Below are 56,189 nucleotides of genomic sequence, written 5' to 3'. Positions count from 1 at the left end.
CCGCCACCAGGTTGCCGATGACAAAGAAGACCAGCGTCCACAGGATGACGCGCCGCCGGTCCCACTCGCCGGTCAGCGTCGCCAGCACCGGGGCACCGATCGCATAGGCGAGCGCGAAGGCGGTGATCAGCGAGCCGGCGAGCGGCACGGAAATGCCGGCATCGGCGGCGATGTCGGGCAGAAGGCTCGATATGACGAAGCCTTCGGTCGAGATCGCGAACGATCCGAGCGCAAGCCAGAAGATCCGCTTGTCCATGGGGGAATTGTCCTTAGTTCAAAAGTTATTGAACAATTGGACATAGCAGGGCATGATGTCAACCGAGCCGGGACAAAATAGCTGAACCCTGCTGACAGCCCTGTGTCAGGACGGGACCGAGAGAAAGTGGCCATCTGCATCGGCGCAAGGGGATGCCGCGTTGAAGTTCGTGCCGTTTGTGCTTAATTCTGGGTCATGAGCCTGCCCCATCCAACCGCCGACCAGATCAGCCTGCCGATCGTGCTCGCCGTGCTCGGCGACCCGACCCGGCTTGCCATCGTGCGCTATCTGGCGAGCAAGGAAGGCGTGCCGATGAACTGCAGCAAGTTCCTCGACCTCGCCTCCAAGACCAATCTCAGCTACCACCTCGCCAAGCTGCGCGAGGCGGGCGTCACCCGCAGCGAAGCGGTCGGCACCAGCCGGCTGATCACGCTGCGCCGCGACGACCTCGACAAGCGTTTTCCGGGCCTGCTCGACAGCGTGATTGCCGCGGCGGAGGGCGACAAGGATCTGCCGGCGGTCGGCACCGCGGAGGTCGAGGTTTCGGCCTAAGCGAGATTTGCGCATGCCTCGGGCCTCACAATCGCCGCTAAATTCAGGATGACATCCGGCAGCCCAGCCCCTTATCTGGTCGCGCCTTGGAAATTGCAGCCAAAAGATGAAGCGCAAAGCTACGCTCCGACTGACGCTGAAGGTACTCTTGGCCGCTCCATTGCTGCTCGCCGCCCTGCCTGCCCTGGCTCAGGATGCGACGGGACCGATCATTTCAATCATCGGCGGCCTCCAGCCGGATGATTTGCTCAACATCCGCGCCACCGCTTCACCGGGCGGAAAGATCGAAGCGCGCCTCCCCAACGGGGCGGCCCTGAAGAACTACGGCTGCAAGACCGTCAACAACTATCCATGGTGCAAGGTCGAGGACACGCAGGACGCCCACATAACCGGCTGGGCGCCGGCACGCTATCTCAGCCCCACCAACCCGGCGTCGCCTCCTGAAGACACCGCTGCGCCGGCGACCGATGCCAGGGTGCCTGCGGCAGCCATATCGCCTCTGCCCTCCGAAGCGCCGCCACCTGATATCGCTGCGCGCCTGGGCAGCACCGAGCCCGCGGCCCCGCCATCCGCGGTCGAGATCGGCAGGACCGCCATGCAGGACGCCTATGGCCTCGCTTTCGCGGCCGCGGCGACCGCTCAATCCGACGCCCCAGCCCCCGACGTCGCCGGCGATATCCCCTGCGCGCGTCATCTCGGCCAACCGATGACCCGTTGCGAGATAAGCGTGGCGCGCACAGGCGGCGACAGCACCGTGACGGTGACCTGGCCGGACGGCGGCACGCGCGTCATCAATTTCCACGACGGCAAGCCCGCCGGCTCCGACTCCGGCGACGAATTCCGCTTCACGCGCGAAGGCACCCTCAACATGATCCGCATCGGCGCCTCCGAACGCTTCGAGATCACGGATCAACTGGCGTTGGGGAAGTAAGGCAGTACGGCAATAAGGCAGTAGGGGAAAGAAAGCCCCTACTCCCCTACTCCCCTTCATTTTCGGGGTTACATCCCGCAAACTCTTCCCTATAAAGCCCTCCTAGCCTGATACCTGAATCGCAAGCACAACCGGCAGGGTCCTCCCCCCGTCCCGGTTTTTCGTGCAAGCCGCTCGCCGAACGGATTTTTCGAACATGCCAAGACGCACCGACATCAAGTCGATCCTGATCATCGGGGCCGGCCCCATCGTCATTGGCCAGGCTTGCGAGTTCGACTATTCCGGCACCCAGGCCTGCAAGGCGCTGAAGGAAGAGGGCTTCCGCGTCATCCTGGTCAACTCCAATCCGGCCACCATCATGACCGATCCGGAGCTGGCCGACGCCACCTATATCGAGCCGATCACGCCCGAAGTGGTGGCCAAGATCATCGCCAAGGAGCGGCCGGACGCGCTGCTGCCCACCATGGGCGGCCAGACGGCGCTCAACACGGCGCTGTCGCTGCGCCGCATGGGCGTGCTCGAGCGCTACAATGTCGAGATGATCGGCGCCGACGCAGCAGCCATCGACAAGGCCGAGGACCGCGCGCTGTTCCGCCAGGCGATGGGCAAGATCGGCCTCGAGACGCCGCGCTCGATGCTGGCCAACGCCACCGACGTCAAGAACGCCGACCGCAAGACGCATGAGGCCGAGCGCGCGGCGCTCAAGGCCGAGAACCCGGAAAACCTCGACGCCGCGCTCGACGCGCTGGAAACCCGCTGGAACCTCGGCGAAGGCGACCGCAAGCAGCGCTATATCAGCCATGCCATGGCGATCGCTGCCCAGGCGCTCGACCATGTCGGCCTGCCGGCCATCATCCGCCCCTCCTTCACCATGGGCGGCACCGGCGGCGGCATCGCCTACAACCGCGCCGAATTCTACGACATCGTCCAGTCCGGCCTCGACGCCTCGCCCACCACCGAGGTGCTGATCGAGGAAAGCGTGCTCGGCTGGAAGGAGTATGAAATGGAGGTCGTCCGCGACAAGGCGGATAACTGCATCATCGTCTGTTCGATCGAGAACCTCGATCCGATGGGCGTGCACACGGGCGACTCGATCACCGTCGCGCCGGCGCTGACCTTGACCGACAAGGAATACCAGATGATGCGCAACGCCTCGATCGCGGTGCTGCGTGAGATCGGCGTCGAGACCGGCGGCTCCAACGTGCAGTTCGCCGTCAACCCGGCCGACGGCCGCCTCGTCGTCATCGAGATGAACCCGCGCGTCTCGCGCTCTTCGGCGCTGGCCTCGAAGGCCACCGGCTTCCCGATCGCCAAGGTCGCGGCCAAGCTTGCCGTCGGCTACACGCTGGACGAGCTGGAGAACGACATCACCGGCGGCGCGACGCCCGCCTCCTTCGAGCCGACCATCGACTATGTGGTGACGAAGATCCCGCGCTTCGCCTTCGAGAAATTCCCCGGCGCCGAGCCGGTGCTGACCACCGCCATGAAGTCGGTGGGCGAAGTGATGGCCATCGGCCGCACCTTCCAGGAATCGCTGCAGAAGGCGCTGCGCGGCCTGGAAACCGGCCTGACCGGCCTCGACGAGATCGAGATTCCCGGCCTCGCCCACGGCGCCGCCAGCCATGCCGACGACCGCAACGCTATCCGCGCCGCGCTCGGCACGCCGACGCCGGACCGGCTGCGCATGGTGGCGCAGGCGATCCGCATGGGCACCTCGCTCGAGGACGTGCACGCCATGTGCAAGATCGACCCGTGGTTCCTCGAGCAGATCGCCGGCATCATCGCCATGGAAGAGCGCATCCGCGAGCACGGCCTGCCGCAGGATGCCGTCAACCTGCGCATGCTGAAGGCGATGGGCTTTTCCGACGCCCGCCTCGGCTCGCTGACGAAGACCGACGCCGAAGCCGTCCAGAAGGTCCGTGAAAAGCTCGACGTTCATCCGGTCTACAAGCGCATCGACACCTGCGCCGCCGAATTCGCTTCGCCGACGGCCTATATGTACTCGACCTATGAAGTGCCCTTCGCCGGGGCGCTCGACAACGAGGCGCGCGTGTCGGCGCGCAAGAAGGTCGTCATCCTCGGCGGCGGCCCGAACCGCATCGGCCAGGGCATCGAATTCGACTATTGCTGCTGCCACGCCGCCTTTGCGCTGCGCGACGCCGGCTATGAAGCGATCATGGTCAACTGCAATCCGGAGACGGTCTCGACCGACTACGACACCTCCGACCGCCTCTATTTCGATCCGCTGACGGCGGAGGACGTGCTGGAGATCCTGCGCGCCGAGCAGGCTTCGGGCGAGCTGGTCGGCGTCATCGTCCAGTTCGGCGGCCAGACGCCGCTGAAGCTCGCCGACGCGCTGGAGAAGGCCGGCATCCCGATCCTCGGCACCTCGCCCGACATGATCGACCTCGCGGAAGACCGCGACCGCTTCCAGAAGCTGCTGCACAAGCTGAACCTCACCCAGCCGAAGAACGGCATCGCCTATTCGGTCGAGCAGGCGCGCCTCGTCGCCGGCGAGCTCGGCTTCCCGCTGGTGGTGCGCCCGTCTTATGTGCTGGGCGGCCGCGCCATGCAGATCATTCATGACGAGAGCATGCTGCAGACCTACCTGCTCGACACCGTGCCCGGCCTGGTGCCGGAGGACATCAAGCAGAAATACCCCAACGACAAGACCGGCCAGATCAACACGCTGCTCGGCAAGAACCCGCTGCTGTTCGACACCTATCTGACCGGCGCCATCGAGGTCGATGTCGACTGCCTCTGCGACGGCAAGGAGACCTTCGTCTCCGGGATCCTGGAGCATATCGAGGAGGCCGGCATCCATTCGGGCGATAGCGCCTGCTCGCTGCCGACGCACTCGCTGCATCCCGACCTCGTCGACGAGCTGGAACGCCAGACCGCGGCGCTCGCCCGCGCGCTCAATGTCGGCGGCCTGATGAACGTGCAATACGCGATTCAAGACGGCACGGTCTATGTGCTGGAGGTGAACCCCCGTGCCTCGCGCACCGTGCCCTTCGTCGCCAAGACCATCGGGCGGCCGATCGCCAAGATCGCCGCACGCATCATGGCCGGCGAGACGCTGGAAAACGCCTTCGCCCACTACGGCGCGATGCCCGACGCGCGCAACCCCGGCCACATCGCGGTCAAGGAAGCCGTCTTCCCCTTCGCCCGCTTCCCCGGCGTCGACATCCTGCTCGGCCCGGAAATGCGCTCGACCGGCGAGGTCATGGGCCTCGACCGCGATTTTGCGCTGGCCTTCGCCAAGAGCCAGCTCGGCGCCAATGTCGACCTGCCCCGCTCCGGCACGCTGTTCGTCTCAGTGCGCGACGAGGACAAGAAGGGCATCCTGCCAGCGGTGAAGCGCCTCGCAGAGCAAGGCTTCAAGGTGCTCGCCACCTCCGGCACCGCCCGCTTCCTCGCCGAGAACGGCGTGACGGCGGAAAAGATCAACAAGGTGCTCGAAGGCCGCCCCCACATCGAGGACGCCATCCGCAACCGCCAGGTCCAGATCGTCTTCAACACCACCGACGGCCAGAAAGCGGTGTCGGACTCGAAATCACTGCGCCGCGCGACGCTGATGCAGAAGGTGCCGTATTACACGACGCTGTCGGGTGCTGCGGCGGTGGCGGAAGCGATCGCGGCGCTAAGAGCGGGAAATTTGGAGGTGCGGCCGCTGCAGGAGTATTTTGGGTGAGGAAGCAATCCTAAGCAGATTGCCTCACTACCATCGTGGCGGATTAACAGTGCGGTACGTGGCCCTTAAGTAGATATCTAAGTTTACATCGGTACTAACCGCTAGGTGCTCCAATAAGCGCGTTATATCGTTTAAAATCTTTTTATTCAGATAGACTTCCCCTCTACGTTGAGGTAACCAGGGGTATCTAGGAAGAGCAAATCCGTGCGCGAAGCTATGCCTAATTTTCAAAATCTCGTTCAGTCGCTGGGATGTCATTTGCCACGTCATGTTTCTTAGTGGCCAATTCCAAACCGCTATTGGGTCAAACCCAACGCTTCTGATCAGAAGATTCCTAGAATTTTCAAAGTTAGGCGTATTAAACTTATCGACCAATATCTCGGCATGACTTAAAACAAGAGATTTAAGCGAAATGACCTCTACGTTAAAAGGGTCACCAACGCGGTTTAAAGCTTCTTCAACGATCTTGTTCAGATAAGAATCCCAAGAAGCAACCCGGGCAGCAACATCAACGTGATAGAATACTTGCCGCTCCGATAAGGACTTTCCCCTCAGAACTATCGCATCCGAAAGCGCGTCGGCTCGCCGCATTTGTTCCCAGAACGAGACCAATGCCTGCGACATGCCAAACCTAAAGTCTCGCCACGAACCCCGCCAGGGCTTTTCTATATCGATCCAAGGGATCTTTGTTAAGCTGAATCTGTTCGCCTTTGATCTTCTTCGGCCCAGGTCGCAGTTTGTGAACTGGCATGCCCAAGAGTGTGGAGACGATAGCAGCACTATGGTAGTCAGGAACTTCAATGAACTCTTTTTGGTGTGACAGCGCATAACTATCGAATAGTGATTTATGACCCTTGAAATTCCTGTCTACAGTGTCCTTGACACGTAGGCTTGCAGCTCTAAAGGCAGCACTAGGCTTTCCTTCATACAATGTCACACGATTATTTATAAATGTATGTATCTTCGGGATATTAACCTGCTCGTTATTCGCCTTTGCAGCAAAGCTTATCCTTGCGTAGGCCTGAGTTTTCTCATCACCTATGCCATACAATAACGCGAAGACATTCTCAATCGCGCGCCGGCTACTATCATCAGCTGTGAACGGAATGATAAGCTTCTCGCTGGCAACGAGAGCCATTTGTGTATATATTGAAAAGCTTGGATTACAATCGATAACGAACATCGTCTCCCTTAGACCGTAGTCTGCCCTTATCTGGACAACCAAATCCCTAATCCAATTTATCACTTTCTTCCATGCATCCAATGGAATACTCAATTGGGCCGCTTGGCGCATAGCTTCAGAAAATACTTCCATGATGTAGTCGCCGGCAACGAGGCGAACATTCTCAGGTATGTGCTTGTTATATTCGACAGGAGATATCGTAAAATCGCGATAGTCTGTATTATTTATGAACGGGGAATTTAGGCGCCTTTCTATATACCCCCCAATACTTTTTCTAACTGGCCCCAAAAGCAGCTTTGTATAATTAAGCGATAGCTCGTCTGAGCCTAGGAGAATTTCGGACGAATTAGCTTGAGGACACAAATCCAATATAAAGACGTCGGTATCGGGATGGTTGTGCGCATATTCGCAGGCAGCAACAAACGAGAGATAGCTCTTTCCGACCCCACCCTTATTGTTCCAAAATCCGTACGCCGTCATGTCTCCCCCGGGATGTCGAAATTCGTGACGCCAGTCGATACTGTGGTAACAGAGTTTGTCTCGCTGCCATAGCCCATCTTGTTGGATATGCGCTGTCTATTTCGGCGCTGACCTGACTCCAGACACAGCGTCCCATTCTTGTGCAGGAGCTCCCATCCAAGCTAGGACTCATCATATCGATGTCGCAGCAGGTGATGACATCGTCCGGGTTACGCGAGCCGACCTCCAGATAGCGTAGTTACCGATGAACGGTTGATTATGTGGCGGCCGTCGCTGCTATTCGCAGCGAAGGTAGGGCAGTCGCCGGCCTTGAGCAGCGCCTCGCCGCCGTTTTGACCAGCGTCAGCTGCCCTGCAGCACGTAGACGAGTTCGTCCTCGTGGCTGTGCCGGTGGCGCAGCTCGGGCTCTCCTTCTCCCCGTGTGGGAAAGGTGGCCGAGCGAAGCTCGGTCGGATGAGGGGCGCTCCAGCTTGGCGACACGCCCAATCATACACAATCTTCCCCTCGACGCCGAAAGGCGCGCAACGGCTACCGTCTCATTCCTTCCAGCACCCCTCATCCGTCTCGGCGCTAACGCGCCGATCCACCTTCTCCCACAGGGGGGAGAAGGCAAAGGCTCACTGATGCGCGACCGCCAGTTCCTTCACGTGCTTCTCGTGCATCTTCAACACCGGCAGCGTCTTCTTGGCGAATTCCTTCATCGCCGGGTCGTCGCCGGAATTGGCATAGGTGGAAAACAGCGCGACAGCGTCCTTGTGCGCGTCGGTCTGCATCTTGATGTATTTGGTGTCGAAGTCCTTGCCGCTGGCGGCCTTCAAGTCGTCGAGCATCTGCTGCTCCTTGGGCTGCAGCGCCGGGCCGGCGGGCTTGATCGATGCGGTGGTCTGGCCCTGGCTGACGGCGGCCTTGAAATCCTCGCCGGCCTTGCTGTGATCCTCAATCATCTGCGCCGCGAAAGCCTTGACGTCGGCCGATGCCGACTTCTCTTGCGCCAGCTTGCTCGACTCGATCTCGAACGCGTTGGCATTCGGCACCGTCGTGACGAAGGTCTGGGTGTCGACCTTGTTTGCAGTCACCATCGGTCCCACGGCATCGGTGTTGGTGTCGTCCGATTGGGCGAACGCGGCGGGCGTGCCGGCAAGAAGCGCGACGGCGACCAGGGGCAGCAGCGTTTTCATCTCGATCTCCGATCCGAAACAGCCCCTCCGCCTTCCCCAACGCGGCACAGGCGTCAGGGTTGCGTGGAAAGAGGCGTCCCTCGGCCATCCGTCGACTGCTTCGCCCGCCATGAGGTCCGAGGGCACGCCGCGCCCGGGTCACCCCTTCACCCCGCCAGCCGTGAGGCCGGAGACGATCCTGCGCTGGAAGACCAGTACCAGCACCACCAGCGGCACGGTGACGATCACCGAGGCGGCCATGATATTGCCCCAGGGGATCTCGAATTGCGAATTGCCTGAGAGCAGCGCGATCGCCACTGGCACGGTGCGCTGCGTGTTGGTGGAGGTGAAGGTCAGCGCGAAGAGGAACTCGTTCCAGGCGCTGATGAAGGCGAGGAGTCCGGTGGTGGCAAGCGCCGGCCACATCAGCGGCAGGAAGATGTGTGTGACGATGATCCACGGCCCGGCGCCGTCGAGGATCGCCGCCTCCTCGATCTCCACCGGCAGGTCGCGCACGAAAGTGGTGAGCACCCAGACGGTGAACGGCAGCGTGAAGATCATGTAGGACAGGATGAGCGCGAAGAGTGAATTGTAGAGATGCAGCGCCCGGATGATCTCGAACAGCCCGGCAAGCGCGGCGACCTGCGGAAACATCGACACCGACAGGATGGCGAGCATCAGCGCCGAGCGCCCGCGGAAGCGGATGCGCGCCAGCGCATAGGCCGCGGTGATGCCGATGAGCAGCGAGACGGCGACCACCGCGCCGGAGACGACGAGCGAATTGGCGAGGTTGCGCAGGAAGGGACCTTCGGTCAGCACGTTGCGGTAATTGCCGAGGCTGAACGTTCGCGGCCACAGGCCCGCCTGGAACAATTCGGTCCCCGATTTCAGGCTGGTGACGATCGCATAGTAGAACGGAAACACCGCGACGAAGACGATCGCCGCGAGCAGCAGATAGAAGGCGGCGCGCTTCAGCATCTTCACCTCAGCGCCCTCCCTCGAAACTCAGCCGTCCAAGCCGGATATAGGCGATGGTGAGCAGGCCGATGATCAGGAAAAGCAGCGTCGAGGCGGCCGAGCCATAGGCGAACTTGTCGAACTCGAACAGGTTCTCGCGCGCGAAGATCGACATCGACTTGGTCTGGACGTTGTTGGGCGTCAGCACATAGATCAGGTCGAAGATGCGCAACGCGTCGAGCGCGCGAAAAATCACCGCCACCATCACCGCCGGGCGGATCAGCGGCAGCGTCACCCACCGGAAGACCTGCCATGGGCTCGCGCCATCGAGCTTCGCCACTTCGAGGATCTCGCGGGGGAGCATCTGCAGGGCCGCCAGGATCAGCAGCGCCATGAACGGCGTCGACTTCCAGATATCGACGATCAGCACCGCGACCATCGCCGTGTCGGTGCTGGCCGTCCACGCGATCTTTTCGTGGATCAGGCCGAGATTAAGCAGCACGACATTGATGATGCCGAACTGGTCGTTGAGCATCCATTGCCACATCTTGGCCGAGACGATGGTCGGGATCGCCCAGGGGATGAGGATCGCCGCCCGCACGATGCCGCGCCCCGGGAATTCGGCATTGAGCGCCAAGGCGACGATCATGCCCAGCGCCGTCTCGCAGGCCACCGAGATAGCGGCGAAGCGCACCGTGTTCCACACCGCCCGCCACCAGACCCGATCGACCAGCAACCCGTCATAGAGCACCCGGCCGCTCGGCAGGCGCAGCACGGAAAGATAGTTGTCGAAGCCCACCCATTGCCGGGCATTGAGATCGGCCAGCGAAGCGTCGGTGAAGCTGTAATAGACCGTGCGCAGGAACGGCCAGCCGGCGACGACGGCGAGCACGAAGAGCATCGGCGCCAGGAACAGCCATGCCGTTCGCACGCGCCGGCGCGCCAGCGGCGATCGCCTTGCCGCGCTCACCAGCCCTTGCCTTTCAACCTTGTCAGCCTCGCCTCGAGCTCGGCCAGATTGTCGGCGGCGGTTCCGTTCCCCGAGATCGTGTTGTGCACGGCCGTCCAGAACTGGCTCGATGCTTCGTTGTATTTGATCCTGGCGCTTGCCGAGGGACGCGGCTGCGCGTTGAGGAAGATCGGCTTCCAGCGCGGCACGATCGGCTGCTGCCGGGCGATATCGGGGTCGTCATAGAGCGCCGCGATGGTCGGCAGGTTGGATGTCTTCAGCGTCCGGTATTTCTGCATCTCGGGCGAGGCGATGAACTTGACGAGATCGATCGCCTCGTCCGGATGCCTCGAATATTTGGAGACGGCGAGGTTCCAGCCGCCCAGCGTCGCGACCGGGTGCCCGCCATCGCCGGCCGGCAGCGGCGCCACGTCGAACTTGCCCTTGATCGGCGAATTCTCGCTGTTGCCGAGTGCATAGGCATAGGGCCAGTTGCGCATGAAGACGGCATTGCCGGTCTGCCAGACGCCGCGCGCCTCCTCCTCCTGATAGGCGAGCACGCCCGGCGGCGCGATTGTGCCGATCCAGCCCTTGACCCTGTCGAGCGCCGCCGCCGCCTTCGGATTGTCGACGGAGATGCGGCCATCCGGCTCGATGATCCCGCCGCCGCCATTCGACATCACCCATTCCAGCGCGTTGCAGGTCAGCCCCTCATAGGCATTGCCCTGGAAGACGTAGCCCCAGAGGTCCTTGTTGCCGGCCGCCCGCTCCTTGTCCATGACGAGCTTCGCGGTGTCCTGCAGTTGCTGCCAGGTGGTCGGCACCTTGGCGCCGTATTTGTCGAGCAGATCCTTGCGGTAATAGAGCGCCGGCGCGTCGGTGAAGATCGGCAGGGCGACCAGCCTGCCGTTGACCGTCTGCGATTGGATGATCGATGGGAAATGCGCGCCCACCACATCCCTGGTCGCCTCGGTCAGGTCGACCAGTTGGCTGGCAAGCTGCGGCGCCCAGATGACGTCGGTCTGGTAGACGTCGATATCGCTGCTGCCGGCGGCAAGCCAGAGCCGGTACTGCCCGAACTGATCGGTGGTGGAAGGCGGGATGACGACGATGTCGACCTTGTTGCCGCTCTTCTTCTCATAGCGGTCGAGGATCTCGCGCAGCACCTTGATGCCGTTGCCGGTGTCGCCCGACACGATAGACAGTTCGATGGCGCGTGCCGGAGGAGTCAGCAGCAAGCTCGTTACGAAAGCGAAAACGGCAGGTGCTAAGAACTTCACGGGCGGGTCGCTCTCGCTTCCGAGCCGGCGAGACGGACGTCCGCCCATTCGTCAACTCATCAAGGCCCACCCCGCGTTGAATGCTGAGTGCCGCTTTTCGGTTCCGTCGGTGCTGCGGTGGCGGTCAGGCCGGCGGTTCGATGAAGCCGAACCCGGTCGGCTCGACGGCGGTGTCCACCTCACTTCACGTGAAAGCGGACGGGCTCCGAAACCCCCGCCCCGGAGCCCGCCTGGGAGTGGCTGACGCATGCCGGCACAGCCGCCTCCGACGCCTTGCCAGCGTCGATCCGCCGATCGGCCGCCCGGCACGAAGAGGCATTAGCATGCCCTAACGTCAGCCTATGTGAAGCCGTTCACAATGCTGGCAGCCGTCAGCCTTCCCACTCGACCGGGATCGTGCCGAGCCGCTCGTAGAGCCTGAAGTCCGCGGTGTTCTTCACCGTGTTGGTCTTGAGATCGGCGTTCGCGGGCCGTCCGCTCAGGCGTCGGGTTGCAGGCGGCGCCGCTTGCGGTCGGTGCCAAGGCCGGTCGCTTCGAGCAGACCTTTGCGCTTGGCGTCGTAGTAGTAGCCGGTTTGGTAGAGCGTGTCGGCCCGCTTGGGGTTGCCGCCCGAAACCAGCCAGGCGCCGCGCAGATATTTGACCGCGTATTTGAGATTGGTCTCGGCGTCGAACAGGCCGGCCGCCGGCCCGTCATAGCCCATGCCGCGCGCCGTCGCGTGCTTGATCTGCATCAGCCCCCAATGGCCATGATTGTAGGCTTTCGGGTTGAAAGTGCTCTCGCGGTTCACGACATGGCGCACCAGCTCGACCGGCACTTCGTAGATCGCCGAATATTTCTCGATCAGCCGCTCGATCTCGGCGCGCGGACCGCTGGCATGCTGCTCGGGCTGGCCGGCAAGCAACGCCGGGTTGTCCGGCGCCACATAAGCAACCTGCTGGACGCCCGGCATCGGGGCGACTTTCGCCGACTGGCCTGTGACGGGCATTGCCATGCCCGCAGTCGTGTAGACTGCCGCTCGGCTGATGGATCCGGGGCCGGTCGGCGAGCCGCCGGCCGTCAGCACCGGAGGCGGCGGAAACTGGCCGGCCATCGGCGTCGCTCCGGCAAACGCCGCGGGCTGAGCCAGCGCGGCGCCGGGCTGAACCGGAGGAGGTAAAGGCGCGCCGGGCGTCGCCGGCGCGCCAGGCGTGGATGACATGGCGACGGCATCGCCGGTGAGCGCCGCGGTCTGCACCTGCGCGAGGCCGGACGGCTCCGGCAGCACGGCCACCGTTTCGGGCAGGGCAAGGGTCGGCGCGTCGTCCGCGGCGGCAGGCGTCGAGGCTGCCGCAAGCGCGGGTGCGGCCTTCATCTGCGAGGTCGAGGTGCAACCGCTGAGACCGGCTGCCGCAACGAGCACGCCGACGGCGGTGAATATGATTTTAGCTGGCAAGCCGTGCAGGTCCGGTTTGTCGGTTGTTAAGGAGTCCTTACACCAGCGATTCACACCCCGCAATCGGGGCGGGTGGGCGGTTTTCGGGTGGCGATAACAGGGCGGAAATGCCATATTGTTCTGGATATGTACTCGTTTTTCGCCGTTTTGCCGAAGGAATACGCCATGAAACCCACATCTGAGATCACGGCCGGCCACGCAGTGTTAGAAACAGTGATCGGCTTCATGGGCATCGCATGGAGCGAGAAGGGCCTGATCCGGCTCTGCCTGCCCGAGCGCAGCCGCGAGGCGATCGAGCGCCGGCTGTTCCGTCATGCGGGTGTTTCGACCTCGACGGACCAGCCGCAATGGGTGGTCGAGCTGATCGCCTCGATCAAGGCCTACGCGGCCGGCGAGGACGTCGACTTCTCCTGGGTGCCGGTCGACCTGGACGGCGTCGATGACTTTCGCCTCGCCATTTATGACGCAGCGCGCAAGCTCCGCTTCGGCGAGACCACCACCTATGGTGAGTTGGCCAAGCGCGCAGGCCATGCCGGCCTTCCGCGCGAAACGGGCGCGGCGCTCGGCGCCAATCCGGTGCCGCTGGTCATTCCGTGCCACCGCATCCTGGCCGCCGGCGGCAAGATCGGCGGCTTCTCCGCTCCGGGCGGCTCGGCCACCAAGGAGAAGATGCTCGCCATGGAAGGCGTCCGCGTCGGCCCGCCGCCCGCCGCGCAAGCCTCGTTCGGGTTCTGAGGAGCGCTACCCGCTCTTCACCCCTTTTCAATCGTGCAGGAACCGGCGGCGGAAGCGCCGTTCGAAATCCGGACGCTTGCAGACATAGACCATGCAGGACCGGGTGTCGGCGCTCGGCACATAGGCACGCGCCCGCACCTCGCCGGCGTTGCAGAAGCGCTCGTCGCGCACATAGCGGTCGTAGAGGGGCAGCCCTGGCACGCGCGTCGACTGGTAGCGCAGGATGACAGCGCCCTGCCTGGCGATCGTCGCCTGCACCCTCTCGCAGCTCATGCGCGTCGGATCGTAGCGCGACATCGCTTGCGCCTCGACGGCCAGCAGCAGGAAGCAGGCGGCAAGCAGGATTGTCTTCATGGTTCCCTCCATGGAACGCGGCTAGCACCACATCCTCCACAACGCGGGGCCGCTGTCAAAACTTCCATCCGCCGCTTGCACTCCGCTCGATCCGGCATGCGGGCGACGTCCGAGCAACCCATCTTGTTTTCTTGCTCAAACTGTCCTATATCCGCAGCATTGAATTTGGCCGATCGATCGGGCCGCGATCTTCGCGTTTGCTGACGTCTATCTCCAAAATTTCGATACCACCGGCCGGACGTTGGTCCGGTCAAACAAAAGCAAATGTGAAGGGCATTCTATATGGCAACTGGTACGGTCAAGTGGTTCAACGCCACCAAGGGCTACGGCTTCATCCAGCCTGACAATGGCGGCGCGGACGTTTTCGTCCACATCTCCGCTGTCGAACGCGCTGGCATGACGAGCCTGGCTGAAGGCCAGAAGATCAACTTCGAGATCGAGCAGGACCGCCGCACGGGCAAGTCTGCTGCTGGGTCTCTGAGCAAGGCAGCCTGATTTGGCTTAAGCATTTTGCGGCAGGCTTTACGGCCGGCGACGCGAAATGCGACTAAGTAGGGCGCGCACCGAGCGAAGGTTTGGGGCGCGCGGCAAGTCACGGATGTACTGACGGTCGCGCGAGAAGCGCGCCGGAGCGAAAAGACCCGACAAGCTGGAACAGCAGATAGCTGCCAGTCCGGACCGGACGCTCCCGATCAGGCTACCGGCACAGGAAGGCGGGCATTGCCCGCCTTTTTTGTTACCTGGATTTTGGGCGATTGGCGTTCTTCTCCCCGTTCACGGGGAGAAGTGCCCGGCAGGGCGATGAGGGGCAGCGCCAACGCTTCAGGACTGTCATTTTGGTTGACTTAGAAAGGCTGGCGTCGCCCCTCATCTGGCAGCCGCCATCTTCTCCCCGTGAACGGGAGAAGGACGCTGTCGCCGGGCTTTCGCCGATCGCCAACGTCAGTTAGCCACCCACTCGATCGGCACATGGCCCTTGTCCGCCTCGACCCGCTTCAACCAGGCGCCGACGGCCGGATAGGCATCGAGCTGGAAGCCGCCCATCCCGGCGGTGTGCGTATAGGCATACAAAGCGATATCGGCGATACTATATGCGCTGCCGGCGAAGAATTCGTTCCGCTGCAGATGCCGGTTCATCACGCCCAGCGCCTTGTTGCCGCGCTCCAGGGTCAGAGCCAGCCGTTCCGGCGTCGCGTCCTTCGCCCGTTCCGGGAAGGTCAAAAGCGCCTTGCGCACCGCGATATAGGGCTCGTGGCTGTATTGCTCGAAGAACAGCCACTGGTAAGCCAGCGCGCGTTCATACTTGTCGGCCGGCAGGAAGCGCGTGCCCTCGGCAAGATAAAGCAGGATGGCGTTGCTCTCGGCGATGCGCCTGCCGTCGTCGAGCTCGAGCATCGGCACCATCGCGTTCGGATTCTTGGCGACGTAGTCGGGTTTGCGCGTCTCGCCGGTATGCGAGCTCACCTCGACCCGGGTGAAGGGAATGCCGAGCTTCGCCATCAGCAGCCGCGGCTTGTAGCAATTGCCGCTGTCGGCCATGTCGTAAAGGATCATGCCTCTTGCCCTCTCCGAGTCTTGCCGGAAGGCTCTAGCGCGCGCGTCGCACCTCATCCAATGATTTGTTTTTGAGGAGAACCATCAGCAGCGCTGATGCGTCTTTGGCGATCAGATATCAGCGATGTTGGTACGTTCTTTCGAGTCTGCGTCAACGATGCTGATGCAGCGGCACGATCTTGTCGCCGGCGTCGAGCAGGGCGTCGACGGAAAGCGGCTCTTCGTTGAAGATCGTGCCGGCAAGCGCCGGGCGGGCGAGATGGAAGCCTTGCAAAAGGTCGACGCCGCCCTCGAGCGCGACGCGCAAATGCTGGGCGCTCTCGATGCCCTCGACCAGCACTTTGGCGCCTCGCTCGTGCAGCATCGCCACCAGCGGCCGGAAGAAGCGCTCCGCGGCGGCATGGCGGCAGAGCTCGCCGAACCAGGCGCCGTCGATCTTGATGATGTCGGGCGCAAGCAGGTCGATGCGCGCCTCGGTCGAATGTCCCGTGCCGAAATCGTCGATGGCGATGCGGATGCCGTCGCGCCGCATTTCGTGCACCAGGCTGGCAAGGACACGGTCGTCGGCCGCCTGTTCGGTGATCTCGCAGACCAGCAGGCCGGGCTCCAGCTCGAAATCGCCGAGATGCCTGGTCATCAGCCGGATCTCGGCCAGCGCCCGTCCCAGATGATCGTTGACGTTCGGATTGTAGTTGAAGAACAGCGTCAACCCCTCGACGCCGATGTTGCGATAATTGCCGAGATGCAGCATCCGGCACATCGTTTCGACAAACAGCCGGTCGGACGCGGGAACGCCGCCGAAGAACATCGAGGGGGCTACCGGCCGGGCGATACGCCGCGGCTCGATCAGCCCCTCGACGGCAATCGCCCTGAGTGCCTTGCCCTCCGGCGCGAAGATCGGTTGATAGGCGCTCCACAGCCGGAACTCGCCATAGACGCCGAACTGCAGGCCGATCTCGTCGGCGAAGATCGCCTCGGCGACGTTGCGCCGCCTGTCCGGTTGTTGGCTCATGGTGTGGCCTTGCGCCCGAACACTCTCGCCGGCCGCGCCCGCGGCGCCGGGGCCGGACTTGCGGCGACCTGTGCCTTGTTTTCGTCGGCCGAAGGCCGTGCAACCTTGCCGAAGACACGAAAGCTGGTGGGGGCCAGTTCCGGTCGGGCCAGCACGTAGCCTTGCACCATGGAGGCGCCGGACCTCTCGGCAAGCTCCAGTTGCCAGCCTTCCTCGATACCTTCGAAGACGGTGCGGATGCCCTGGTTCTCGAAGCTCCGCACCATTGCCGTCAGCAACGCGAAGCCCGCGCCGGACTCCATCAGCTGGGTGATCCAATGCGCATCGAATTTGACGATGTCGGGCTTGAGCTCCTTGATCCGGTTGATGTCGGAATCATCGGCGCCGTAATCGTCCACCGCGATGCGGAACCCGTTCGCCCTCAGCGCCTCGACGAACCCGTAAAGCGTTTCCTGCGAAGCCGATCTCTGCTCCGTAACCTCGCAGACGATGCGGCGCGGATCGATGTCGGCTTCATGCAGCACCAGCCGCATGTCGCGCAGGGCCTTGTCGGCGACGTGGCGATCGGTGAAGACCGACGGGTCGAAATTGACGAAGATGGAGGCCTCTTCCGGCAGGCAGGCGCCGGCGTTCAGAAGATGCAGCGTGCGCGTCAGCGCCTCGATATGCAGCCGGTCGGCCGCCGGGCAGGTGCCGAAAAATGCCCCCGGCGACTGCGGCTCGCCATCGCGGAACGGCCGGATCAGCCCCTCAAAAGCGGCGACCGAAAGCTTGCCTTCCTTGAAGGCGAAAATCGGCTGGAACGCGCTCTGCAGCGTATAGATGCCCCAGACACCGGTAGAGGTGCCGTCATCATGACGGATGATGTGGGCGAGCCCGATGCTGCGCGACAAGGTTCCCCGCTCCGCGAATAGGCGCGATCCGATCTGCGATCCTGCCAGCCAAGGGTTTACCGGCCGTTGATGAATTTAGCGTTGCCGCTCAGGCAGGCTTGACCTTGGTCACGCCTCCTTGACCTCTGGCTCATCGCACAATGCTTGCGCTCCGCGTCATGATGCGACATGAGAGGCGCCGCGGCCGCTCCTGGCCGCTTTTCCTAGGAGACATCTTGTCATGGCCTTTCTCGCCGACGCCCTTTCCCGCGTTAAGCCGTCCGCGACCATCGCGGTGACGCAGAAAGCGCGCGAGCTGAAAAATGCCGGCCGTGACGTGATCGGCCTCGGCGCCGGCGAGCCGGACTTCGATACGCCCGACAACATCAAGAACGCGGCGATCGAAGCAATCCGCCGCGGCGAGACCAAATATCCGCCGGTCTCCGGCATCGTGCCGCTGCGCCAGGCGATCGCGAAGAAATTCAAGCGCGAGAACAATCTCGACTACCGCCCGGAGCAGACCATCGTCGGCACCGGCGGCAAGCAGATCCTGTTCAACGCCTTCATGGCGACGCTGAACCCGGGCGACGAGGTCATCATCCCGCGCCCCTACTGGGTGAGCTATCCCGAAATGGTGGCGATCTGCGGCGGCACGTCGGTCTTCGTCGACACCTCGATCGACAACGGCTTCAAGCTGACGGCAGAAGCGCTGGAAAAGGCGATCACGCCCAGGACCAAATGGCTGTTGATGAACTCGCCGTCGAACCCATCGGGTGCCGCCTACACCGAGGCCGAACTCAGGGCGCTCGCCGACGTACTGCTCAAGCATCCGCATGTCTGGACGCTGACCGACGACATGTATGAGCACCTGACCTATGGCGACTTCGTCTTCAAGACCATCGCCGAAGTCGAGCCGAGCCTCTATGAGCGCACGCTGACCATGAACGGCGTCTCGAAAGCCTATGCAATGACCGGCTGGCGCATCGGCTACGCCGCGGGTCCGGTGCCGCTGATCAAGGCGATGGACATGATCCAGGGCCAGCAGACCTCGGGCGCCTGCACCATCGCGCAATGGGCTTCCGTCGAGGCACTCAACGGGCCGCAGGACTTCATCGCGAAAAACAAGGCGATCTTCCAGGGCCGGCGCGACCTCGTCGTCTCGATGCTCAACCAGGCGCGCGGCATCACCTGCCCCTCGCCCGAAGGCGCCTTCTACGTCTATCCGTCCTGCGCCGAGCTGATCGGCAAGAAGACCAAGACGGGCAAGGTGATCGACAATGACGAGGCTTTCTGCTCCGAACTATTGGAAGCCGAAGGCGTCGCGGTGGTGTTCGGCTCGGCCTTCGGCCTCGGACCGAACTTCCGCATCTCCTATGCCACGTCGGATGCTTTGCTGGAGGAAGCCTGCACGCGCATCCAGCGCTTCACCGCTTCGCTGACCTGATCGGCGCAAGGCCTTCAGCGTAAGAAACCCGGCTCCGGCCGGCCCGGCTCCGGCCGGGTTTTTTGTCGGACAGCTTCAGCCGACATATTGCTCAGGCGTCACTTCCTCCAGCCAATCGGCGTGGACGCCTTCCAGCGCCTCCTGCATGGCGATGTGTGTCATGGCCGTTTTCGGCCCGGCGCCATGCCAATGCTTTTCGCCCGGCGCGAAGGAAATGACGTCCCCTGCCCTGATGATCTGGACCGGCCCGCCCCAGCTCTGGGCAAGCCCGGCGCCGGCGGTGACGTAGAGCGTCTGTCCGAGCGGGTGGGTGTGCCAATGGGTGCGCGCGCCGGGCTCGAAGCTGACCAGTGTCGCTCTCAACCGCGCCGGCGCTTCCTTCTCGATGATCGGCGTCTGCAGCACCCGACCGGTAAAATAGGTCTCCGGCGCGACGATTGTCGGCATGCTGCCGCACGCAATAATCTTCATCTCTCAAATCCTCGTCTTGATAAAACGTCCACCGCGAGCGCGACATCCTCCAACGCAGTTTCACCCCTGCATCGCGATAGCGCTACCGGGCTTCGCGATTGTCGGCAAGGCGGAAGCGCGCGCTTGAAAGGCTCTCTTCAAGGTGTCAGAAAACTGTCATAAATCATTGCTTTTTAACCATAAAATCCGGGCGAACGATCAAGCTTCAGCATACGCGGCGCGACGGCGGTCGCGCTCAGTATTTCTTAACGGCTGAGGTCCTAGCCATGGCGCGTGCTGTGGGGGCGTGGACATGAGCATCTTGGCGACAATCAAGGATCACAGCGGCCGTGTCTATCGCGGCATCCAGGCCTTGCTCGCGATGAGCATCGCCGCCACCGGTCTTGCGGTCTTCGCGCTGACGGAGAATGTCTCCCGCACCGGCGCGCTTGCGGCGTCGGCAACATCGACCTTGATGGCGCTTTTGGCGCTGATGTATATGCGCTCGAGCGTCGTCCAGCGCCTCCAATCGGCGGCGGACGCCGAGGCCGAGAAGCACCGCTTCCTCACGGTCGATGTCATGACCGGCGCCACGGCCCGGCGCTATTTCATCGAGGCGTTGGGCGACTGGCTGGGCGGCTTGCGCAACCGCCGCCAGGCAAGCTTGCTGTTGATCGACCTCGATCATTTCAAGCAGCTCAACGACACGTTCGGACATCAATTCGGCGATCTGGCGCTGGCCCATTTGGTCGCGGAGGCGCAGCGCATCTTCGAGGACGGCGTCATCGGACGGCTCGGCGGCGACGAGTTCGGCGTCATGATTCCGCATGGCGACATCGCCCTCATCAACCGGGATGCGCGCCGGCTGCTGGATGCCATGCGCGCCGGCAAGAGGCACGAAGGCAAGATCATTCCGCTGTCGATCTCGATGGGCGTGGCACTTGCGCCGCTGCATGCCTCGAACGCAACCGAATTGATGCTTTTGGCCGACCTCGCGCTCTACGAAAGCAAGGCTGGCGGCCGTGGCCGCATCACCGTCTTCGACGAGGAGATGCTGTCGGACAAACGCTATCGCCGGCTCGTCGAACGCGAGCTGCGCGCCGCGATTTATCTCGGCGAATTGGAACTGCACTATCAGCCGATCGTCGATCCCGAGGGCGCCGTCGATGCGCTGGAAGGATTGATCCGCTGGCGTCATCCCGTGCGCGGCTTGATCTCGCCGGCGGAATTCATCCCGATCGCCGAGCGCTCGACGCTGATCGACATGATCGGCGAATGGGTCTTCAAGCGCGCCTGCGCCGATATCGGGCATTTTCCCGGACGGCGCATCTCGATCAACGTCTCGGGCGAGCAGCTGAAGCGCGACGAGATCGTGATGATGTGCGACCGGATCCTGCGCGAGACCGGCCGGTCGGCATCGCAATTCATCATCGAGATCACCGAGACGGTGGCGACCGCCGCGACGCCCGAGGTGCTGAGACGCCTGGAGGCGCTGCGCGGCCTCGGCTTCCACATTGCGCTCGACGACTTCGGCACCGGACATTGCGGCTTCAATTATCTGAAGTCGCTGCCCATCGACAGCGTCAAGATCGACCGCTCCTACATCCGCAGCCTCGCCCATGATCAGGTGGCGCAGATCTTCGTTTCCGCACTTGCCCAGATCGCCCGCATCCAGCAGATCGCCATCGTCGCGGAGGGCGTCGAGACCGCGCAGGAATTCACCCTCGCCCGAACGGCCGGCTGCAGCCGCTTCCAGGGCTATTTCTTCGGCAAGCCGGCGCCGCGCGACAAGGCAAGCGCGTTGTGTGTCGCCGCCCGCGAGCCGCTCGCCCTCACAGCCTGACCAATAGGAAATGGCGGCCTGCCTGACCCAAGCCGGCGAACATCCTATTTTTCTTGCCCTCCTGGCAGACCCGTGTGACGATGGTTGTGGGAAGAGGTGAAAACCCCGCCCGCGACGGCCGAACAGGCCGGCCGCCGCTCTGCACAGGGTGCGATCGGACGCAAACCGGTTTCCACTTTTGCTGATCGCTCTCTTGGGAAACGCCTGAGTGGAGGTTCAGCCATGGGCACTCGCGCCGGAGGACGACGCACGGGACCGAAATGCATCGCCATAGTCGGTCCCTTTGCAAGCGGTAAGACGACACTTCTCGAAGCAATTCTCGCCCGCACGGGCGCCATTCCCCGCCAGAACCCCGTTTCATCGGGCAACACCGTTTCCGATCATTCGCCCGAAGCCCGCGCCCACGCCATGAGCGTCGAGGCGACCTTCGCTACCACCGATTTCATGGGCGAGCAGCTCACCTTCGTTGACTGCCCCGGCTCCATCGAATTCGCCTTCGAGGCCGAACCCGTGCTTGCCGCCTGCGACCTCGCGGTCGTCGTCGCCGAGGCCGACGAGAAGAAGATCCCGGCGCTGCAGCTCATCATGCGCAAGCTCGACGATCTCGCCATTCCGCGCATCCTGTTCCTCAACAAGGTCGACAAGGCGACCGCGGGCGTGCGCGAGACGCTGAAGATGCTGCAGCCGGCGAGTTCGGTGCCGCTGCTCTTACGCCAGATTCCGGTGCGCAAGGATGGCATCGTCATCGGCTCGATCGATCTGGCGCTGGAGCGCGCCTACATCTATCGCGAATACGCCGAGAGCGAAGTGGCCGAAATTCCAGGCGACGACAAGGCGCGCGAGCTGGAGGCGCGTTTCTCCATGCTGGAGACGCTCGCCGACCACGACGATCATCTGATGGAGCAGTTGCTGGAGGAGATCGAGCCGCCGAAGGACGCGATCTTCGACGATCTGTCGGCCGATCTGCGCGCCGGCGCGGTGACGCCGGTGCTGATCGGCACCGCCGAGAAGGGCAACGGCGTGCTGCGCCTGCTGAAAGCCATTCGCCACGACGCGCCGGACGTCGAAGCGACGAGGAAGCGCCTTGGCGCGCCGGACGGCCAGACGGTGGTGCAGGTGATGAAGACCATCCACACCGCGCATGGCGGCAAGCTTTCGGTTTCGCGCGTGCTGTCCGGCCAGTTGGCCGACGCAGCCGAGCTTTTCCTGTCCAACGGCGACACGGCGAAGGTCTCGGGCATCTACAGGATGCTCGGCAAGGACCAGTCGAAGCTGACATCGGCCAAGGCCGGCGACACGGTGGCGCTCGGCAAGCTCGACAACGTCAAGACCGGCCAGACGCTGAGCTCGGCCAAGGGCGGCATCCGGCCATTGGTCACGCTCGAGCCGCCGCAGCCTGTCTTCGCCTTCGCGCTTCGCCCCAAGGAGCGCAAGGACGAGGTCAAGATGTCGGCGGCGATCCAGCGGCTGGCTGAGGAAGACCCCTCGCTCAGCCTGCGCCACAACCAGGACTCCGCCGAAACCGTCCTGTCGGGCCACGGCGAAATGCATCTGCGCGTCGTGCGCGAGCGCCTTGAGGGCAAGAACCAGATTCCGATCGAGGGGCATGCCCCGGCGGTGCCTTACCGGGAGACTATCCGCAAAGGAGCGCAGCAGCGCGGCCGCCACAAGAAGCAATCCGGCGGTCATGGCCAATTCGGCGATGTGGTGATCGAGATCAAGCCGCTGCCGCGCGGTTCCGGCTTCCAGTTCTCCGACACCATCACCGGCGGCGTGGTGCCGAAAACCTACATCCAGTCGGTGGAGACCGGCATCCGCGACTATCTGAAGACGGGCCCGCTCGGCTTTCCGGTCGTCGATGTGGCCGTCAACCTGTCGGACGGCTCCTACCATGCGGTCGATTCCTCCGACATGGCCTTTCAGATGGCGGCGAAGCTGGCGATGAAGGAGGGCATGGCTGCCTGTTCGCCGGTCCTGCTTGAGCCGATCATGAAGGTCGAGATCGTCACGCCCTCGGATGCCACCTCGAAGATCATCGCGCTGATTCCGCAGCGGCGCGGCCAGATCCTCGGCTATGACGCAAGGCCCGACTGGCCGGGCTGGGACGTGGTCGAGGCGACCATGCCGCAGGCCGAAATCGGCGACTTGATCATCGAGCTGCGCTCGGCCACCGCCGGCGTCGCCAGCTACAAGGCCGCTTTCGACCACATGGCCGAGCTCACCGGCCGGCTCGCCGACGAGGCGATGAACGCCAACGGCAAGGCTGCCTGAACGGGCTGGCCTGCCTGACAGTTGGAGATATGAAAACGGCGTCCGGATGATCCGGACGCCGTTCCTATTGCGGACCGTTTTCCTGGGAGGCAACGGCTGGTCCGCCGCATCCGGAAAAAATGGTTCGGACGCGGTAGCTGCCTGAGCCCGGTCTTTCGAGTGATGCCCCCATCTCCCGAACCGACCAACCGCGTCCTATCGTCTACTTAAACCATAGACTGCGTCTGCGACATGTTACCCGATGTTACATGTCACTGTTACGTGGTGGATGCAGTCGTTTTTTTGCCGGCTCGAAGGCATGCGGGCAACAAAAAAGCCGGATCAATGAAGATCCGGCTGAGTTTGATTGGAAGTGCCGATTAGGGCTAACCTCCAGAGGGGAACACTCGAGGGCGCTAATGGGAGGAGAACGCGCCCCGGAGATGCGACTATATATGTGCTCATCATGCCCAAGAAACAAGCATCTATTTTGCAACACACGCATGCAAAAAGACGCAGGCTGTGGTCCAATCTATTCCTAGGACCCGTAGGACCAGAAAAATCGCCAATCCCGGTGCGTTTCAGCCCCTAAAGCGACTGCTTAAATGCAAGATCGAGCCGATTTTGCTCGAAAATAGGCGCGTCGGCGAAATGATGTCGATTTCGGCAAGCCAAGTTTATTTTTACGGCAGGAGACCGATCATGCGAACTTTTTCAGCAATCGCCGGCAGCGCGCTGTTCCTTGTAGCGGCGCCCGGCGTCGTCGCCGGATTGGCGCCTTGGCTGCTGACCGATCATTATCGCAAACCTCTGTCGGCTCTGCCGGGCTTCGTGCCCGCGGGCTCGATACTTATGATCGGAGCGGCCGCCATCCTGCTTCATGCCTTCGCCCGCTTTGCTCTCGAAGGCCTGGGCACGCCCGCTCCCCTGGCGCCGACCGAGAAACTGGTTGTCGGCGGCATCTACCGCCACGTGCGCAACCCTATGTATATGGCCGTGCTGGCGATCATCCTTGGCCAGGTTCTCATCTTTGCGAGCCGGGCGGTGCTGTTTTACGGCCTCATCGCCGCGGCAGCGATGATTTCCTTCGTCAAGCTTTACGAAGAGCCGACACTCGCCAACCGTTATGGCCAGGAATATGAAGTCTACCGGCGCGCCGTGCCCGGCTGGCTGCCTCGGCTGACGCCGTGGCGCGGGCAGTAGTCTCGGCCGGCCATTTCAATAAGACCAGCTGCGCGCCTTGGCGATGATGAAATCGCGAAAAACGTGCAGCTTCGCCTGGTTCTTCATCGCGTCGGGATAGGCGAAATAGGTGTCGAAGGACGGCACCTCGGTCTCCGGGAGCAGCTGGATCAGGTTCGTGTCCTTGCTGATCACGTAGTCTGGCAGCATGGCGATGCCGGCGCCGCCCTGCACCGCGCGCTTGATCGACAGGATGTCGTTGATCTGCAGCGTCGGCACGCGCTGCGCGCCCTCGAAATCGCCCACCGTCTCCAGCCAGTTCAGCTCCGACAGATGCGAAGGCACCGGCACGCCGAAGGTGACGATGCGGTGGTTCCTGAGCTCGGCGATCGAGGCCGGCTTGCCGAACTTGGCGATATAGGATGGCGCCGCGTAAAGGTGGAAATGCACCGTGAACAGCCGGCGCTGGATAAGGTCCGGCTGTTGCGGCTGGCGCAGCCGGATGGCGCAATCGGCCTGGCGCATGGTGAGATCGAGCTCCTCATTGGCGAGAATCAGCTGCAGGCTGATCTCGGGATAGAGCTCGATGAATTCCTGCACGCGCTCGGTCAGCCAGCCGGCGCCCAGGCCCACCGTGGTCGTCACCCTGAGCACGCCCGACGGCCGGTCCTTGGTTTCGGTGAGCCGCGTCTTGATGGTTTCCAGCTTCATCAGCACGTCATGCGCCGTGCGAAACAGCATCTCGCCCTGCTCGGTCAGCACCAGGCCGCGCGCATGGCGGTGGAAGAGTGCTACGCCGACGTCATGCTCCAGCGCGCTGACCTGCCGCGAGATGGCCGATTGCGACAGATGCAGCGTCTCGGCGGCATGGGTGAACGACCCAGCCTCCGCCGCTGCGTGAAATACGCGTAATTTGTCCCAGTCCAGCGCCATGATTCCCCTCGCGTTGCCTTGGCGTCTGAATGAAAAATCAGGCTTTTAAACGGCTTTTTTCAGCCGATCTGTCATTCCGCCGCTTCGCGGTGAACCTCAATGCCCGCCAGATATTTTTCCGCCTCGAGCGCGGCCATGCAGCCAAGCCCGGCCGCCGTCACCGCCTGGCGGTAGACGTCGTCGGTGACGTCGCCGGCGGCGAACACGCCGGGCACGTCGGTGCGGGTCGAATCCGGCGCCGTCCACAGATAGCCGTTCGGCTTCTGCTTCAGCTTGCCGACGAAGAGCTCGACCGCCGGCGCATGGCCGATCGCCACGAACACGCCGTCGACCGGCAGCTTCGATTGCTGGCCGCTCACGACATTGCGCAGCGTCAGGCCCTCGACGGAAGGCGGCAGCGGCGCCTTGCCCGGGCGTCCGGTGATCTCGTCCACCACCGTGTCCCAGACGACGCGGACATTGTCCTTCTTGAGCAGCCGCTCGCGCAGGATGCGCTCTGCACGGAAATCGCTGCGCCGATGGATCACGGTGACGCTCTTGGCGAGGTTAGACAGATAAAGCGCTTCCTCGACCGCGGAATTGCCGCCGCCGACCACCGCGACGTCCTTGCCGCGGTAGAAGAAGCCGTCGCAGGTGGCGCAGGCCGAAACGCCGAAGCCCATGAAGGTCTGCTCCGACGGGATGCCCAGCCACTTGGCCTGCGCGCCGGTGGCGATGATCAGCGCATCGGCGCTGTAGACGGTACCGGAATCGCCAGTGGCGCGGAACGGCCGCACATTGAGGTCGACCTCGGTGATGATGTCGTTGATGATATCGGTGCCGACATGCTCGGCCTGCGCCAGCATCTGGCTCATCAGCCAGGGCCCCTGGATCGGATCGGCGAAGCCTGGGTAGTTCTCGACATCGGTGGTGATCATCAATTGGCCGCCCTGTTGCAGGCCGGCCACCAGCATGGGCTTCAGCATGGCTCGGGCGGCATAGATCGCCGCCGTGTAGCCGGCCGGGCCGGAACCGATGATAAGAACGGGCGCATGTTTCGTGTTCATGAAAGTCCCCTGCGGCGCGCGGCCGTGGTTTGTCGCGCGTAATGTAAGTGTTGCCCGTGGGACCAGCAAGGCAAGTTGGCCTTCGTCCCCGGAAAGCTTCATCCCCGGCATGTCGGGCCATATCGCCGCCCGCCACGATGCATGTCGCCCGGAGGTGTGTACGGCTCTGGCTCACGACATGCATCAGAACAAGGAGAAAATCATCGCAAAGGGATAGCCTCCTAAGCGAAACCAAATTACAAAATCGTGAAAGATTCCTGCGTGAAGCCGATCATGCCGCTCAAAGCCGATCTCGACGCCATCGACTGGAAGATCCTGCGCGAGCTGCAGGCTGACGGCCGCATGACCAATGTCGAGCTGTCCAACCGGGTCGGCATCTCGGCGCCGCCCTGCCTGCGCCGCGTCAGGCGACTGGAAGAGGCCGGCATCATCCGCGGCTACCGCGCGCTGCTCAACGCGCCGGCGCTCGGCATGGATGTCGTCGCCTTCTGCCTGATAGGCCTGCATCATCAGGCCGATGCCGAGCTGAAGACCTTCGCCGAACGCACGCGCGGCTGGCCGATCGTGCGCGACGCGTGGATGGTTTCGGGCGAATCTGACTTTCTGCTGCATTGCGTGGCGAGCGACCTAGGCACCTTCCAGACCTTCGTCATCGAGGAACTGGCTTCGGCCCCGAATGTCGATACGGTGCGGACCGCCTTGACCATCCGCCGCGTCAAGGACGAAGGGCTGGTGGCGTTCCCGACTTAATGTGCCGGCTTGTGGAAATTCGCCAGCGCAAACAAAGGGCTTAGCGCCAGATATTGAATCAATCTGCGATCAGAGCGACCGTATCGCGGCAAGCAGCCCTTCAAGGTCCGCGGCGTCGCGCAGCGGCGAAACCGAAAGTCCGTCCATCGTCGAGACCTCGCCGTCGACGAGCCAGCCGCGCCTGAGACCGGCGCGACGGCCGGCTTCCATATCGGCCGGCTTGTCGCCGACGATCAGCGATCGCCTCAGATCGAGGCCGAGCCGGCGGCCCGCCTCCAGCAGCATGCCCGGATTGGGCTTGCGCATCGGGTGATCGGCAATAGCGAGAGGACCTGAACCGGCGTCGTGATAAGCACAGGCCAGCACCATGTCGACAAACGCGTTCTGTTCAGCCAAGAGGTCGAGCACGCGCCCATTGACCCGCGCGAACGCATCCCAGCCGAAATAGCCGCGGGCGATGCCGGACTGGTTGCTGACGACAACGACCGGGATGCCGTGCTCGTTCGCGGCCGCGATGACCGGCGCGATGTGGTCGCGCAGCACCATGGCCGCCGGATCATCGGGATAGCCGGTATCGACGTTGATTGTGCCGTCGCGGTCGAGGAACAGTCCCGGCCGGCCGGCCGGAAAGCTCCGGCCACCGACCCGCTCGACCCAAAGGCCGGGCTCGGCCAGCGGAAAGCCTTCGCTCTCAGCCATTGCTGAGACGCGCTTCGACCGCCTCGCACAGATGGTGATAGAGGCACAGATGCCCCTGCTGGATGATCGGCGTCGACGTCGACGGCACGTTGAGCAGGATGTCGGTCAACGGCTTGAGCTTGCCGCCGGTTTCGCCGGTCAGGCTGATCACCGTCATGCCCATCGCCCTCGCCTGCTCGGCGGCGGCAAGGATGCTCGGCGAATTGCCGCTGGTTGAAATCGCCAGGAGCACAGCGCCCTCCGATCCATGCGCCTCGACCTGGCGCGAGAAGACCGTGTCGAAGCCGTAGTCGTTGCCCCAAGCGGTCAGCACCGCGGCGTTCGCCGGCAACGCGATGACGTTATAGGCCTTGCGCTCCTTCAGGAAGCGGCCGACCAGCTCGCCGGCGATATGGATGGCGTCGCTCGCCGAGCCGCCATTGCCGCAAATCAGCAGCGCCTTGCCTTGCGAGAGCGCCGTCACCACCGTGCTCACCGCACGTTCCATCTCGCCGGAGAGATCGCGCTCGACCATCGCCGAGATCGCCGCCGCGGAGCGGACCAGGTAGTCGTTCAAATCGGACATGAGACCCTCAGTTTGCGGCACGCAGCTTGCCGATCGTGTTCGTCGTGCTCTTGCCGGCTACGAGGTCGACCAGCACCACGCGCCCGCCCGCCTTCTGCACCACGTCGGCGCCGACAACGGTCTCTATCGTGTAATCCGCGCCCTTGACCAGGATGTCCGGCAAGAGCGCCTCGATGAGCTTGAGCGGCGTATCTTCCTCGAAGACGACGACGGCATCGACCGAGGCAAGCGCTGCCAAAACGCAAGCGCGGTCATGCTGGTTGTTGACCGGGCGTCCAGGCCCTTTCAGCCGGCGCACCGAGCCATCGCTGTTGAGACCGAGCACCAGCCGGTCGCATTGGCTGCGCGCGGCATGCAGCAGGCTGACATGGCCGGCATGCAGGATGTCGAAGCAGCCGTTGGTGAAGCCGACGGTCAGCCCCTCTTCCTTCCATGCCGTCACCATCCTGGCCGCGGCATTGGCGTCAAGAATGGCATCGGTATGAGTCGTCGGCCCGTGCGAGCGGAACAGCGCACCGGACAATTCCTCGACGTTCAGCCGTGCCGTGCCGCGCTTTCCCACCACGACGCCGCCGGCCGCGTTGGCGATGACGGCGGCATGCACCCGGTCGGCGCCGGCGGCGAGCGACAGCGCGAAGCTCGCGATGACCGTGTCGCCGGCGCCGGAAACGTCGAACACTTCGCGCGCCTGGGTCGAGATGTGGCGGGCCTCCTCGGCGGAGACCACGCTCATGCCCTTCTCGCTGCGCGTCGCGACGATGAACTGGAAGTCATGCGCGGCGATCAGGTCGCGTGCGGCGGCGACGATCTCGTCGTCGCCGAACACCTTGCGCCCGACCGCCTCGCCGAGCTCCTTGCGGTTCGGCGTCACCGCCGTGGCGCCGGCATAGCGCGCATAGTCGCGCCCCTTCGGATCGACCAGCACCGGTTTGCCGGCGTCGCGGCAGATCGCGATCAGCTCGCCGGCGACGCCGTCGAGCAGGATGCCCTTGCCGTAGTCGGAAAGGATAACGATGTCGGCGCGGCCAAGCGTCGCCTGGAAATGATCGATGAGCTTGGCCCGCACGGCGGAGGTGAGCGGCTTGATCTCTTCCTCGTCGAAACGCAGCACCTGCTGGTTGAGAGCGCTGAAGCGGCTTTTCGACGAGGTCATGCGATCCTGGCGCTGCAGCAGCCCGTCGGTGTCGACGCCGATCTCACTGAGCATCCGCATCAGATTGTTGCCCGCCTGGTCGGCGCCGATCACCGAAACGGGGATGGCGGCCGCGCCCAGCGAGACGATATTGGAGACGACATTGCCGGCGCCGCCCATGTTGAGCGTCTCGCCTCGTCCATGCAGCACGGGGATCGGAGCTTCCGGCGAGATGCGCTCGATCACGCCGCTGACGAACCGGTCGAGGATGAAATCGCCCACCACCAGCACGGTGACGTCGCCAAACCGGGCGATGGTGCGGTGCAAGGGTTCCGGAGAAGGCGGTTTGTGCTTGATCATCTCGCTCGAGCTATGCCTGAAGACGGCCGGACTTGATTAGGTTTCAGCGCCGGAATTGTGGCGTGGGCTACTCAAGGCGATGCCGATATACCGCAATTCGGGCGAGTGCAACGGCAAGGCCGGATGCGGACCGCAGCCGAAGCCGGCTGGGCGATCAGCTCCTCTGCAGGGCGACATGAACGCCGAGGCCAACCAGCACGGCGCCGCCCGCCCGCTGCATCAGCCGTTGCGCGCGTCCCGAACGCCGCAGCCGGGCGATCACCGCGCCGGCCAGGAACACGCAGACGATGTCGGCCGAGGAGAACATCAGATTGACGATGGTTCCAAGCGCGACGAACTGCAGCCAGACCGGGAACGCCGCCGAGGCATCGATGAATTGCGGCAGGAACGCCATGAAGAAGATCGCCGTCTTCGGATTGAGCACCTCGACGGTGATGCTTTCGAAAAAGGCGCGCCGGGCCGATTTCCGCTCGATGGCCGGCAGAGCCGCATCGCCCTCCGTCCGTTTGCCGAACATGGAGACGCCGAGCCAGATCAGATAGAGCGCGCCGCCGAGCTTGACCGCCAAATAGAGCGGCGGCACCGCATGGAACAGGACGGACAGGCCGGCGGCGGCCGCGAAGACATGCGCATAGCCGCCGAGATGGATGCCGAGAGCCGCCGTCAGCCCCGACCAGCGCCCGCGCGCCATGGTCTGCGCCGCGGCGTAGAGCATAGCGGGGCCCGGGATATAGGCGAAAATCGCGGTGGTGGCGAAAAAAGCGATGAGCAGTTCGGTCGACGACATTCTTGGTTCCCTGATGGTAACTGGGTAGCGAATGCCCACTGAAGCGGGAGCTTTTGCGGCTTCACTGTGATGCACCGGAGCGCCTGCTTTATCGACACTCCCGTCCACCTCCCCTATAAGGGCCGGAATCGGCAACGGAGCAAGGCTGAAAAGCATGATCATCGTCACGGGCGGCGCCGGCATGATCGGCTCCAATATCGTCGCCGCTCTCAATGCCGAGGGCCATGACGACATCGTCGTCGTGGACGATCTCACCGATGGCCACAAGATCGCCAATCTCGCCGACCTTCGCATCGCCGACTATCTCGACAGGGACGATTTTCTCGCGCGGATCGAGGATGGCGGGCTCGGCCGCATCGAGGCCGTCTTCCACCAGGGCGCGTGCTCGACCACCACCGAGTGGAACGGCAAGTTCATGATGGACGTGAACTACGCCTATTCGAAGCGGCTGCTGCATGCCTGCCTCGCTCTGCGCGTGCCTTTCCTCTATGCCTCGTCCGCATCCGTCTATGGTGGCGGTAGCGAGTTCCGCGAGGAGCCCGAATTCGAGCGCCCGCTCAACGTCTATGCCTATTCGAAGAAGCTGTTCGACGATTATGTCCGCCGCAACGTGTTCGACACCGACCATTCGCAAGTGGCGGGCCTGCGCTATTTCAACGTCTACGGGCCGCGCGAAGCGCATAAGGGCGCCATGGCCTCCGTCGCCTTCCATCTGTTCAACCAGGTCGAGCGCGGCGAAAACCCGAAACTGTTCGGCGCCTATGGCGACTTCGGCCCAGGCGAGCAGAGCCGCGACTTCATCCATGTCGGCGACGTGGCGGAGGTCAATCTGTGGCTCTGGAAACGGGGTTCAAGCGGCATCTTCAACTGTGGCACCGGCCGCGCCCAGCCGTTCCGCGCCATCGCCGAGACGGTGATCGACACGCTCGGCAAGGGTGAGATTGAATTCATCCCCTTCCCCGACCATCTCAAGGGCAGCTACCAGAGTTTCACGCAGGCTGATATGTCCCGCTTGCGCGCGGCCGGCTACAATGGCCAATTCCGCACAGTCGAAACCGGCGTCAGGGACTATGTCGAATGGCTGAAGGCCCAACGATCCTCGTGATCGGCCCACGTTGGGTGGGCGACATGGTCATGGCGCAGTGCCTGTTTGCGGCGCTGAAGGAAAAACATCCGCATGCGGCGATCGACGTGCTGGCGCCGGCCTGGGCGGCGCCTTTGGTCAAGCGCATGCCCGAGATACGCAGCCAGATCGATTTTCCGCTGATGCCGGGGGCACTCGAATTCCGCAGCCGCAGGCGCTTCGGCCGCCTGCTGCGCGGCCGCTACCACATGGCCTATGTGCTGCCGGGAAGCTGGAAATCGGCGCTGATCCCATTCTTCGCCCGCATCCCGCGCCGCGTCGGCAATCTGCGCGAGATGCGCTACGGCCTGCTGACCGACATCGTGCCGCTGCCCGAAGCCTTGAAGCGGCGCACGGCGCGCGCCTATTTCGGCCTCGCGCGCGGCGGCACGTTTCATGCGCCGAAGCTTACCGTCGACAATGCCAATCAAGCCGATCTGCTGGCGCGCTTCGGACTGACAGGCAAGAAATTCGTGGCGCTTATGCCCGGCGCCGAATTCGGCCCGGCGAAACGCTGGCCGAGCGATCATTATGCCGGGCTTGGCCGGGAGATGATGGCCAGGGGGCTGGGCGTCGTCCTGCTCGGCTCGAAGAACGATGCCGGCGTGACGGCTGAGATAGCAGCGCTTGCCCCGGGCGCCATCGACCTTGCCGGCAAGACGCGGCTGGAGGACGCCATCGACCTGATCGCCGCGGCAAAGCTTGCGGTCTCGAACGACAGCGGCCTGATGCATGTCGCGGCCGCCGTCGGCACGCCGATCGTCGCCGTCTACGGCTCCACCTCGCCCGAGAACACGCCGCCGCTCAGCGAGCGCTCCGAACTGATCTGGCTGCATCTGTCCTGCTCGCCCTGCCACAAGAAGGTCTGCCCGCTCGGCCATCTCAACTGCCTGAAGACGCTCGATGTCGCCCGCGTCACCGCCGCGGCCGACCGCTTGCTCGAGGTTCCGGCGGCCGCATGAAGGTGCTGATCGTCAAGACATCGTCGATGGGCGATGTCATCCACACGTTTCCAGCCGTCGAGGACGCGGTGCGCAATCGCCCGGACATCAGCTTCGACTGGTGCGTGGAGGAGCCGTTTGCCGGCATCGTGGCCTTGCATCCGGCGATCGGCACCATCCACAAGGTGGCTGTCCGGCGCTGGCGCAAGAGGCTTTTCCACGGCGGAACCTGGCGGGAGATGGCGGACCTGCGCCGCGCGCTCCGCGCCTGTCGCTACGATCTCGTCATCGACGCGCAAGGCTTGTTGAAATCGGCACTGGTCGCCATTCAGGCCGGCGCGCCGATTGCCGGCTTCGATCGGGCGAGCGCCCGCGAGCCTTCGGCGACGCTGTTTTATCAGCGCAAATGTCCCGTGCCGCGCGACCTTCATGCCATCGAGCGCACCAGGCGGCTGTTCGGGCTGGCGCTGGGCTATCAGCCCGATCTGTCGGCGCTCGGGTCCGGCATCGTGCCGCCGGCGGGCGGCCTGGCCGGCGTTGAAGGCAGGACCGCCTTCCTGCTGCACGGCACCAGCCGCGAGGACAAGAAATGGCCGGTCGAGGACTGGATCGAAACCGCGCGCCAGCTGGCCGATCGGCGCTTCACGCCGGTTGCCACCTGGTCGAACGAGGCTGAAAGGAAAGTGGCGGAAGCCATTGCCGCAGCCGTGCCAAGGACGGTGCTGGTCGCGAAATCGCCGCTCGCCGAGATCGCCGCGATCCTGGGCCGTTCGACGCTCGTCATCGGCGCCGACACCGGCCTCACCCACCTCGCAAGCGCCTTCGGCCTGCCGACCGTCGCAATCTTCCTGGCGACGGAACCCGGTCTCACCGGCCCGCGTGGGAAGTTTGCATCGACCTTGCTTGCGCCAGCCGGCGGCAAGGTGACGCCGGCTGATGTGATAGCGGAAGCGGAACGGCTGCTGGCGCTCAGTTCAAAGACGCCAGCGTGACGACCTATTCAGAATTCGCTCTGGCGAGTCGAATGGCATAGTCTTCGAGAACCGGAGCGGAGCGTACTTAAAGTGCATGAGCACCGGAAGCGCAGAAAACTACGCTAGTCGGCCGCCAGAGTAGAATTATCAAAAGGTCCTCAGATAAACTGCACCTGGACGATCTCATACCCACGGGCGCCGCCCGGGGCGTTGACCTCGATGGCGTCGCCGACTTCCTTGCCGATCAGCGCGCGCGCGATGGGCGAGGAGATCGAGATGCGGCCAGACTTCACGTCCGCTTCCTGGTCGCCGACGATTTGGTACGTCTTCTTTTCCTCGGTGTCCTCGTCGACGAGCACGACGGTCGCGCCGAACTTGACCTTGTCGCCCGAAAGCTTGGAGACATCGATGACCTCGGCGCGCGCAATCAGGTCCTCGAGCTCGTTGATGCGGCCTTCATTGTGGCTCTGCGACTCCTTTGCCGCGTGATATTCGGCATTTTCCGACAGGTCGCCATGCGAGCGCGCTTCGGAAATCGCCTCGATGATGCGCGGACGCTCCTCTTGCTGGCGCCAACGCAGTTCTTCCTTCAATGACGCGAACCCCTCGCCTGTCATCGGGACCTTGATCATATGCCTGACCTTTCCTGCTGCCGCCCCCGTTTTCGGGAGCGGCCTTGTCAAAAGGGTACAAAAAGAAAACGGTCCGGCAGCCTCGGGCTAACGGAACCGTCTCACCACAATTTCCCTGAATATAGCAATCTTCGCGCGATTTTCACGCCCAAAAATGAAATTCGGCAAAATGATCACCGCTTTCGCGGGTCCGCCGCGCGCGGCAAACGAAAAACCGGCCGCGATTGCCCGCGGCCGGTTCGAGGAGCAATTCCAGGAAAAGTGTGAGCGGTTTTCCGTTCGGAATTGCGTAACATAAAAAGATAGAGCGGTTCGCCGTTTTCGTAAAACGGTGAAACGCTCTAACGGGCTCGAAGCCCTGTTCAGCTCCTCAGGAAATGATCGATCTGCTCGGACAGCATGCCGTATTCGCGCGAGCCCTTGCCGGTCCGCTTTTCGATTTCCTGGAGCTGCTGCTGCGCGCCGGCAAGATCGCCGATCTGCAGATGCGCCTCGCCCAGATATTCGCGCACCAGCGTATAGTTCGGGTCGATCCTGAGCGCTTCCTCGTAATAGCCGAGGCCGACGGTGACGCGGCCCGAATGGCGGTGAGAATAGCCGAGATAGTTGAGGATGCGCGGATCCTGCTTGTTGGCGGCGAGCGTCAGCACCGAGATTGCCTCGTCATAGCGCCCGGCCATCGCCAGATCGTGTCCGGCCTCGTAGATGCTGTCGTCATCCAGCATGCCATATTGCGGCACGACGCATTTCTTCTTCTTCTTGTCCCAGACCTCACCCTTTTTGCAGGTGGTGGTCGTCTGGCCACCGCTGCTGCCGCCTTCACCAGCTGCAAAAGCCGGCGCAACGAACAGCGGCAGCGCCGCGACAGCCATGACCTGAACAAGCAAACGTCTGCGCATCGAAGCCTCCATGAGCGTGACAATGGCAGATTAACGCCGCTCCGGCGTAGTTTCATCCCGAAATACAGCGGCTGCCGAACTATTTTCGATGGCCGGAAAGAAGCATTTACCTGTGGACGTGACGCGCGCTTTAATTCCGCTATCATCGGGGCCAAGCGCATCACGTGGAGAAGGACCGTGCAGCAGCGCCTCGAGAAGGAGTGGGAACTTTCGATAGATCCGGACACGGTGCGCCTGTTCATCCTCAAGGCGAAGACGCTGAGCGCCGCCGTCAACGAGGACTATGACGACGGCGCCGAGCATGAGGTCGAGTTCGACGGCGACACACATGACAGCCACCACCATGACGGCCTTGTCGAGGAAGCCTCGGAAGACCTTACCGAGGAGGAATTCCGCGAGCTGATCAACGATCTTAACATCGACGAAGCGGCCGAGCTGATCGCGCTCGCCTGGATCGGGCGCGGCGATTATGACGCATCCGAATGGACGGATGCCGTGGCCGCCGCCAGGGAACGTCCCAGGAAACGCACTGCCAAATATCTGCTTGGCCTGCCGATGCTTGCCGACTGGCTGGAGGAAGGCCTTGAAGCCATCGGCGCGTAACGCGCCGGTAACCGATTGTGATCGGCAAGGCTGCCGGTGCAGGCAACTTCGCGACACGACCGCCGTTTCGGGGCGATGGCAACGCTGAGCCTTTTACGATTTTGCAGACTGGCACTGCCTGTAGCGGCCGCGATCCTGCTGGTTACGCCGGCCTCGGCCAAGCATCATCATCGGCACAAAAGGCACGTGCCGCCGGCCAGCCAGAGCGCCGCTCCGGCGCCGGAAACGCCGCCGACAACACCGGTTCCGGGATCGCGTCCCCAGGACATGGAGAACGGCGCCGATAAGTCCGGGCAAGACAAAAGCCGCCTCGACAGCAATGACGACTTCCTCAACCAGGAAAAGTCGCATCCGAAATGGGACACCCGCCCGCCGCGTTCGAAGGGCAGCCAATCCGAGCCGCGCGCGGAATCCGAGCCTGAGACGCCGGACGTGGTGCCGACGCCGCCGCAGAAGCCCGCCGAACTGGAGCCGGAGCCGCCGGAAACCGCGCCGCAACCGCCGGAAAAACCCGAACCGGGGGGCGAGGAAAAAATGCTTCCCGATCCGCGGTCGGCCGAAATGCCAGCCGACCAGATGCCGGCGGAAGAGACCGCATGTCGCGACCGGCTGAAGGCGCTGGGCGTAGAGTTCGAGGAGCATAAGGCCGAGCACGATGCGCAAATCGGCTGCTCGATCCCCTATCCGATAATTTTGAAGACACTCGGCAAATCCATCGGCATCAGCCCCGGCGCGGAGCTCAACTGCCCGATGGCCGAGGCGGCGGCGCACTTCATGCACGACGTCGTCCAGGCTGCGGCCAAGGCCGAACTCGGCGCCGATCTGAAATCGGTCAACCAGGCCTCGGCCTTTGTCTGCCGGCCGCGCAACGGCACCCGGAAATTGTCGGAACACGCCTTCGGCAACGCGCTCGACATCGCGAGCTTCACCTTGTCGGACAGCAGGAACGTCGAGGTCGGGCCGGCGCCGCCGGAGAAGGACGCGAAGTTCCTCGACACGGTGCGCAAGGCCGCCTGCGGGCCGTTCAAGACGGTGCTTGGGCCTGGCGCCGACCCCGACCACGCGCTCCATCTCCACCTCGACCTGGAGCCGCGCCGGCACGGCGGCACCTTCTGCCAATAGGCATAATCTCGGAAGCTTCGGGTCACGCTCCCGACAAGAACAGCGCCCCATTTCCGCCCCATGCGTGAATGCCGGCGCTGATCTTTCCTTTACAATTGGCGGTTAACCTTGTGCCATCTGGGGACAGGATGCCTTTCGATGGCCAGAACACTTGGCGCGATGCTTGCCGTGGCGCCGCGGAACAATTTTGCCCGCTTCGCCGTCGGGTTGGTCGCGGGCCTTGCCATCGTCACGGTATCGGCCTGCACCACGGGTGACGTCTTCGCGCTGCAGCCAGCCGTCGATGTCGGCAGCCAGACGGCGGCCGTGCCGCAGCCCGACGCGCCGCAATATTCCGGCATGCAGCGCCTTGTTCCGTCCAACCCCTACATGACCCAGGCCGCCTATCCGCGCATGGACGAGCCGATGTCGCCGCTCGAGCAGATGCCGGCCAGCGAGATCGACTGCCGCAATGAGCTGAAGCGGATGGGCGTCGTCTATCAGGACATCCAGCCGATCCATGAAGGCCAGTGCGGCATCGACTATCCGGTGAAGGTGACGGCAATCGGCAGCGTCGCCATGAAACCGGCGGCGACGCTGACATGCAACATGGCCGCCACCTTCGCCGCCTGGACCAAGAATGAGCTGCAGCCGGCCGCCCGCTGGCGCTATTTCTCCGGCGTCAAGGCGATCCACCAGGGCTCCAGCTATTCCTGCCGCAACATCGCCGGCGAAGGCGTGCTCTCCGAGCATGGCAAGGGCAACGCCCTCGACGTCATGAGCATCGAGCTCAACAATGGCGACGACATCGACGTGCGCAAGCCTGGCCTGTTCGCTTTCCGCACGCGCGGCTTCCTCAACAATGTGCGCGCCGACGGCTGCGAATATTTCACTACGGTGCTCGGCCCGGGCTACAACTACGATCACCGCAATCATTTCCATTTCGACATCAAGAACCGCAAAAGCGGTTACCGCGCCTGCCGCTGACTCGAAGCGATCGCAAGGCAAACTGCTTCGTCCTCATCCATGTCGCCAGCCTGGCTCCGCAGGCTTTTGCCCCAAAACGGCCAACACCGCATAAAATGGTCGCGCAACAATTGGGGAGCGGGTGGTCGTGGGTGAACGAAGCCTGAGACGGCGGTCGGTGATCTGGCTGGCGGCGATTTGCGCCTTCTATCTAGCGCTCGCCTATCTCGCCGCGCCGGAATTCTGGACTTGGCGCGAACGCGGCTTCCGCACGCGGCCCTTCGAGATGGTGACGCACACGCCGCAGGGCATTCCTGGCGACCCGATCAATGTCGGCCTGGTGGGCGCGGAAAAGGAAGTCGTCCACGCCTTTGCCATTGCCGGCTGGGATACGGCCGACGCCGTCACGCTAAGGACCGCGATCGACATCGGCGAAAGTGTGCTCTTTTCCCGCCCCTATCCAGATGCGCCGATGAGCCGCCTTTTGTTCGAGGGCCGAGCCCAGGACCTCGCCTTCGAGAAGCCGGTCGGCGGCAGCGCCGACCGGCGCCACCACGTCCGCTTCTGGCAGACGGACACGGTTGGTGACGACGGCCGCCCGCTCTGGCTGGGCGCCGCGAGCTTCGATCGCGGCGTCGGCCTCAGCCACGACACGGGCGCCATCACGCATCACATCGGTCCCGACATCGACGCCGAGCGCGATTTCCTCATCGGTGACCTGGATGCCGCCGGTCTGCTGACCTCGACCAGCAAGATACCGGGGATCGGCGCCACCAAGACCGGACGCAATGGCGGCGGCGATCCCTATTTCACCGACGGCATGGCCGTGATCGGCGTGTTGAAGACGCAGCAGTGACGGCTGCGTCACGCGCGCGCTGACGCCGAAGGTACACGTGGTCATCGATGCGCTTGTCGGGCATTTTTCGGCGCCGCTTTGGGATGCCGCCTGAACACTGCGCCTGTCATCTTCCAAAAATACCGGCGGGCTATTTTCGAATGCACTGCAGCAATGCTATTGACCGCCCATGCTTTACGTTGAAATCGCCGTCGTTGCCGTCCTCATCTTGGTGAACGGCCTGTTGTCGATGTCGGAACTTGCCATCGTCTCGTCGCGGCCCGCCCGCCTCAAGGCGATGATCGACCGCAACGTCAAGGGCGCCGGCCGCGCGCTGGCGCTCGGCTCGAACCCCGGCAAGTTCCTGTCGTCGGTGCAGATCGGCATCACGCTCGTCGGCGTTCTCTCGGGCGCCTTCTCGGGCGCGACGCTCGGCGAAAGGCTGGCGCAATATCTGGCCTCGACCGGCATCCGCGAAAACATCGCCGATCCTGTCGGCGTCGGCATCGTCGTCGCTGTGATCACCTATGCCTCGCTGATCGTCGGCGAGCTGGTGCCGAAGCAGATTGCGCTGCGCGATCCCGAGCGCGTCGCCGCCCGAGCCGCGCCCGCAATGACCATCCTTGCCACCATCTCTGCGCCGCTCGTCTTCCTGCTCGACATTTCCGGCCGCGCGGTGCTGTGGCTGCTCGGCCAGGCCGGCGAGACGGAGGAGAAGGTCACCGACGAGGAGATAAAGATGCTGGTCGCCGAGGCCGAGCATCACGGCACCATCGAATCCGATGAGCGCCGCATGATCGCCGGCGTCATGCGCCTCGGCGACCGCGCCGTGCGCGCCGTGATGACGCCGCGCACTGAGGTCGACTGGCTCAACCTGCAATCCGACGAAGCCGCGGTCCGAAAGCTTTTGATGGACACCCAGCACTCGCGGCTGCCGGTCGGCGACGGCAATGTCGACGCCATGGTCGGCGTCATTCAGACGCGCGACGTGCTGGCCGCTCTTTTGGCCGGCAGGGTGCTGGATCCTCGCCAGCATGTGCGCGCCGCCCCCATCGTCCATGACCAGGCCGACGCGCTCGACGTGCTGCAGAGGCTGCGCGAATCCGATGTGCCGATGGCGCTGGTGCATGACGAATACGGTCATTTTGAAGGCATCGTCACGCCGGCCGACATCCTCGAAGCCATCACCGGCGTGTTCCGCTCCGACCTCGAGGCCGGCGAGGAGGAGAACGCGGTCAAGCGCGACGACGGCTCATGGCTGCTCGCCGGCTATATGCAGGCCGACGAGATGGCCGAGGTGCTGGGCATCGACCTGCCGGAGAATCGCGACTATGAGACCGTCGCCGGCTATGTGCTGTCGCATCTCCACCATCTGCCGACGACCGGCGAGTGCGTCGACGCGCAGGGCTGGCGCTTCGAGGTGGTCGATCTCGACGGCCGCCGCATCGACAAGCTGATCGCCACCCGCCTCCCCGACGGCCACCGGCAGGTCGTGCGCCGCTAATGCAATTCCAGGAAAGTGCGAAGCGGCTTTCCGTCCGCAATTGCGTCAAAACATTCTGGAGCTTGGCGACTGCTCCTGAGACCCGCAACCGGCGCCGTCCCGACCGCCAGCTCCCAAATCAAAGAGTCTAACCGGCTGAAAGCCGCCGCGATGCCGCCCTGCGCCAGCCTTGGTGCGCTCCCATGCGAGCATGGAGAAGCGTATCAGGGCAGCAGCACGACCTTGCCAGTGGCGCGACGCTCTTCCAGCAATCGATGCGCCTCGCCTGCCTGATGCAGCTGAAAGCGGCCGCCGATCGCCACCTTCAGCCGGCCGCTCGACGCCAGTTCAAATAACTCGCCCAAACCTGCCCTGAGACTATCAGCGGACAAGAGCGGCAGCAGAGCAAACCCTCTGAGCGCTTGATTGCGGCCGATCATCGCTTCGAGGTCCGAAGCCGGCAATTGAAACCGGCCGAGCGCCGCGAACACCAGCTCGCCGCCGGGCGACAGGAGATCGAGGAACGCCCTGCTCAACGCACCGCCGACGGTGTCGTAGACGATTTCGGCACCCAAGCCGTCGCTCGCTTCGCGGATTCGCGTGGGCCAGTCCGCCGCGCTGGAGTCGATCGCAACATCGGCCCCGAGCGCGAGAACGAAATCGCGCTTGGCGGCCCCGCCGGCCAGCGCGACGACGCGACGTGCACCCTGCCCTTTGGCCAATTGTATCAGCAGCGAGCCGACGCCTCCGGCGGCAGCGGGAACCAGCACCGTCCTGCCGGCAGGAGGACTTTGCCGCGTGAGATGCAAGGCGGTCAGCCCCTGCACCATCAGGGCGACCGCGGCTTCAAACAAAAGCGCATCCGGCAGCGGCACGACGAGGCCGGCGTCGATCGTCACATGGTCGGCATAGCCGCCGAATGGCCGGGCCGACACGAACAGCGGCGCCGCCACGCGGCGTCCGAACAGGCTTGGGTCGACACCCTCGCCGACCGCCTCGACTGTGCCGGCAACTTCGACGCCGGGGAATGCCGGCAGGGCTGGCGTGACCGCGTAGCGATCCGCGCGCATCAGCACTTCGAAGAAGTTGATGCCGGCCGCTTCCACCTTGACCAGCACCTCGCCGGCTTGCGCGGCTGGCGTTGGCACGTCGACGACCTCCAACACCTCCGGGCCGCCGAAACGGTTAAACTGGATGGCTTTCATGGCAGGGCTCCGATCGCTATGGCGGCGGCCGGTCTTTGCCACTATCTGTGCGGTCGCCGCTACACACGGATTTGTCCGCTGCACACCAGGAGGTGACCATGGCCCAAATCACCAAGAAACGCGTAGTCAAGCGACTGCCGATGCTCCCCGCCGAACGCGCGCTGAAAGTGATCTCGGGCCGCTGGAAAGCAGTGATCCTCTACTATCTCTTCGACGGTCCGCGCCGGCTTTCGGCGCTTAAAGCCCTGATGCCCGGCATCACCCAGAAGGTGCTGATCGACCAGTTGCGCGAGATGGAGGAGCATGGCCTCGTCAGCCGCGAGATCTTTGCCGAGATCCCGGTGCGCGTCGAATATCGCGCGACGCCGCTCGGCCTCAGCCTCGAGCCGATCCTGCTGGCGCTCTGCCAGTGGGGCCAGCACCACGCCGATGAGCTCGATGAGCAGGCGCATCTTGCCGACTGCATCATCCGGCCAAGGCAGGCCACCGGGGTTCCGCAAACTAATTCCGCAAACTAAAAAGGGCGGCACAAGCGATGGCTTGGCATAAAGGTCACGCAAATTTCGGCCTGATCGCCAAGCATTGCCAAACGATGGGACATTGGAGCGCAAAGCAAAGGCGCTTAGTGCCGGCTGGCTTGGCTATTCTCGGACGAAAGTGTCGAGACTGGTGCCAAAGGCGCGCCAGGTTCCTACCTGCTTGCGGGAAGCGGTTTCGCCCTCCTTGCCGGTAATGATGCTGCCCGCCACCGTCAGCCACATCGTCTCCAGTTTGCCGTCCCGCAATATGCCGGTGTAGCTCACCGCCGCGGGGCCGGCCGTGCCCTCGCCGGCCGCCGTCACTCCGATCACATCGCCATGCGCGATGCCGGATATCGGCACCGTCTGTCCATAGAAGCTGCTGTCTTCGAGCGCCGTGCGAAACGTGCCTTCTATCCGGCCGCCCTCCTCGCCGGTTATCTCAAGGACGGACCCATACTGATTACGCCATCTGCCAAGCCAAGGCATTCCGCTCCTCCACGACTATACCGACTTCGTTTGCGGCGGATTCGGGCCTGCATCTAACGCGCAGGTCTTGGCGGTCAAGTAACCGCCAAGCCTGCGCGCGACCTAGCAAGGCAGGCAGCCCCAGGGCTTCCGCAAACTAAAAAGGGCGGCGCAAGCGCCGCCCTTCGGGAGGATGAACCCACGCAGGCTCTTTAAGCGGCTTGGGCTTCGCCGGCGATCGCGTCGGCGGCGCGCGCAGCCTTCAGCACCTTCGCCCACCAGGCGATGTCGTTGACCAGCGCGGCTGCGGCCTGGTTCAGATGCTCGAGGTCCTCGAGCTTCTTCTCGCCCTGGCGAACCGCAAGGAAGTCGCCCCAGGCGATATGGACGGCCGACTTGACCGGAGCCATCTGCAACTCGACGGCGATCAGGCGGAGCTGTTCGACCGCGCGCGCGCCGCCGACCGAGCCGTAGCCGACAAAGCCGGCCGGCTTCTTGTTCCATTCATTGGCGGCGTAATCGATGGCGTTCTTCAAGACACCGGTCGGCGCGTGATTGTATTCGGCGGCGGTGAAGATGAAGCCGTCGAACTCGGCGACCTTCTTCTGCCAGCGCTGCGCCACTTCGTTCTGCGACGGCGCCCAGGCGGAGGAAGCGACCTCGTCGAAGAATGGCAGCGGCCAGTCGCGCAGGTCGACGATCTCGACGTCGATATCGGCGTGCGACTTGGCGATCTTGGCGATCCATTGCGTCGGCACATCGGCGAAGCGGGCGGCGCGCGTCGAACCGACGATAATGGCGATTTTGGGCTTGGACATAGGGGCTCTCCTTGCGGGAATTTCAGGTATCGATTGGATACCGGCGCTATATGTGATACTGACAAATTGGCGCGCAAGGAGGCACGTTTTTGTTACTGAGGCACCCGCATATCACCGAGGACTGCCGTGCCGTGTCGGAAATCCTGCAACGGGTCGGCGATAAATGGACGGTGCTCGTGGTCGGCAAGCTGGGCGACGGCGCGATGCGCTTCAACGAATTACGCGCCGCCGTCGGCGGCATTTCGCAAAAGATGCTGACCACCACCCTGCGCGGTCTGGAGCGCGACGGCTTCGTCACGCGCAAGGTGTTTCCGACCATTCCGCCACGTGTCGATTACGAGTTGACCGAGCTCGGTCACGAACTGCTCGTGCCGGTCGGCGCGCTCGGCGAATGGGCGCGCAAGAACACAAATCGGGTCCGCGAGGCGCGCGCGAAATTCGACAGCCGGCAAGGCTGAAATCGCTGTAATTCAAAGGTTTTTGAACCATTGGGTGAACCGTGCGGCTCGGCGCCGGCCCTGTCGTACTTTCCGGCTTTGGCCGGATCCGCTGCGGCCCCGGGGCAGCCTCGCAGGAGTCTCCGCGCAACTCTCTCGACAAGGATGACTGTCTTTGACCGGCCACCGATCAGGCGCTTGGACTGGTGCTGACGCAGCACGTGGCCGAGCAGCTCTCCGACTGCGCGGCCCGCTTGCCGGCCACCGCGTGATCCCGCATGCAGGCGACGCGTGGAAGATCTTTGCTGACCTCCATATAGGCCGTTATGCCAAGCAGGCAGACCAGAGCAATAAGGGCTGCCACGAGCCAGCCGTTCAGCATATGTTGACGCATTGTTTTCCCCCTCGCGACCTCAAACTGGGGCGCGAAGGCAACCATTGGATGTCGCGGAGCGCATCTCCGGCGCGGATGTTGTTACAAAACGGCAAACCTGGGGAGAATCAGGGCCTGTCAGCTCTCGGCCGGAACCGGCTTCGGCTTGCCTTCGCCGTCGAGCGCCACCATGACAAAATCGGCATGGGTGACCTTCTCCATGAGGTCGGAAAGGTAGCGCTGCGCCCAGGCTTCGACCTTGAGCACCATCGAGGTGCGGCCGACGCGCTCGACATGCGTGTAGATGCAAAGCGTGTCGCCGACCTTCATCGGCTTGGCGAAAGACATCTCCTTGACCGCAGCGGTGACCACACGCCCCTTGGCGCGCTCGGCGGCGCGGATGCCGCAGGCAAGGTCCATCTGCGCCATCACCCAGCCGCCGAAAATGTCGCCGGCGGCATTGGCGTCGGAGGGCATGGCGAGCGTGCGCAAGGTCAGATCGCCGAGGGGTTTTCCGTCCGCATAATGCACCATGGCGAAATCCTTAGGAGGTTCGTTGCTGTTGCGTAGCAATGCGACCGCGATGTCGCAAGCTTTGGCGAAAGCGAAATGCTCGCCATTGCGCCGGTCGCTTTTTTCACAAGCCATGCCGGAAGGTCCGGCGACGACGTGAACCGGCAATGTCTAGGCTAGGTGCGGATTTCGGAGCGCGCCCGCTTATCATGCAGACTTATGATTTCATCGTCGTCGGCTCCGGCTCGGCCGGTTCGGTCGTTGCCGACAAATTGTCGGCTTCAGGCCGCTTCTCGGTGCTGGTGCTGGAAGCCGGCGGAACCGACCGGCGCTTCTATGTCCAGATGCCGCTCGGCTACGGCAAGACCTTCTTCGACGCGGCCGTCAACTGGAACTACAAGGCTGAGCCGGACCCAGGGCTCGCCGGCAATGCCGACCACTGGCCGCGCGGCAAGCTGCTCGGCGGCTCGAGCTCGATCAACGCCATGGTCTTCATTCGCGGCGCGCGCGAGGATTTCGACGCCTGGGCGGCCGCCGGCAATCCCGGCTGGAGCTATGACGACCTCCTGGCCGCCTTCAAGGCGATGGAGGACAATGCGGCCGGTGCCGACCAATGGCGCGGCGTCGGCGGCCCCCTGCACGTCACCGATTGTTCGCGCGCCGTGCACCCGCTGACCAAGCGCTATCTTGCCGCCGCCGAGCAGGCCGGCCTGCCGCTCAATCCGGACTTCAACGGCGCCTCCCAGGAGGGCGTCGGCGTGTACCAGATCACGACAAAGAACGGCCGCCGCATGTCGGCCGCGCGCGCCTTCCTGCGGCCGGCGATGAAACGCGGCAATGTCCGTGTCGAGACCAATGCGCTGGCGACAAGAATCCTGTTCGAGGGCAAGCGCGCCGTCGGCATCGAATATGAGCAGAACGGCGAGATCAAGACGGCGCGCGCCGGCCGCGAGGTGATCCTCTCAGGCGGCTCGATCAACTCGCCGCAACTGCTGCAGCTGTCCGGCGTCGGCCCCGCCGCGTTGCTCGGCGATCTCGGCATTCCGGTGGTTCGCGCCAACGACAATGTCGGCGCCAATCTGCAGGACCATGTCGGCATCAACTACACGTTCAAGGGCAAGCTGCCGACGCTCAACCAGATCCTGCGGCCCTGGTGGGGCAAGCTCCTGGTCGGCATGCAATACATCCTCTTGCGCTCCGGTCCGCTGTCGCTGTCGATGAACAATGCCGGCGGCTTCTTCCGAACCGACCCATCGATGACGCGGCCGAACATGCAGCTCTATTTTCAGGCCTTCTCGACCGTCATCCCGAAGAGCGGCGAACGGCCGATCCTGACGCCCGACCCCTGGCCGGGCTTCTCGATTGGCCTGTCCAACTGCCGGCCGTCGAGCCGCGGCGAGATCATGATCCGCTCGAACGATCCGCGCGACTATCCGAGGATCACGCCCAACGCCTATTCGACCAACGCCGATGTCGACGAGATGCTGGCGGCGGTGAAGTTCGTGCGCAGGATCGCCGCGATGCCGGCCATGGCTGAGATCATCGAGGAAGAGGTGCTGCCTGGACCGTCGATCCGGTCGGACGCCGACCTGATCCAGGATTTCAGGAAACGCTCGGGCACCGTCTATCATCCGGTCTCGACCTGCCGCATGGGGCCGGACGCGTCGCGCGCCGTCGTCGATCCGCGGCTGAAGGTGCATGGGCTGGACGCCTTGCGCGTCATCGACGCTTCGATTTTCCCCGATAACATCACGGGCAACACCAACGCCGCCGCGATCCTGACCGGATGGAAAGGCGCCGACCTGGTTCTGGAGGATCACAAATGAAAATCACCGACGTGAAGACCTGGGTTGTCGGCAACCCGCCGCCCGGCATCGGCGGCAAGTATTTCATCTTCGTCAAGCTCACCACCGATGGCGGCGTGGTCGGCTATGGCGAGGCCTACAACGCCACCTTCTCGGCGCATGTCACCGCCAGGATGATCGAGGACATGGCCGAGCGCTATCTCGTCGGCCGCGACCCGCACGACATCGAGAACTTCTTCCGCCGCGCCTATTCCTCCGGCTTCACCCAGCGCCCCGACGTTTCCGGCATGGGCTGCTTCTCGGCGCTGGAGATGGCCTGCTGGGACATCATCGGCAAGGAAGCCGGCAAGCCGGTCTACAAGCTGCTCGGCGGCCAGGTGCATGAGACGCTGCGCTCGTACACCTATCTCTATCCGCACACCGGCAGCGTCCATTCGGAAGATGCGCGCGGCAAGAACGTCTACAACGACCCAGGCCTGGCTGCCGCCTGCGCGCTCGAATATGTGGAGCAGGGCTTTAATGCCGTGAAGCTCGACCCGGCCGGCCCCTACACCGCCTATGACGGCCACCAGCCGCGCCTGATCGACATCGACCTGTCGGCGCGCATGATCAAGGCGATCCGCGAAGCAGTCGGCAACAGGGCGGACATCCTGTTTGGCACGCATGGCCAGTTCACCGCATCGGGCGCCCTGCGCATGGCGCGCGCCATCGAGCCATACGATCCGCTGTGGTTCGAGGAGCCGGTGCCGCCGGATATGCCGGAAGTCATGGCGCAGGTTGCACGCGGTACCTCGATCCCGATCGCCACCGGCGAGCGGCTGACGACGAAATTCGAGTTCGCCCGCATCATCGAGAACCGCGCCGCGACCATCCTGCAGCCGGATCTCGGCCGCTCCGGCGGCATTCTCGAAACCAAGAAGATCGCCGCCATGGCCGAGGCCTATCACATCCAGGTGGCGCCGCACTGCTATTGCGGCCCGATCGTGGGCGCCGCCAACATCCAGCTGGCGGTGACGCTGCCCAACTTCCTCATCTTGGAATCGCTGAAGCAGTGGGACGGTTTCCACGCCACCCTGCTCAAGAAGAAGATCGAATGGCAGGACGGCAACGTCATCCCGTCGAAAGAGCCTGGCCTCGGCGTCGAGCTCAACGAGGACGTCTGCGACGCGCATCCCTATAGCGGCAAGGACCTGCATCTGCAGATGATGCAGACGCCGCTGATGCCGTGACCCTCGCTTACGCCTTCATCGGCCTTGGCAATCTTGGTGGCAACCTCGCCGCCAGCCTGCTGCGCAACGGCTTTGCCGTCAGCGTCTTCGACCGCGATCCGGCGGCGGTCGAGCGCCTTGTCGCGCTCGGCGCCACGGCGGCGGCGAGCCCCGCCGAGGCCGCCGCCCGGGCGGGCAATGCCATCACCTGCCTGCCCTCGCCGAAGGTCAGCGAGGCGGTGCTCGCCGCCCCCGACGGACTGCTCCAGGGCCTGCCCGCGGGCGGCGCCTGGATCGAGATGTCGACCAATGGCCGCGACGAGATCCTGCGGCTGGCCGCCCTTGCCTCGGCCAAAGGCATCGAGACGCTCGAATGCCCGGTGACCGGCGGCGTGCATCTGGCCGCGGTGGGCAAGATCACCGCGCTCGTCGGCGGCGACGCCGCGCTCTATGAGCGGCACCGCCCGGCCATAGAGGCGATGTGCGCGAAGTCCTTTCTGATGGGTCCCGTCGGCGCGGCGGCGGTGATCAAGGTCATCACCAACATGCTGGCCTTTATCCACCTGGTTGCCGCCGGCGAGGCGCTGATGCTGGCCAAGCAGGGCGGGCTCGACCTCGCACAGGCCTATCACGCCATCGTTGCCTCTTCCGGCAACAGCTTCGTCCATGAGACCGAAAGCCAGCTCGTGCTCAACGGCTCCTACGACATCGGCTTCACCATGGACCTAGCGCTGAAGGACCTTGGCTTCGCGCTCGCCATGGGCAGGGATTTCGGCGCGCCGCTCGATCTGGCGACACGCGTCAACGCGATCTTCGAGGAGGGCAAGCGCGCCTATGGCGGCGATGCCTCGTCGACGCAGATCGTCAAGCTGCTCGAGGATGCGGTCGGCACGGAGCTTCGCGCGCCGGGCTTTCCGGCCAGGCTCTAGCCGTGCTCCGGCAAAAATTAGCCAGCAATTTCAATCAGCTGGCGTTACCAGCTGAATCAAGCCCTCAGCCAATTGATTCAACACCTCAGCGTCAGCGCGCCGGGCAGGATCTCGAACGTCGCCGGAATCCGGCCAGGCGACTCGCCGTCTATGTCGACCAGCGCGCCATTCTTCTCGATATCGCCCAGCGGCTCGACCAGCACCTTGCGCCCACGCAGGATGGTGATCGCCGGATGGTTGCGGTGGCGGCCGCCATAGAGCAGCCGGATGTCTCTTACCAGCCCGAGCTTGTTCGCCGCCCGCACGATGACGATGTCGAACTGTCCGTCCGATAGCTCGGCGTCCGGCGCGATCATCATGCCGCCGCCGAAGAATTTGCCGTTGGCGACCGCCACCAGCGCCATGCGCGCCTCGACCGGCTCGCCATCGTCGATGGTGATCCTCACGTCCTGGAAGCGGTAGCGGACGAATTCGAGCACCGTGCGCCAGAAGAACAGCGCCTTGGTCGAGACCCTGCCCTTGCGCTTGTCGGCATTGACGGCGCGATCCGTCGCGCCGGACAGGCCGAGGCTGGCGATGTTGATGAAGTGGCGGCTGGCCAGCTTGCCATGATCGTCGACGTAGCAGACCCGCCCGGCGTCGACTTTTCGCGCCTTGGCACCGGCGATCCGCTTCAGCGTGGCATCGATGCCGCGCGGCAAGCCGAGCCCGCGCGCGAAATCGATGCCGGTGCCGCATGGCAGAAACCCGAGCTCGCTCGTCCTTCCGATCTCGTCCTGCGCCTGCAGCAGCCCGTCGGCCACCTCGCTGGCAGTGCCGTCGCCGCCAGCCGCGATCACCAGTTCGCATCCACCGGCGGCGAGGTCGATCGCCAGCCGCTCGGCGTCGCCGGCGGCTTGCGTCTCACGCAGGTCGAAACCGCCGAAATTCGCCTTGAGCGACGCAGCCGCCTCCGCCCAATGCCGCTTGAGCCTGCCGCCGCCGGCTATCGGATTGAGAACCACTCCGACTTTCAAGTCGACCTCCCCCGAGGCAAGTCGCGCAAAATGCGCGGCGGCACCTGTGCGGGCACCCAAAGTCTTTTGCCGGCCCAAACTCTTTTGCCGGCATTGAAACGCGGACGGGTCGGCGGAGCAAGACTTCAAACATCCAAGATCGCTAAAAAGCGGGGCAGGCTGTCTAAGGGGTTCGGCCGCCGAATTCCGGGGCTTTTGCCGTTGGTCCCCGATAATCCCGCTATCCACAGGCGGGCGGGCATTCCCTGAACCCCTTGCCCGGCGTAGGTTCAACCCATCTCAGGCGGCCACTGAACGCCCCAGCCGAAAGGCAAAAGCGCAAGGCGGATTCCTGAGGCCCGTACGGCCCGAAAACGAAAGCAGGTTCGCCCGCTGGATGGACGGATGCCGAGACCTACGGGTGCCGCGGAAAGCGTGCAACGCCGACGGCGGACCGATGCTGCCATAAAGGCCGGGAAAAACCTTTGATGGCACGCTGGGTGAAGCCCGCCAGGATGGAGATCGACGTGGTCTGGAACGGGCGCTGCCTTCGGGTGGCGACTGGCAGGACCGTCAAAATCAAGGCCGGCCTGGCGCGACGACTTTACGGAAGTTGCTGCCTTGACCGGTTCCTGATCTGACAGGGAGGCGCTGGGAGAAATCCCAGCGCCGACTGTCTTTTTGGGGGTAGCCAAGCCTGCCTGAGGCATTTCGGTCACAGTCGCGGGCTGAGCAACCTTCGGAAATGTCCCGTCATCCATATTTCACAATCGCGGCCAAATCCCGCCTTGTTCGGCATGGATTGATGCAAGTGGGGAATGGGAGCGATTTCGAAGGGACAAGACCGTGATCAAGACCGCCCTTGTCGCCATGACCATCGTCGGCTGCGACTGCGACGCCAAGCTCTGCGAATATATCGGCGAGACGCCGGCCAAATGGGCGACGATCGCCGACTGCGAAGCGGCGATGAAGAGCCAGATGCTGCGCCAGCGCAATTTCAACTATCCGCTGGTTTCAGGCATCTGCCGCGTCAAGGGCTCTGCCTCTTCCTCCGAGCTTGCCGCGAAAGCCTCCAGGCCGGATCTGAAACCCAGGAGCCGCGTCGTCGAAACCATTGCCCCGCTGCCACCCGAGTTGGACCATCGCCCGAGCGTTCCGGTCGGCGGAACGGTAACCGCCGGCGAAACGGAATCGGCGAAGCCGGTCGCCTTCGACAGATCGGTCGATGGCGGCCGCGCTGTGCTTTACCGCACCAAGGCCGGCTATGCCGTGGTCCAGACCGATCTCAGCCGCGCCGCCGGCGCGACGGTGGACGCGGCGAAGCGGTCGGCAAGCTGGCTGGCCGGTCTGACCGGGCTGTAAGACTGCTCAAGATTCAGGTCGGCCCGAGCTGAAGCCATTCCCTTATCGTTGCCCGATGACAATGGGCGTGGGGCCGCTTCGCAGCTGCAGATCGGATTGATGCTGCAGATCGGATTGATAAAGCCGACACATTACCCGAAGATAATGCGCGAGGATATTGGCCTTGACCGGGGGGATCATGACAAGTGCCGTTCGTATCGCGCTATGCCTGCTGCTGGCGCTCGTTCCCTTGCACGCTCGCGCGCAAAGCGAAGACAAGGCGATGATGATCGCCTCCGACGACGCCGAGATGGCGGCGGCGATCGAGAAGGCGCGGTCGAGCCTCGATGAATTCCTGGCTTTGTCCGACACTCCGCCGCCGGGTACCGGCAAGTTCAAGCTCAAGGTGATGATCGCCGATGGGGATGCGACGGAGCATTTCTGGGTCATCCCTTTCAAGCGGACCGAGACGGGCTTTGTCGGCATATTGGCAAACGAGCCGGAAATCGTCCGCAACGTCGTCCTCGGCCAGAACATCGAATTCACCAGGGACGATATTTCCGACTGGGGCTACACCAGGAACGGCCGTCAGGTCGGCAGCTTCACCGTCTGCGTGATGCTCAAGAAGATGTCGAAGGAAGAGGCCGAGTACATGCGCACCCAACACGGCTTCGACTGCTGAAGCCTATCTGGCAACCTCGTCCGTCGCGCCGATCTTGCGCACCAGCGCTGCCGTTGCCAGCATCGCGCCGAGATCGGCGATCATCGGCGCGACATGCGCGTTGTAATCGATCGGCTGCGCAATATCCGGAAGCTCGAAGAAGTTCTTCGACCGCGGCATCAACAGAAAGCCGTCGCTGCCCCATGATAGCGCTTTTCACGCGAAAGTCGCCTGCGCTTGCGACGATCGGCGGCTACGTCCCCGACGCGGGAAAGATCGCTTCCAGCCGGGACGCGACCCGCTGCTTGAGCGCGCCATCCAGAGCCTCGACCGGCACCAGCCGCTCATGGCCTTTATCGGCGAGGCGCATGAAAAAATACTGCCGGTAGGCGGCGATCATGCCGCGCGTGGCCGGATCGGCGCTGGCATCGACAACGAAAATGGAGCCGACACGTGCCGGCCATGGCAGCCTGGCAAAGGCTGTGCCGAGAAAATCGCCAAGACCGTAGGCGATCGCGCTGCCGCCGATGCGCTCGATGGGCTGCACGACATGTGCGTGATGCCCGACGACCAGCCGGACACCGTGATCCGCCAGCCGCCTCGCCAGCGCCCGGGTCGCAGGCCGTGGAAAATGTCGGAACTCCCAGTCCCAATGCGGCACCGCGCAAGTGAGGTCGATGCCGGAAACGGTGTCACTCGGCCATTCGGCGGCACGCATCGAGATACGTTCTTCGAACGGCGCGGCGTCCGTGTTGCGCCAGAGCGTGAAAGCCGCAAAGCCGATCGTCAGCGAACCGGCCGCATGACGCTGTACAGGTCCGCCGGCAACCGTGCCGATGGTCCGGATCCCGAGCCGTTTCAACGCGGCGAGCGTTTCCTCGAAACCGGCGATGCCCTGATCGAGCACATGGTTGTTGGCCAGGGACAGCACCAGCCTGTCGCGCGCGATGCCGGCGGCTGCGAGCGCATCGGCCAGGAAACGCTCGCTCATCGCGTGATGCGTGCCGAGCCGTGTGCCGATCACCGCATGTGCGCGCTCGACGATCGGGCTTTCGCAATTGCCGACCACGAGATCGGCGGACGAAAGCAGCGCGGCGATCGCCGGATCGCATTCCGGCGCATCGCGATTAGCAACCGCCGAGATGTCGCCGACGAACGCCAGCCGGACCTTCCGCGTGGGCTGCGGATCGAGCAACATCGCCGCAGGTGCCGCGAAACCGTTGCTGTCGCCCGCAAGCGACGGTCTCAGCAGGCGCGGCAGCCACGACAGTTTATAGGCAAGCGGATAGTTCGACACGGGCCCATCCAGTTTCGCCCTGTGTAGACTGTCTGACGGGCCGGTTGAAGCGGGTCATCCCGGGCGGACCGAAATGCGTGTATGCTCGCCTGCAGCGGAGGGCGATGACGATGCTTAGAGCGATCCTTGCAGCAGCCTTGTTTGCAGTCCTGCCGGCGTCTTTTGCCCGGGCGGAAATGCCGGACGCGGCCAAGTCCATGTTCGAGGCGAAGAGCGTGGCCGAGCGGAACACGGCGCTGTCGACATTGGAGGCGGCTGCGGCGAAGGACCCGGCCTCGGCCTATGCGGCCGGCGCCGGCGAATTCTTCACCGCGCTCGAGCTTCTCGCCGGCGGCCTGCATCGCCACGGTTTCGAGAGCCCGAAATCCTTTATGCTGCCGCTGATGCAGCTGCCCGTGCCCGACAATCCCAACCCGCAGCCGCTGACTTACGAAGAATTCCGCGCCATCCTTGTCGCCTTCCGCGACCGGCTGGAGAAATCCGCCGCCATGCTGGGCTCAGTCCCCGCCAACGCCGACATCGGCATGGTGGTCGATCTCACCCGCGCCGGTATCGATCTCAACGAGGACGGCACGATTGCGCCGGACGAAAGCTTCGCCGCCATCATGGCGTCGCTCTCGCGAGGCGGCATCGACACGAGCAACGCCGCGCCTTCGCTCACCTTCCGCTTCGACCGCGCCGACGGTTTCTGGCTGCAAGGCTATGCCGAGTTCCTGATGGCGCAGGCCGATTTCTGGCTGGCGCATGATTTCCGCAACGCCTTCGACGGCTCGTTCCACATGCTGTTCCCGCGCGCCAAACTGCCGCTGCAGGACGCGCTGGTGCCGCTGGACGGTGGCATGAGTGGCAACATGTTCGCCTCGGAATGGCGCTTCGCCGACTTCATCTCGCTGGTGCATCTGGTCAACTGGCCGGTGATCGAGCCGCAACGCCGGCAGGCCGCGCGCCGCCACCTGCTGGAGATGATCCGGCTGTCGCGCGAGGACTGGAAGGCGATCCTGGCCGAGACCGACAATGACCGCGAATGGCTGCCGGGACCGCAGCAGAAAGGCGTCAACCCGCTGACCGGCCTCGAGGTCGGCGAGGAGCAGGTGCAGGCCTGGCTCGCCACGCTGACGGTGGCGGAGGATCTTCTCGAAGGCCGCGTGCTGCTGCCGCATTTCCGCATCACCGGCAAGGGCATCAACATGAAGCGCTTTTTCGACGAGCCGAAACCTTTCGACCTCGTCCTGTCCATCACCGGCCCCGGCATCGCGCCCTATCTCGAAAGCGGCAAGATTCTCACCAGCGACGATTTCGACCAGATCCAGCGCGAGTTCGGCGGCGCCGGATTTTTGACCTTCGCGCTGTGGTTCAACTGAGTCTTGGGTTCCTCGCCCCCATGAAATGGGGAGAGGTGGCTCGGCGAAGCCGAGACGGAGAGGGGAGCGCCGGTTCGGACGGCGAATGCGCCTCGAAGAGAAGGGCTTTCGCCTTACGAAGCCCCCTCTCCGTCCGCTTCGCGGACACCTCTCCCCCGCCTCTGGCGGGGGAGAGGAAGCGAACCTTCGAGGTTGGCGCCAACCATAGCTATTGTCAGAAAATAGCTCCCTGATAAAGCACAGCTTCGGCCTCTTCCGGCGCGAAGCGCCGCGCCAAAGTGCGGAAGGCGCTGTGGACGCCGTCGCGATCGAGGTTGCAGCTCCTGAGGTGGCGGACGGCCAATGTCGGATCGAATTCGGTGCGCCCGTGCAGGACCCGCTGATTGTCGAAGACCAGCACCTCGCCGGGCTGCAGCTGGTGCTGGAACTGGTTCGCCGGATCGCAGATCAGTCGCGTCAGTTCGGCAAGCGCTTCGATCAGCCCGTCGATCTCATCGGTCGAGCCAGTCTGCGGCGCCAGGCAGCGGTCGTTGTAGCGTATGCCGGTGACGGCGCCGCTCGCGTCGAGGCTGATGACATGCGCCTCGGCGCTGAAGAACACTTCGCCGGCATGCTCGCGATGGAAGGTGACGCCATGACGGGTCAGCAGGTCGAAGAGCTCCGGTCTGTTCCTGCGCGTCTGTTCGGCGACCTGGAAACCATCGACCATCAGCGATGTGCCGCCGCTGCCGGCGCCGGTCCTGATCGCATGGAAGAAGATGAAGCCTGGCGGCGAATAGCGGAATGGCTCGTCGTTGTGCGGGATCTGCGCGCGCGCCGTCTCCCCTGCCACCCGCGCATCGGGTCGTGAGATGAGATCGAACACCTTGCCGTAGCTGGTCTCGCGCACCGGGCCGTAGCGGCCGGCGACGCGCAGCGTCGCCTCGGGCTCGGCCGGGACGCCGGTCAGCATGGCTATGCCGTGGTCGCTCAAGGCGCGCAGCGACTGGAAAAGCGCCTCGTCGTTCTCGACCACGGCGTCGAAGGCAAAACGGCGGAGCCTAGTCGCGAGATCGCTGTTCCACAGGTCCGGCCGAAAGCGTGGCGCGCCAAGGCCGGCGGCCTGCCCGGCATGAGCCGCGAGGAAGCCCGCCGCGAAGCGCGAGACATGGCCATCCTGCCAGACTACGTCCATCGTCGCGCCCGACGAGATCTCGATCGAAATTGCCTGGACATCGGCGGGAATTTCGGCCGGTGTCAGCCAGCGCTTCCCGGAAGCGGTGTCGCCGCATATCTCGCATTCGCAGGCAAGCCGCAGCCAGCGCATCGATAGGCGGCCGGCGCTGCCGTCATCGAATTCCACGGCGATGCGCGGTCCTTCATTGCGCATCGACCGCAACGAGCGTGGGGCCTCGGGAGCCCGGCCGGCGGGGGCAGACTGAGTTTGCATGTCGAGCATTGCGACGGCTTTCCTGGATTGAGTTGCCTTCAACAAGCTAGGTCGCAGCCGGCTTTTTCTCCAAACGAGTTTGTTTTCGCAACTTTTGAGATAAGCTCAATCCATGATGCTTCTTCGCGACCTTCCTCTATCCGCTTTGCGTGCGCTGGTCGCCGCAGCGCGCACCGGCAGTCTCACCCGCGCAGCCGACGAGCTCGGCGTCACGCCCGGCGCCGTCGGCCATCAGTTGCGGCAGTTGGAGGATCGGCTTTGGGGTCAAGCTGGTCAGGCGCGAGGGCAACGGCATTGCGCTCACGCGCATTGCCGAGGCGGCGCTGCCCGACATCGACCGCGGCTTCGACGCGCTGGCCTCCGGCTTGCGGCGGCTGCGTTTCGAGCGCCGTGCCGATACGTTCACCATCGCGGCCGATCCCTCCTTTTCCT

At 63.8% G+C, this 56,189-nt stretch carries 56 protein-coding genes (2 of these 56 cut by a window edge); 28 read left to right on the top strand and 28 right to left on the bottom strand.

The features are described 5' to 3' along the window. Positions 1-256, bottom strand: the 5' end (the start) of a protein-coding gene (locus tag FJW06_RS22415; RefSeq protein ID WP_140754568.1) for an MFS transporter. Its footprint begins 923 nt before the window's first position; only the first 256 of its 1,179 coding nucleotides appear in the window; its start codon is at positions 254-256; the stop codon falls past the left edge of the window. A 195-nt stretch (positions 257-451) separates the two neighbouring features. Between FJW06_RS22415 and FJW06_RS22410 the strand changes: the two genes are divergently transcribed. From FJW06_RS22410 to carB, 3 genes are all read left to right on the top strand, one after another. Beyond that, the gene (locus tag FJW06_RS22410) at positions 452-808 is read left to right on the top strand and encodes a helix-turn-helix transcriptional regulator (RefSeq protein WP_140754566.1); all 357 of its coding nucleotides are present in this window, start codon (positions 452-454) and stop codon (positions 806-808) included. 106 nt (positions 809-914) lie between these two features. Further along, a complete protein-coding gene (locus tag FJW06_RS22405; RefSeq protein ID WP_140754564.1) occupies positions 915-1,739 on the top strand; it encodes an SH3 domain-containing protein in 825 nt (274 codons plus the stop codon). Positions 1,740-1,935: 196 nt separating this feature from the next. Next, the gene (gene carB / locus FJW06_RS22400; protein ID WP_140754562.1) at positions 1,936-5,433 is read left to right on the top strand and encodes a carbamoyl-phosphate synthase large subunit; all 3,498 of its coding nucleotides are present in this window, start codon (positions 1,936-1,938) and stop codon (positions 5,431-5,433) included. Positions 5,434-6,064: 631 nt separating this feature from the next. On the opposite strand, the gene FJW06_RS22395 is transcribed toward carB, so the two are convergent. The 6 genes from FJW06_RS22395 to FJW06_RS22360 all read right to left on the bottom strand — a co-directional run bounded on the left by FJW06_RS22395 (position 6,065) and on the right by FJW06_RS22360 (position 12,874). Continuing rightward, positions 6,065-7,096 (bottom strand): AAA family ATPase, encoded by a 1,032-nt coding sequence (locus FJW06_RS22395; protein WP_140754560.1) that lies wholly within the window; start codon positions 7,094-7,096, stop codon positions 6,065-6,067. A 617-nt stretch (positions 7,097-7,713) separates the two neighbouring features. Next, entirely contained in the window at positions 7,714-8,274 is a 561-nt protein-coding gene (locus FJW06_RS22385) for a DUF4142 domain-containing protein (RefSeq protein ID WP_140754558.1), read from the bottom strand. Positions 8,275-8,412: 138 nt separating this feature from the next. Continuing rightward, on the bottom strand, positions 8,413-9,231 hold the full coding sequence (locus FJW06_RS22380; protein WP_181178505.1) for a carbohydrate ABC transporter permease: 819 nt from the start codon (positions 9,229-9,231) through the stop codon (positions 8,413-8,415). Between the two features lie 7 nt (positions 9,232-9,238). Further along, a complete protein-coding gene (locus FJW06_RS22375) occupies positions 9,239-10,111 on the bottom strand; it encodes a sugar ABC transporter permease (RefSeq protein ID WP_140754586.1) in 873 nt (290 codons plus the stop codon). Between the two features lie 65 nt (positions 10,112-10,176). After that, on the bottom strand, positions 10,177-11,397 hold the full coding sequence (locus tag FJW06_RS22370; RefSeq protein ID WP_246674782.1) for an ABC transporter substrate-binding protein: 1,221 nt from the start codon (positions 11,395-11,397) through the stop codon (positions 10,177-10,179). 520 nt (positions 11,398-11,917) lie between these two features. After that, a complete protein-coding gene (locus tag FJW06_RS22360; RefSeq protein WP_140754552.1) occupies positions 11,918-12,874 on the bottom strand; it encodes a lytic transglycosylase domain-containing protein in 957 nt (318 codons plus the stop codon). Between the two features lie 165 nt (positions 12,875-13,039). On the opposite strand from FJW06_RS22360, the gene FJW06_RS22355 reads away from it, so the two are divergent. Next, positions 13,040-13,609, top strand: a complete 570-nt coding sequence (locus FJW06_RS22355; RefSeq protein WP_140754550.1) for a methylated-DNA--[protein]-cysteine S-methyltransferase — start codon at positions 13,040-13,042, stop codon at positions 13,607-13,609. A 27-nt stretch (positions 13,610-13,636) separates the two neighbouring features. On the opposite strand, the gene FJW06_RS22350 is transcribed toward FJW06_RS22355, so the two are convergent. After that, complete coding sequence (locus FJW06_RS22350) at positions 13,637-13,963, bottom strand: hypothetical protein (protein ID WP_140754548.1); 327 nt, start codon at positions 13,961-13,963, stop codon at positions 13,637-13,639. Positions 13,964-14,245: 282 nt separating this feature from the next. Here FJW06_RS22350 and FJW06_RS22345 point away from each other — a divergent pair, with 282 nt between their 5' ends. Further along, a complete protein-coding gene (locus FJW06_RS22345; RefSeq protein WP_027168154.1) occupies positions 14,246-14,458 on the top strand; it encodes a cold-shock protein in 213 nt (70 codons plus the stop codon). 447 nt (positions 14,459-14,905) lie between these two features. On the opposite strand, the gene FJW06_RS22340 is transcribed toward FJW06_RS22345, so the two are convergent. From FJW06_RS22340 to FJW06_RS22330, 3 genes are all read right to left on the bottom strand, one after another. Beyond that, complete coding sequence (locus tag FJW06_RS22340; RefSeq protein WP_140754546.1) at positions 14,906-15,517, bottom strand: glutathione S-transferase family protein; 612 nt, start codon at positions 15,515-15,517, stop codon at positions 14,906-14,908. A gap of 151 nt (positions 15,518-15,668) precedes the next feature. After that, entirely contained in the window at positions 15,669-16,529 is an 861-nt protein-coding gene (locus FJW06_RS22335; protein ID WP_140754544.1) for an EAL domain-containing protein, read from the bottom strand. Continuing rightward, positions 16,526-17,422, bottom strand: a complete 897-nt coding sequence (locus FJW06_RS22330) for an EAL domain-containing protein (RefSeq protein WP_140754542.1) — start codon at positions 17,420-17,422, stop codon at positions 16,526-16,528. Before FJW06_RS22330 ends, FJW06_RS22335 begins: the two co-directional genes overlap by 4 nt. Before the next feature lie 220 nt (positions 17,423-17,642). Here FJW06_RS22330 and FJW06_RS22325 point away from each other — a divergent pair, with 220 nt between their 5' ends. Further along, the gene (locus FJW06_RS22325) at positions 17,643-18,845 is read left to right on the top strand and encodes a pyridoxal phosphate-dependent aminotransferase (protein ID WP_140754540.1); all 1,203 of its coding nucleotides are present in this window, start codon (positions 17,643-17,645) and stop codon (positions 18,843-18,845) included. A 75-nt stretch (positions 18,846-18,920) separates the two neighbouring features. Here the strand turns inward: FJW06_RS22325 and FJW06_RS22320 are convergent, their stop codons facing one another. Continuing rightward, entirely contained in the window at positions 18,921-19,316 is a 396-nt protein-coding gene (locus FJW06_RS22320) for a cupin domain-containing protein (RefSeq protein WP_140754538.1), read from the bottom strand. Between the two features lie 292 nt (positions 19,317-19,608). On the opposite strand from FJW06_RS22320, the gene FJW06_RS22315 reads away from it, so the two are divergent. From FJW06_RS22315 to FJW06_RS22305, 3 genes are all read left to right on the top strand, one after another. After that, positions 19,609-21,138: an EAL domain-containing protein gene (locus FJW06_RS22315; protein ID WP_140754536.1), complete on the top strand. Its 1,530-nt coding sequence runs from the start codon at positions 19,609-19,611 to the stop codon at positions 21,136-21,138. A gap of 222 nt (positions 21,139-21,360) precedes the next feature. Then, on the top strand, positions 21,361-23,409 hold the full coding sequence (locus FJW06_RS22310) for an elongation factor G (protein WP_140754534.1): 2,049 nt from the start codon (positions 21,361-21,363) through the stop codon (positions 23,407-23,409). 681 nt (positions 23,410-24,090) lie between these two features. Beyond that, entirely contained in the window at positions 24,091-24,591 is a 501-nt protein-coding gene (locus FJW06_RS22305) for an isoprenylcysteine carboxylmethyltransferase family protein (RefSeq protein ID WP_140754532.1), read from the top strand. 15 nt (positions 24,592-24,606) lie between these two features. Here the strand turns inward: FJW06_RS22305 and FJW06_RS22300 are convergent, their stop codons facing one another. Beyond that, the gene (locus FJW06_RS22300) at positions 24,607-25,503 is read right to left on the bottom strand and encodes a LysR family transcriptional regulator (RefSeq protein ID WP_140754530.1); all 897 of its coding nucleotides are present in this window, start codon (positions 25,501-25,503) and stop codon (positions 24,607-24,609) included. A 71-nt stretch (positions 25,504-25,574) separates the two neighbouring features. After that, on the bottom strand, positions 25,575-26,549 hold the full coding sequence (trxB, locus tag FJW06_RS22295; protein ID WP_140754528.1) for a thioredoxin-disulfide reductase: 975 nt from the start codon (positions 26,547-26,549) through the stop codon (positions 25,575-25,577). Positions 26,550-26,822: 273 nt separating this feature from the next. Here trxB and FJW06_RS22290 point away from each other — a divergent pair, with 273 nt between their 5' ends. Continuing rightward, on the top strand, positions 26,823-27,299 hold the full coding sequence (locus tag FJW06_RS22290) for an Lrp/AsnC family transcriptional regulator (protein ID WP_140754526.1): 477 nt from the start codon (positions 26,823-26,825) through the stop codon (positions 27,297-27,299). Between the two features lie 69 nt (positions 27,300-27,368). Here the strand turns inward: FJW06_RS22290 and FJW06_RS22285 are convergent, their stop codons facing one another. The 4 genes from FJW06_RS22285 to FJW06_RS22270 all read right to left on the bottom strand — a co-directional run bounded on the left by FJW06_RS22285 (position 27,369) and on the right by FJW06_RS22270 (position 30,842). Beyond that, the gene (locus tag FJW06_RS22285; RefSeq protein ID WP_140754524.1) at positions 27,369-27,998 is read right to left on the bottom strand and encodes an HAD family hydrolase; all 630 of its coding nucleotides are present in this window, start codon (positions 27,996-27,998) and stop codon (positions 27,369-27,371) included. Continuing rightward, complete coding sequence (locus tag FJW06_RS22280; RefSeq protein ID WP_140754522.1) at positions 27,991-28,563, bottom strand: SIS domain-containing protein; 573 nt, start codon at positions 28,561-28,563, stop codon at positions 27,991-27,993. Before FJW06_RS22280 ends, FJW06_RS22285 begins: the two co-directional genes overlap by 8 nt. A gap of 7 nt (positions 28,564-28,570) precedes the next feature. Next, positions 28,571-30,055, bottom strand: coding sequence for a D-glycero-beta-D-manno-heptose-7-phosphate kinase (gene rfaE1 / locus FJW06_RS22275; RefSeq protein WP_140754520.1), 1,485 nt, complete (start codon positions 30,053-30,055; stop codon positions 28,571-28,573). Positions 30,056-30,209: 154 nt separating this feature from the next. Next, entirely contained in the window at positions 30,210-30,842 is a 633-nt protein-coding gene (locus tag FJW06_RS22270) for a LysE family translocator (RefSeq protein ID WP_140754518.1), read from the bottom strand. Positions 30,843-30,996: 154 nt separating this feature from the next. On the opposite strand from FJW06_RS22270, the gene rfaD reads away from it, so the two are divergent. The 3 genes from rfaD to waaC are packed head-to-tail and all read left to right on the top strand — an operon-like array spanning position 30,997 to position 33,898. Next, positions 30,997-31,947: an ADP-glyceromanno-heptose 6-epimerase gene (rfaD, locus tag FJW06_RS22265; protein ID WP_140754516.1), complete on the top strand. Its 951-nt coding sequence runs from the start codon at positions 30,997-30,999 to the stop codon at positions 31,945-31,947. After that, the gene (gene waaF / locus FJW06_RS22260) at positions 31,920-32,927 is read left to right on the top strand and encodes a lipopolysaccharide heptosyltransferase II (protein WP_140754514.1); all 1,008 of its coding nucleotides are present in this window, start codon (positions 31,920-31,922) and stop codon (positions 32,925-32,927) included. The genes rfaD and waaF overlap by 28 nt, the downstream gene beginning before the upstream one ends. Next, a complete protein-coding gene (gene waaC, locus FJW06_RS22255) occupies positions 32,924-33,898 on the top strand; it encodes a lipopolysaccharide heptosyltransferase I (RefSeq protein WP_140754512.1) in 975 nt (324 codons plus the stop codon). The genes waaF and waaC overlap by 4 nt, the downstream gene beginning before the upstream one ends. Positions 33,899-34,038: 140 nt before the next feature. On the opposite strand, the gene greA is transcribed toward waaC, so the two are convergent. Both greA and FJW06_RS22245 read right to left on the bottom strand, forming a co-directional pair. After that, a complete protein-coding gene (greA, locus tag FJW06_RS22250; RefSeq protein WP_027168132.1) occupies positions 34,039-34,512 on the bottom strand; it encodes a transcription elongation factor GreA in 474 nt (157 codons plus the stop codon). Between the two features lie 362 nt (positions 34,513-34,874). Further along, positions 34,875-35,411: a tetratricopeptide repeat protein gene (locus FJW06_RS22245; RefSeq protein ID WP_140754510.1), complete on the bottom strand. Its 537-nt coding sequence runs from the start codon at positions 35,409-35,411 to the stop codon at positions 34,875-34,877. A 177-nt stretch (positions 35,412-35,588) separates the two neighbouring features. On the opposite strand from FJW06_RS22245, the gene FJW06_RS22240 reads away from it, so the two are divergent. The 5 genes from FJW06_RS22240 to FJW06_RS22220 all read left to right on the top strand — a co-directional run bounded on the left by FJW06_RS22240 (position 35,589) and on the right by FJW06_RS22220 (position 40,420). Beyond that, positions 35,589-36,014 (top strand): DUF3775 domain-containing protein, encoded by a 426-nt coding sequence (locus FJW06_RS22240; protein WP_140754508.1) that lies wholly within the window; start codon positions 35,589-35,591, stop codon positions 36,012-36,014. Positions 36,015-36,200: 186 nt separating this feature from the next. Then, positions 36,201-37,136, top strand: coding sequence for an extensin family protein (locus FJW06_RS22235; protein WP_246674780.1), 936 nt, complete (start codon positions 36,201-36,203; stop codon positions 37,134-37,136). Between the two features lie 159 nt (positions 37,137-37,295). Next, entirely contained in the window at positions 37,296-38,102 is an 807-nt protein-coding gene (locus FJW06_RS22230; RefSeq protein WP_140754584.1) for an extensin family protein, read from the top strand. 127 nt (positions 38,103-38,229) lie between these two features. Next, positions 38,230-38,937: an LssY C-terminal domain-containing protein gene (locus FJW06_RS22225; protein ID WP_140754504.1), complete on the top strand. Its 708-nt coding sequence runs from the start codon at positions 38,230-38,232 to the stop codon at positions 38,935-38,937. 169 nt (positions 38,938-39,106) lie between these two features. Continuing rightward, positions 39,107-40,420: a hemolysin family protein gene (locus tag FJW06_RS22220; protein WP_140754502.1), complete on the top strand. Its 1,314-nt coding sequence runs from the start codon at positions 39,107-39,109 to the stop codon at positions 40,418-40,420. Between the two features lie 203 nt (positions 40,421-40,623). On the opposite strand, the gene FJW06_RS22215 is transcribed toward FJW06_RS22220, so the two are convergent. Then, positions 40,624-41,604: a zinc-binding dehydrogenase gene (locus tag FJW06_RS22215; protein WP_140754500.1), complete on the bottom strand. Its 981-nt coding sequence runs from the start codon at positions 41,602-41,604 to the stop codon at positions 40,624-40,626. A 98-nt stretch (positions 41,605-41,702) separates the two neighbouring features. On the opposite strand from FJW06_RS22215, the gene FJW06_RS22210 reads away from it, so the two are divergent. Beyond that, the gene (locus tag FJW06_RS22210; protein WP_140754498.1) at positions 41,703-42,122 is read left to right on the top strand and encodes a helix-turn-helix domain-containing protein; all 420 of its coding nucleotides are present in this window, start codon (positions 41,703-41,705) and stop codon (positions 42,120-42,122) included. Positions 42,123-42,245: 123 nt separating this feature from the next. Here FJW06_RS22210 and FJW06_RS22205 read toward each other — a convergent pair whose 3' ends face one another. Beyond that, positions 42,246-42,611: an avidin/streptavidin family protein gene (locus FJW06_RS22205; protein WP_140754496.1), complete on the bottom strand. Its 366-nt coding sequence runs from the start codon at positions 42,609-42,611 to the stop codon at positions 42,246-42,248. A gap of 191 nt (positions 42,612-42,802) precedes the next feature. Further along, complete coding sequence (locus FJW06_RS22200; protein ID WP_140754494.1) at positions 42,803-43,408, bottom strand: NADPH-dependent FMN reductase; 606 nt, start codon at positions 43,406-43,408, stop codon at positions 42,803-42,805. An 89-nt stretch (positions 43,409-43,497) separates the two neighbouring features. Here FJW06_RS22200 and FJW06_RS22195 point away from each other — a divergent pair, with 89 nt between their 5' ends. Then, the gene (locus FJW06_RS22195; RefSeq protein ID WP_140754492.1) at positions 43,498-43,866 is read left to right on the top strand and encodes a helix-turn-helix domain-containing protein; all 369 of its coding nucleotides are present in this window, start codon (positions 43,498-43,500) and stop codon (positions 43,864-43,866) included. A 490-nt stretch (positions 43,867-44,356) separates the two neighbouring features. Here FJW06_RS22195 and FJW06_RS22185 read toward each other — a convergent pair whose 3' ends face one another. Beyond that, a complete protein-coding gene (locus FJW06_RS22185; protein WP_140754582.1) occupies positions 44,357-44,752 on the bottom strand; it encodes an acyl-CoA thioesterase in 396 nt (131 codons plus the stop codon). Positions 44,753-44,940: 188 nt separating this feature from the next. On the opposite strand from FJW06_RS22185, the gene FJW06_RS22180 reads away from it, so the two are divergent. From FJW06_RS22180 to FJW06_RS22170, 3 genes are read left to right on the top strand one after another with little or no spacing between them, the layout of a single operon-like run. After that, positions 44,941-46,557 carry a GMC family oxidoreductase N-terminal domain-containing protein gene (locus FJW06_RS22180; protein WP_140754488.1) on the top strand — a complete coding sequence of 539 codons (1,617 nt, stop codon included), beginning with the start codon at positions 44,941-44,943 and terminating at the stop codon, positions 46,555-46,557. Then, positions 46,554-47,765 (top strand): mandelate racemase/muconate lactonizing enzyme family protein, encoded by a 1,212-nt coding sequence (locus tag FJW06_RS22175; RefSeq protein WP_140754486.1) that lies wholly within the window; start codon positions 46,554-46,556, stop codon positions 47,763-47,765. Before FJW06_RS22180 ends, FJW06_RS22175 begins: the two co-directional genes overlap by 4 nt. Further along, entirely contained in the window at positions 47,762-48,673 is a 912-nt protein-coding gene (locus FJW06_RS22170) for an NAD(P)-dependent oxidoreductase (protein WP_140754484.1), read from the top strand. Before FJW06_RS22175 ends, FJW06_RS22170 begins: the two co-directional genes overlap by 4 nt. 77 nt (positions 48,674-48,750) lie before the next feature. Here the strand turns inward: FJW06_RS22170 and FJW06_RS22165 are convergent, their stop codons facing one another. Further along, on the bottom strand, positions 48,751-49,689 hold the full coding sequence (locus FJW06_RS22165; RefSeq protein ID WP_140754482.1) for a diacylglycerol kinase family protein: 939 nt from the start codon (positions 49,687-49,689) through the stop codon (positions 48,751-48,753). 467 nt (positions 49,690-50,156) lie between these two features. On the opposite strand from FJW06_RS22165, the gene FJW06_RS30240 reads away from it, so the two are divergent. The 3 genes from FJW06_RS30240 to FJW06_RS22155 all read left to right on the top strand — a co-directional run bounded on the left by FJW06_RS30240 (position 50,157) and on the right by FJW06_RS22155 (position 51,691). Further along, positions 50,157-50,309 (top strand): hypothetical protein, encoded by a 153-nt coding sequence (locus FJW06_RS30240; RefSeq protein ID WP_181178502.1) that lies wholly within the window; start codon positions 50,157-50,159, stop codon positions 50,307-50,309. A gap of 205 nt (positions 50,310-50,514) precedes the next feature. Next, positions 50,515-51,030 carry a hypothetical protein gene (locus FJW06_RS22160; protein ID WP_140754480.1) on the top strand — a complete coding sequence of 172 codons (516 nt, stop codon included), beginning with the start codon at positions 50,515-50,517 and terminating at the stop codon, positions 51,028-51,030. A 178-nt stretch (positions 51,031-51,208) separates the two neighbouring features. Beyond that, positions 51,209-51,691, top strand: a complete 483-nt coding sequence (locus tag FJW06_RS22155) for a DUF2314 domain-containing protein (RefSeq protein WP_140754478.1) — start codon at positions 51,209-51,211, stop codon at positions 51,689-51,691. A gap of 3 nt (positions 51,692-51,694) precedes the next feature. Here FJW06_RS22155 and FJW06_RS22150 read toward each other — a convergent pair whose 3' ends face one another. Then, the gene (locus FJW06_RS22150) at positions 51,695-51,850 is read right to left on the bottom strand and encodes a hypothetical protein (protein WP_181178501.1); all 156 of its coding nucleotides are present in this window, start codon (positions 51,848-51,850) and stop codon (positions 51,695-51,697) included. A 73-nt stretch (positions 51,851-51,923) separates the two neighbouring features. Next, complete coding sequence (locus FJW06_RS22145) at positions 51,924-52,967, bottom strand: CapA family protein (RefSeq protein WP_140754476.1); 1,044 nt, start codon at positions 52,965-52,967, stop codon at positions 51,924-51,926. A 104-nt stretch (positions 52,968-53,071) separates the two neighbouring features. On the opposite strand from FJW06_RS22145, the gene FJW06_RS22140 reads away from it, so the two are divergent. After that, positions 53,072-54,328, top strand: coding sequence for a hypothetical protein (locus FJW06_RS22140; protein WP_140754474.1), 1,257 nt, complete (start codon positions 53,072-53,074; stop codon positions 54,326-54,328). 214 nt (positions 54,329-54,542) lie between these two features. Here FJW06_RS22140 and FJW06_RS22135 read toward each other — a convergent pair whose 3' ends face one another. Beyond that, entirely contained in the window at positions 54,543-55,697 is a 1,155-nt protein-coding gene (locus FJW06_RS22135; RefSeq protein ID WP_181178499.1) for a TauD/TfdA family dioxygenase, read from the bottom strand. Positions 55,698-55,906: 209 nt separating this feature from the next. Between FJW06_RS22135 and FJW06_RS30235 the strand changes: the two genes are divergently transcribed. Next, positions 55,907-56,189, top strand: the 5' end (the start) of a protein-coding gene (locus FJW06_RS30235; RefSeq protein ID WP_246674778.1) for a LysR substrate-binding domain-containing protein. The gene runs 605 nt beyond the window's last position; only the first 283 of its 888 coding nucleotides appear in the window; it begins with the start codon at positions 55,907-55,909; its stop codon lies off the right edge, out of view.

This window comes from Mesorhizobium sp. B4-1-3 (assembly GCF_006439355.1).
Taxonomy (GTDB): domain Bacteria; phylum Pseudomonadota; class Alphaproteobacteria; order Rhizobiales; family Rhizobiaceae; genus Mesorhizobium.
The sequence above is the reverse complement of the archived record's forward strand: the minus strand, read 5'-3'. Positions and strand labels throughout refer to the sequence as shown.

Bases quoted from the DNA above. Each gene is read 5' to 3' on its own strand.
- FJW06_RS22410 (WP_140754566.1), top strand. From the start codon at position 452: ATGAGCCTGCCCCATCCAACCGCCGACCAGATCAGCCTGCCGATCGTG.
- FJW06_RS22405 (WP_140754564.1), top strand. From the start codon at position 915: ATGAAGCGCAAAGCTACGCTCCGACTGACGCTGAAGGTACTCTTGGCC.
- carB (WP_140754562.1), top strand. From the start codon at position 1,936: ATGCCAAGACGCACCGACATCAAGTCGATCCTGATCATCGGGGCCGGC.
- FJW06_RS22395 (WP_140754560.1), bottom strand. From the start codon at position 7,096: ATGACGGCGTACGGATTTTGGAACAATAAGGGTGGGGTCGGAAAGAGC.
- FJW06_RS22385 (WP_140754558.1), bottom strand. From the start codon at position 8,274: ATGAAAACGCTGCTGCCCCTGGTCGCCGTCGCGCTTCTTGCCGGCACG.
- FJW06_RS22380 (WP_181178505.1), bottom strand. From the start codon at position 9,231: ATGCTGAAGCGCGCCGCCTTCTATCTGCTGCTCGCGGCGATCGTCTTC.
- FJW06_RS22375 (WP_140754586.1), bottom strand. From the start codon at position 10,111: ATGCTCTTCGTGCTCGCCGTCGTCGCCGGCTGGCCGTTCCTGCGCACG.
- FJW06_RS22355 (WP_140754550.1), top strand. From the start codon at position 13,040: ATGAAACCCACATCTGAGATCACGGCCGGCCACGCAGTGTTAGAAACA.
- FJW06_RS22350 (WP_140754548.1), bottom strand. From the start codon at position 13,963: ATGAAGACAATCCTGCTTGCCGCCTGCTTCCTGCTGCTGGCCGTCGAG.
- FJW06_RS22345 (WP_027168154.1), top strand. From the start codon at position 14,246: ATGGCAACTGGTACGGTCAAGTGGTTCAACGCCACCAAGGGCTACGGC.
- FJW06_RS22340 (WP_140754546.1), bottom strand. From the start codon at position 15,517: ATGATCCTTTACGACATGGCCGACAGCGGCAATTGCTACAAGCCGCGG.
- FJW06_RS22335 (WP_140754544.1), bottom strand. From the start codon at position 16,529: ATGAGCCAACAACCGGACAGGCGGCGCAACGTCGCCGAGGCGATCTTC.
- FJW06_RS22325 (WP_140754540.1), top strand. From the start codon at position 17,643: ATGGCCTTTCTCGCCGACGCCCTTTCCCGCGTTAAGCCGTCCGCGACC.
- FJW06_RS22320 (WP_140754538.1), bottom strand. From the start codon at position 19,316: ATGAAGATTATTGCGTGCGGCAGCATGCCGACAATCGTCGCGCCGGAG.
- FJW06_RS22315 (WP_140754536.1), top strand. From the start codon at position 19,609: ATGAGCATCTTGGCGACAATCAAGGATCACAGCGGCCGTGTCTATCGC.
- FJW06_RS22310 (WP_140754534.1), top strand. From the start codon at position 21,361: ATGGGCACTCGCGCCGGAGGACGACGCACGGGACCGAAATGCATCGCC.
- FJW06_RS22305 (WP_140754532.1), top strand. From the start codon at position 24,091: ATGCGAACTTTTTCAGCAATCGCCGGCAGCGCGCTGTTCCTTGTAGCG.
- FJW06_RS22300 (WP_140754530.1), bottom strand. From the start codon at position 25,503: ATGGCGCTGGACTGGGACAAATTACGCGTATTTCACGCAGCGGCGGAG.
- trxB (WP_140754528.1), bottom strand. From the start codon at position 26,549: ATGAACACGAAACATGCGCCCGTTCTTATCATCGGTTCCGGCCCGGCC.
- FJW06_RS22290 (WP_140754526.1), top strand. From the start codon at position 26,823: ATGCCGCTCAAAGCCGATCTCGACGCCATCGACTGGAAGATCCTGCGC.
- FJW06_RS22285 (WP_140754524.1), bottom strand. From the start codon at position 27,998: ATGGCTGAGAGCGAAGGCTTTCCGCTGGCCGAGCCCGGCCTTTGGGTC.
- FJW06_RS22280 (WP_140754522.1), bottom strand. From the start codon at position 28,563: ATGTCCGATTTGAACGACTACCTGGTCCGCTCCGCGGCGGCGATCTCG.
- rfaE1 (WP_140754520.1), bottom strand. From the start codon at position 30,055: ATGATCAAGCACAAACCGCCTTCTCCGGAACCCTTGCACCGCACCATC.
- FJW06_RS22270 (WP_140754518.1), bottom strand. From the start codon at position 30,842: ATGTCGTCGACCGAACTGCTCATCGCTTTTTTCGCCACCACCGCGATT.
- rfaD (WP_140754516.1), top strand. From the start codon at position 30,997: ATGATCATCGTCACGGGCGGCGCCGGCATGATCGGCTCCAATATCGTC.
- waaF (WP_140754514.1), top strand. From the start codon at position 31,920: ATGGCTGAAGGCCCAACGATCCTCGTGATCGGCCCACGTTGGGTGGGC.
- waaC (WP_140754512.1), top strand. From the start codon at position 32,924: ATGAAGGTGCTGATCGTCAAGACATCGTCGATGGGCGATGTCATCCAC.
- greA (WP_027168132.1), bottom strand. From the start codon at position 34,512: ATGATCAAGGTCCCGATGACAGGCGAGGGGTTCGCGTCATTGAAGGAA.
- FJW06_RS22245 (WP_140754510.1), bottom strand. From the start codon at position 35,411: ATGCGCAGACGTTTGCTTGTTCAGGTCATGGCTGTCGCGGCGCTGCCG.
- FJW06_RS22230 (WP_140754584.1), top strand. From the start codon at position 37,296: ATGCTTGCCGTGGCGCCGCGGAACAATTTTGCCCGCTTCGCCGTCGGG.
- FJW06_RS22220 (WP_140754502.1), top strand. From the start codon at position 39,107: ATGCTTTACGTTGAAATCGCCGTCGTTGCCGTCCTCATCTTGGTGAAC.
- FJW06_RS22215 (WP_140754500.1), bottom strand. From the start codon at position 41,604: ATGAAAGCCATCCAGTTTAACCGTTTCGGCGGCCCGGAGGTGTTGGAG.
- FJW06_RS22210 (WP_140754498.1), top strand. From the start codon at position 41,703: ATGGCCCAAATCACCAAGAAACGCGTAGTCAAGCGACTGCCGATGCTC.
- FJW06_RS22205 (WP_140754496.1), bottom strand. From the start codon at position 42,611: ATGCCTTGGCTTGGCAGATGGCGTAATCAGTATGGGTCCGTCCTTGAG.
- FJW06_RS22200 (WP_140754494.1), bottom strand. From the start codon at position 43,408: ATGTCCAAGCCCAAAATCGCCATTATCGTCGGTTCGACGCGCGCCGCC.
- FJW06_RS22185 (WP_140754582.1), bottom strand. From the start codon at position 44,752: ATGGTGCATTATGCGGACGGAAAACCCCTCGGCGATCTGACCTTGCGC.
- FJW06_RS22180 (WP_140754488.1), top strand. From the start codon at position 44,941: ATGCAGACTTATGATTTCATCGTCGTCGGCTCCGGCTCGGCCGGTTCG.
- FJW06_RS22175 (WP_140754486.1), top strand. From the start codon at position 46,554: ATGAAAATCACCGACGTGAAGACCTGGGTTGTCGGCAACCCGCCGCCC.
- FJW06_RS30240 (WP_181178502.1), top strand. From the start codon at position 50,157: ATGGCACGCTGGGTGAAGCCCGCCAGGATGGAGATCGACGTGGTCTGG.
- FJW06_RS22155 (WP_140754478.1), top strand. From the start codon at position 51,209: ATGACAAGTGCCGTTCGTATCGCGCTATGCCTGCTGCTGGCGCTCGTT.
- FJW06_RS22150 (WP_181178501.1), bottom strand. From the start codon at position 51,850: ATGCCGCGGTCGAAGAACTTCTTCGAGCTTCCGGATATTGCGCAGCCG.
- FJW06_RS22140 (WP_140754474.1), top strand. From the start codon at position 53,072: ATGACGATGCTTAGAGCGATCCTTGCAGCAGCCTTGTTTGCAGTCCTG.
- FJW06_RS22135 (WP_181178499.1), bottom strand. From the start codon at position 55,697: ATGCGCAATGAAGGACCGCGCATCGCCGTGGAATTCGATGACGGCAGC.